At 47.6% G+C, this 57671-nt stretch carries 53 protein-coding genes and 6 tRNA genes; 9 read left to right on the forward strand and 50 right to left on the reverse strand.

Translation table 11 applies throughout. The features are described 5' to 3' along the window. Positions 1 to 183: 183 nt before the first annotated feature. The 3 genes from clpB to rluD form a co-directional block, all read right to left on the reverse strand. A complete protein-coding gene (clpB, locus tag LRP50_RS01470; protein ID WP_274162747.1) occupies positions 184 to 2757 on the reverse strand; it encodes an ATP-dependent chaperone ClpB in 2574 nt (857 codons plus the stop codon). A gap of 67 nt (positions 2758 to 2824) precedes the next feature. Further along, positions 2825 to 3583, reverse strand: a complete 759-nt coding sequence (pgeF, locus tag LRP50_RS01475) for a peptidoglycan editing factor PgeF (protein ID WP_274162748.1) — start codon at positions 3581 to 3583, stop codon at positions 2825 to 2827. A gap of 2 nt (positions 3584 to 3585) precedes the next feature. After that, positions 3586 to 4563 carry a 23S rRNA pseudouridine(1911/1915/1917) synthase RluD gene (rluD, locus tag LRP50_RS01480; protein WP_274162749.1) on the reverse strand — a complete coding sequence of 326 codons (978 nt, stop codon included), beginning with the start codon at positions 4561 to 4563 and terminating at the stop codon, positions 3586 to 3588. Positions 4564 to 4759: 196 nt separating this feature from the next. Between rluD and bamD the strand changes: the two genes are divergently transcribed. The 3 genes from bamD (at position 4760) to pheA (ending at position 7670) form a co-directional block, all read left to right on the forward strand. After that, positions 4760 to 5491 (forward strand): outer membrane protein assembly factor BamD, encoded by a 732-nt coding sequence (gene bamD / locus LRP50_RS01485; protein WP_274162750.1) that lies wholly within the window; start codon positions 4760 to 4762, stop codon positions 5489 to 5491. Between the two features lie 393 nt (positions 5492 to 5884). Beyond that, a complete protein-coding gene (hpf, locus tag LRP50_RS01490) occupies positions 5885 to 6223 on the forward strand; it encodes a ribosome hibernation-promoting factor, HPF/YfiA family (RefSeq protein ID WP_274162751.1) in 339 nt (112 codons plus the stop codon). A 277-nt stretch (positions 6224 to 6500) separates the two neighbouring features. Beyond that, complete coding sequence (gene pheA / locus LRP50_RS01495) at positions 6501 to 7670, forward strand: prephenate dehydratase (RefSeq protein WP_274162752.1); 1170 nt, start codon at positions 6501 to 6503, stop codon at positions 7668 to 7670. Between the two features lie 108 nt (positions 7671 to 7778). On the opposite strand, the gene tyrA is transcribed toward pheA, so the two are convergent. From tyrA to ffh, 10 genes are all read right to left on the reverse strand, one after another. Continuing rightward, positions 7779 to 8903 (reverse strand): bifunctional chorismate mutase/prephenate dehydrogenase, encoded by a 1125-nt coding sequence (tyrA, locus tag LRP50_RS01500; protein ID WP_274162753.1) that lies wholly within the window; start codon positions 8901 to 8903, stop codon positions 7779 to 7781. A 5-nt stretch (positions 8904 to 8908) separates the two neighbouring features. Continuing rightward, positions 8909 to 9985 (reverse strand): 3-deoxy-7-phosphoheptulonate synthase, encoded by a 1077-nt coding sequence (locus LRP50_RS01505; protein WP_274162754.1) that lies wholly within the window; start codon positions 9983 to 9985, stop codon positions 8909 to 8911. A gap of 271 nt (positions 9986 to 10256) precedes the next feature. Next, the gene (locus LRP50_RS01510; RefSeq protein ID WP_274162755.1) at positions 10257 to 10640 is read right to left on the reverse strand and encodes a DUF2799 domain-containing protein; all 384 of its coding nucleotides are present in this window, start codon (positions 10638 to 10640) and stop codon (positions 10257 to 10259) included. A 96-nt stretch (positions 10641 to 10736) separates the two neighbouring features. After that, the gene (locus tag LRP50_RS01515) at positions 10737 to 11318 is read right to left on the reverse strand and encodes an HdeD family acid-resistance protein (RefSeq protein ID WP_274162756.1); all 582 of its coding nucleotides are present in this window, start codon (positions 11316 to 11318) and stop codon (positions 10737 to 10739) included. A gap of 272 nt (positions 11319 to 11590) precedes the next feature. Continuing rightward, entirely contained in the window at positions 11591 to 12265 is a 675-nt protein-coding gene (gene yjjG, locus LRP50_RS01520; RefSeq protein ID WP_274162757.1) for a pyrimidine 5'-nucleotidase, read from the reverse strand. Positions 12266 to 12461: 196 nt separating this feature from the next. Next, positions 12462 to 12815: a 50S ribosomal protein L19 gene (gene rplS, locus LRP50_RS01525; protein ID WP_274162758.1), complete on the reverse strand. Its 354-nt coding sequence runs from the start codon at positions 12813 to 12815 to the stop codon at positions 12462 to 12464. Positions 12816 to 12851: 36 nt separating this feature from the next. Beyond that, on the reverse strand, positions 12852 to 13598 hold the full coding sequence (gene trmD / locus LRP50_RS01530) for a tRNA (guanosine(37)-N1)-methyltransferase TrmD (protein ID WP_028024624.1): 747 nt from the start codon (positions 13596 to 13598) through the stop codon (positions 12852 to 12854). 37 nt (positions 13599 to 13635) lie between these two features. After that, a complete protein-coding gene (rimM, locus tag LRP50_RS01535; protein ID WP_274163002.1) occupies positions 13636 to 14163 on the reverse strand; it encodes a ribosome maturation factor RimM in 528 nt (175 codons plus the stop codon). Positions 14164 to 14191: 28 nt separating this feature from the next. Beyond that, positions 14192 to 14440, reverse strand: coding sequence for a 30S ribosomal protein S16 (gene rpsP / locus LRP50_RS01540; protein ID WP_017008575.1), 249 nt, complete (start codon positions 14438 to 14440; stop codon positions 14192 to 14194). 226 nt (positions 14441 to 14666) lie between these two features. Beyond that, positions 14667 to 16043, reverse strand: a complete 1377-nt coding sequence (gene ffh, locus LRP50_RS01545; RefSeq protein WP_274162759.1) for a signal recognition particle protein — start codon at positions 16041 to 16043, stop codon at positions 14667 to 14669. Between the two features lie 270 nt (positions 16044 to 16313). Here ffh and LRP50_RS01550 point away from each other — a divergent pair, with 270 nt between their 5' ends. Both LRP50_RS01550 and LRP50_RS01555 read left to right on the forward strand, forming a co-directional pair. Further along, entirely contained in the window at positions 16314 to 17111 is a 798-nt protein-coding gene (locus tag LRP50_RS01550) for a cytochrome C assembly family protein (RefSeq protein ID WP_274162760.1), read from the forward strand. 90 nt (positions 17112 to 17201) lie between these two features. Beyond that, entirely contained in the window at positions 17202 to 18476 is a 1275-nt protein-coding gene (locus LRP50_RS01555; RefSeq protein ID WP_274162761.1) for an HlyC/CorC family transporter, read from the forward strand. Positions 18477 to 18619: 143 nt separating this feature from the next. Here LRP50_RS01555 and LRP50_RS01560 read toward each other — a convergent pair whose 3' ends face one another. The 5 genes from LRP50_RS01560 to LRP50_RS01580 all read right to left on the reverse strand — a co-directional run bounded on the left by LRP50_RS01560 (position 18620) and on the right by LRP50_RS01580 (position 23990). Then, positions 18620 to 19723, reverse strand: coding sequence for an ABC transporter ATP-binding protein (locus LRP50_RS01560; RefSeq protein ID WP_274162762.1), 1104 nt, complete (start codon positions 19721 to 19723; stop codon positions 18620 to 18622). 4 nt (positions 19724 to 19727) lie between these two features. Then, the gene (locus tag LRP50_RS01565; protein ID WP_028024617.1) at positions 19728 to 20609 is read right to left on the reverse strand and encodes a carbohydrate ABC transporter permease; all 882 of its coding nucleotides are present in this window, start codon (positions 20607 to 20609) and stop codon (positions 19728 to 19730) included. Further along, positions 20602 to 21501: a carbohydrate ABC transporter permease gene (locus tag LRP50_RS01570; RefSeq protein ID WP_274162763.1), complete on the reverse strand. Its 900-nt coding sequence runs from the start codon at positions 21499 to 21501 to the stop codon at positions 20602 to 20604. Before LRP50_RS01570 ends, LRP50_RS01565 begins: the two co-directional genes overlap by 8 nt. A 90-nt stretch (positions 21502 to 21591) precedes the next feature. Beyond that, positions 21592 to 22839, reverse strand: a complete 1248-nt coding sequence (locus LRP50_RS01575) for an ABC transporter substrate-binding protein (RefSeq protein WP_274162764.1) — start codon at positions 22837 to 22839, stop codon at positions 21592 to 21594. A 137-nt stretch (positions 22840 to 22976) separates the two neighbouring features. Beyond that, complete coding sequence (locus LRP50_RS01580; protein WP_420791173.1) at positions 22977 to 23990, reverse strand: LacI family DNA-binding transcriptional regulator; 1014 nt, start codon at positions 23988 to 23990, stop codon at positions 22977 to 22979. A 292-nt stretch (positions 23991 to 24282) separates the two neighbouring features. On the opposite strand from LRP50_RS01580, the gene LRP50_RS01585 reads away from it, so the two are divergent. Then, complete coding sequence (locus LRP50_RS01585) at positions 24283 to 25518, forward strand: YbiU family protein (RefSeq protein WP_274162766.1); 1236 nt, start codon at positions 24283 to 24285, stop codon at positions 25516 to 25518. A gap of 160 nt (positions 25519 to 25678) precedes the next feature. Here the strand turns inward: LRP50_RS01585 and LRP50_RS01590 are convergent, their stop codons facing one another. The 20 genes from LRP50_RS01590 to pncC form a co-directional block, all read right to left on the reverse strand. Further along, complete coding sequence (locus LRP50_RS01590) at positions 25679 to 26287, reverse strand: transglycosylase SLT domain-containing protein (protein ID WP_274162767.1); 609 nt, start codon at positions 26285 to 26287, stop codon at positions 25679 to 25681. Positions 26288 to 26389: 102 nt separating this feature from the next. After that, positions 26390 to 27943, reverse strand: coding sequence for a glutamate--cysteine ligase (gene gshA / locus LRP50_RS01595; RefSeq protein WP_274163003.1), 1554 nt, complete (start codon positions 27941 to 27943; stop codon positions 26390 to 26392). Between the two features lie 132 nt (positions 27944 to 28075). Next, entirely contained in the window at positions 28076 to 30928 is a 2853-nt protein-coding gene (locus tag LRP50_RS01600; protein ID WP_274162768.1) for a M16 family metallopeptidase, read from the reverse strand. A gap of 22 nt (positions 30929 to 30950) precedes the next feature. Next, entirely contained in the window at positions 30951 to 31388 is a 438-nt protein-coding gene (locus tag LRP50_RS01605) for a YqaA family protein (protein WP_274162769.1), read from the reverse strand. Then, on the reverse strand, positions 31372 to 31959 hold the full coding sequence (locus LRP50_RS01610) for a beta-phosphoglucomutase family hydrolase (protein ID WP_274162770.1): 588 nt from the start codon (positions 31957 to 31959) through the stop codon (positions 31372 to 31374). Before LRP50_RS01610 ends, LRP50_RS01605 begins: the two co-directional genes overlap by 17 nt. Then, positions 31956 to 32891: an NADP-dependent oxidoreductase gene (locus LRP50_RS01615; protein ID WP_274162771.1), complete on the reverse strand. Its 936-nt coding sequence runs from the start codon at positions 32889 to 32891 to the stop codon at positions 31956 to 31958. The genes LRP50_RS01610 and LRP50_RS01615 overlap by 4 nt, the downstream gene beginning before the upstream one ends. Positions 32892 to 33030: 139 nt before the next feature. Continuing rightward, complete coding sequence (locus tag LRP50_RS01620) at positions 33031 to 34329, reverse strand: sodium ion-translocating decarboxylase subunit beta (RefSeq protein WP_274162772.1); 1299 nt, start codon at positions 34327 to 34329, stop codon at positions 33031 to 33033. 16 nt (positions 34330 to 34345) lie between these two features. Continuing rightward, complete coding sequence (oadA, locus tag LRP50_RS01625) at positions 34346 to 36139, reverse strand: sodium-extruding oxaloacetate decarboxylase subunit alpha (RefSeq protein ID WP_274162773.1); 1794 nt, start codon at positions 36137 to 36139, stop codon at positions 34346 to 34348. A 37-nt stretch (positions 36140 to 36176) separates the two neighbouring features. Next, entirely contained in the window at positions 36177 to 36422 is a 246-nt protein-coding gene (locus LRP50_RS01630) for an oxaloacetate decarboxylase subunit gamma (RefSeq protein ID WP_028024604.1), read from the reverse strand. 456 nt (positions 36423 to 36878) lie between these two features. Further along, positions 36879 to 36955, reverse strand: a tRNA-Arg gene (locus LRP50_RS01635). A 44-nt stretch (positions 36956 to 36999) separates the two neighbouring features. Beyond that, positions 37000 to 37076, reverse strand: a tRNA-Arg gene (locus LRP50_RS01640). Positions 37077 to 37122: 46 nt separating this feature from the next. Next, a tRNA-Arg gene (locus LRP50_RS01645) sits at positions 37123 to 37199 on the reverse strand. 99 nt (positions 37200 to 37298) lie between these two features. Continuing rightward, a tRNA-Ser gene (locus tag LRP50_RS01650) sits at positions 37299 to 37390 on the reverse strand. 48 nt (positions 37391 to 37438) lie between these two features. Continuing rightward, positions 37439 to 37515: transfer RNA gene (locus LRP50_RS01655), tRNA-Arg, on the reverse strand. 76 nt (positions 37516 to 37591) lie between these two features. Then, positions 37592 to 37683: transfer RNA gene (locus LRP50_RS01660), tRNA-Ser, on the reverse strand. Positions 37684 to 37895: 212 nt separating this feature from the next. Further along, positions 37896 to 38093 (reverse strand): carbon storage regulator CsrA, encoded by a 198-nt coding sequence (gene csrA, locus LRP50_RS01665; protein WP_017011859.1) that lies wholly within the window; start codon positions 38091 to 38093, stop codon positions 37896 to 37898. A gap of 479 nt (positions 38094 to 38572) precedes the next feature. After that, positions 38573 to 41155, reverse strand: a complete 2583-nt coding sequence (alaS, locus tag LRP50_RS01670) for an alanine--tRNA ligase (protein WP_274162774.1) — start codon at positions 41153 to 41155, stop codon at positions 38573 to 38575. Between the two features lie 154 nt (positions 41156 to 41309). Then, on the reverse strand, positions 41310 to 41762 hold the full coding sequence (locus LRP50_RS01675) for a regulatory protein RecX (RefSeq protein ID WP_420791174.1): 453 nt from the start codon (positions 41760 to 41762) through the stop codon (positions 41310 to 41312). Then, positions 41759 to 42808: a recombinase RecA gene (recA, locus tag LRP50_RS01680; RefSeq protein ID WP_274162776.1), complete on the reverse strand. Its 1050-nt coding sequence runs from the start codon at positions 42806 to 42808 to the stop codon at positions 41759 to 41761. The genes LRP50_RS01675 and recA overlap by 4 nt, the downstream gene beginning before the upstream one ends. 124 nt (positions 42809 to 42932) lie before the next feature. Next, the gene (pncC, locus tag LRP50_RS01685) at positions 42933 to 43421 is read right to left on the reverse strand and encodes a nicotinamide-nucleotide amidase (RefSeq protein WP_274162777.1); all 489 of its coding nucleotides are present in this window, start codon (positions 43419 to 43421) and stop codon (positions 42933 to 42935) included. Between the two features lie 159 nt (positions 43422 to 43580). On the opposite strand from pncC, the gene mutS reads away from it, so the two are divergent. Next, positions 43581 to 46115 carry a DNA mismatch repair protein MutS gene (gene mutS / locus LRP50_RS01690; protein WP_420791175.1) on the forward strand — a complete coding sequence of 845 codons (2535 nt, stop codon included), beginning with the start codon at positions 43581 to 43583 and terminating at the stop codon, positions 46113 to 46115. Between the two features lie 102 nt (positions 46116 to 46217). Here mutS and rpoS read toward each other — a convergent pair whose 3' ends face one another. From rpoS to LRP50_RS01740, 10 genes are all read right to left on the reverse strand, one after another. Continuing rightward, the gene (gene rpoS / locus LRP50_RS01695) at positions 46218 to 47195 is read right to left on the reverse strand and encodes an RNA polymerase sigma factor RpoS (protein ID WP_274162779.1); all 978 of its coding nucleotides are present in this window, start codon (positions 47193 to 47195) and stop codon (positions 46218 to 46220) included. A gap of 56 nt (positions 47196 to 47251) precedes the next feature. Beyond that, the gene (nlpD, locus tag LRP50_RS01700) at positions 47252 to 48199 is read right to left on the reverse strand and encodes a murein hydrolase activator NlpD (protein ID WP_274162780.1); all 948 of its coding nucleotides are present in this window, start codon (positions 48197 to 48199) and stop codon (positions 47252 to 47254) included. A 10-nt stretch (positions 48200 to 48209) separates the two neighbouring features. Continuing rightward, positions 48210 to 48830, reverse strand: coding sequence for a protein-L-isoaspartate(D-aspartate) O-methyltransferase (locus LRP50_RS01705; protein ID WP_274162781.1), 621 nt, complete (start codon positions 48828 to 48830; stop codon positions 48210 to 48212). Between the two features lie 12 nt (positions 48831 to 48842). Then, complete coding sequence (gene surE, locus LRP50_RS01710; protein WP_274162782.1) at positions 48843 to 49592, reverse strand: 5'/3'-nucleotidase SurE; 750 nt, start codon at positions 49590 to 49592, stop codon at positions 48843 to 48845. After that, positions 49573 to 50631, reverse strand: coding sequence for a tRNA pseudouridine(13) synthase TruD (gene truD, locus LRP50_RS01715; protein WP_274162783.1), 1059 nt, complete (start codon positions 50629 to 50631; stop codon positions 49573 to 49575). Before truD ends, surE begins: the two co-directional genes overlap by 20 nt. Further along, the gene (gene ispF / locus LRP50_RS01720; RefSeq protein WP_274163004.1) at positions 50624 to 51106 is read right to left on the reverse strand and encodes a 2-C-methyl-D-erythritol 2,4-cyclodiphosphate synthase; all 483 of its coding nucleotides are present in this window, start codon (positions 51104 to 51106) and stop codon (positions 50624 to 50626) included. Before ispF ends, truD begins: the two co-directional genes overlap by 8 nt. Positions 51107 to 51127: 21 nt before the next feature. After that, positions 51128 to 51862, reverse strand: coding sequence for a 2-C-methyl-D-erythritol 4-phosphate cytidylyltransferase (gene ispD / locus LRP50_RS01725; RefSeq protein ID WP_274162784.1), 735 nt, complete (start codon positions 51860 to 51862; stop codon positions 51128 to 51130). A 30-nt stretch (positions 51863 to 51892) separates the two neighbouring features. After that, positions 51893 to 52165, reverse strand: coding sequence for a cell division protein FtsB (ftsB, locus tag LRP50_RS01730; RefSeq protein WP_274162785.1), 273 nt, complete (start codon positions 52163 to 52165; stop codon positions 51893 to 51895). A 196-nt stretch (positions 52166 to 52361) separates the two neighbouring features. Beyond that, entirely contained in the window at positions 52362 to 52868 is a 507-nt protein-coding gene (locus tag LRP50_RS01735; RefSeq protein ID WP_274162786.1) for a YbaK/EbsC family protein, read from the reverse strand. Positions 52869 to 52871: 3 nt separating this feature from the next. Next, complete coding sequence (locus LRP50_RS01740; RefSeq protein ID WP_274162787.1) at positions 52872 to 53501, reverse strand: LysE/ArgO family amino acid transporter; 630 nt, start codon at positions 53499 to 53501, stop codon at positions 52872 to 52874. 128 nt (positions 53502 to 53629) lie between these two features. Between LRP50_RS01740 and LRP50_RS01745 the strand changes: the two genes are divergently transcribed. Together LRP50_RS01745 and LRP50_RS01750 are read left to right on the forward strand one after the other, a co-directional pair. Then, positions 53630 to 54526, forward strand: a complete 897-nt coding sequence (locus LRP50_RS01745; protein ID WP_274162788.1) for a LysR family transcriptional regulator ArgP — start codon at positions 53630 to 53632, stop codon at positions 54524 to 54526. A gap of 114 nt (positions 54527 to 54640) precedes the next feature. Then, entirely contained in the window at positions 54641 to 55339 is a 699-nt protein-coding gene (locus tag LRP50_RS01750) for an oxidative stress defense protein (RefSeq protein ID WP_274162789.1), read from the forward strand. Positions 55340 to 55439: 100 nt separating this feature from the next. Here LRP50_RS01750 and serA read toward each other — a convergent pair whose 3' ends face one another. Both serA and rpiA read right to left on the reverse strand, forming a co-directional pair. Beyond that, entirely contained in the window at positions 55440 to 56669 is a 1230-nt protein-coding gene (serA, locus tag LRP50_RS01755; protein WP_274162790.1) for a phosphoglycerate dehydrogenase, read from the reverse strand. Positions 56670 to 56973: 304 nt separating this feature from the next. Beyond that, the gene (rpiA, locus tag LRP50_RS01760; protein ID WP_274162791.1) at positions 56974 to 57627 is read right to left on the reverse strand and encodes a ribose-5-phosphate isomerase RpiA; all 654 of its coding nucleotides are present in this window, start codon (positions 57625 to 57627) and stop codon (positions 56974 to 56976) included. Positions 57628 to 57671 lie beyond the last annotated feature (44 nt).

Raw genomic sequence — 57671 nt, forward strand, 5'->3', positions numbered from 1 at the left:
CTTTTTTCACGAAAAAACAAAGAAACAAACTCTTTCGATTGAATTTTAAACTTAACGCTTAAAAACAACACAAAACCACAAGCTTTACCCTCTATAAATGGAAAGAGGCTGTCTACAGCCTCTTTCTTTTCATAGAATTTCAGGTCAAAAAAACGTGTTTAGATATGCCAGTACTGGTGTTAACTATTGAATAGCTTTGATCTGCTCATTTTCAACAACCAATTTCACAGGTTTGCCCGAAACCACTTCCCCCTTGAGGATTGCTTGTGCTAGTGGGTTTTCAACACTCTGTTGAATTGCACGTTTTAAAGGACGCGCACCATAAACAGGATCAAACCCAGCATTAGAGATAAAGCTCAATGCTTCATCACTAACCTCTAGCACCAAATCTCGTTCCGCCATGCGTTTCGCAAGATGCTGAAGCTGAACGCCTGCAATTTCCTTAATGTGCTCTTGGCCAAGAGGGTGGAACACCACCGCTTCATCAATACGGTTGATAAACTCAGGACGGAAATGCTTACTAACGACATCCATTACCATCACCTTGATTCCATCGTAATCCAACTCCCCAAAGTGTTCTTGAATGCGATCAGAGCCAAGATTCGATGTCATGATGACGACGGTATTGCGGAAATCGACTGTCCGTCCTTGACCATCAGTCAATCGCCCATCATCAAGTACCTGTAGAAGCAGGTTAAACACATCAGGGTGTGCCTTTTCCACTTCATCAAGCAAAATAACTGAATAAGGACGACGACGAACCGCTTCAGTTAAGTACCCCCCTTCTTCATAACCAACGTAACCAGGAGGGGCACCCACCAGCCTTGCGACAGAATGTTTCTCCATGAATTCCGACATATCGATACGCACCATGGCATCACTACTGTCGAACATGAACTCCGCCAGAGATTTACATAGCTCTGTTTTACCTACACCAGTAGGGCCTAGAAACAGGAATGAACCAATGGGACGATTGGGATCTGCTAGCCCAGCTCGACTACGACGAATCGCATTCGCAACAGAGTTAACAGCTTCCTCTTGGCCTTTAACACGACCATGAAGTTCATCTTCCATTTGAAGAAGTTTTTCTTTCTCACCTTCTAGCATCTTGGCAACAGGTATTCCTGTTTGACGAGATAGCACTTCGGCAATTTCAGCATCGGTGACGCGGTTTCTCAGCAAGGTCATTTCCTGCATTTCTGCTTGGCTAGCAAGATCTAGCTGCTTCTCCAATTCAGGGATACGACCATACTGAAGCTCTGACATACGATTAAGATCACCAGCACGACGAGCGATTTCGAGGTCCGTCCGCGCTTGCTCTAGGGCACTCTTTATATGTTGTGTGCCAGATAACGCTGCTTTTTCGGCATTCCAGACTTCATCAAGCTCTGCGTAATCACGCTCTTTTTCATCAATTTCACTTTGTAGTGTTTCAAGACGTTTTTTACTTGCGTCGTCATTTTCTTTCGCCAACGCTTGCTGTTCTATCTTGAGCTGAATAAGACGACGCTCTAAACGGTCTAATTGCTCTGGTTTTGAGTCAATTTGCATCCGGATGCTAGAAGCCGCTTCATCAATCAAATCGATGGCCTTATCCGGCAATTGGCGATCTGAAATATAGCGATGCGATAAACTTGCCGCAGCGACGATTGCAGGGTCAGTAATTTCAACCGCATGGTGAAGTTCATAGCGCTCTTTCAAACCACGCAATATCGCGACGGTATCTTCCACGCTTGGCTCATTCACCAAAACCTTTTGGAAACGACGCTCTAGTGCTGCATCTTTTTCTACATACTGACGATATTCATCTAAGGTTGTTGCACCAACACAGTGTAACTCCCCTCGCGCAAGCGCAGGTTTAAGCATGTTGCCAGCATCCATTGCACCTTCTGCTTTGCCCGCGCCGACCATTGTGTGGATTTCGTCGATAAACAGAATGACGTTGCCTTCTTCTTTCGCAAGCTCGTTAAGAACCGACTTTAACCGCTCTTCGAATTCCCCACGGTATTTTGCGCCTGCAACCAACGACCCCATATCAAGGGAAAGTACACGCTTGCTCCGAAGTCCTTCAGGAACTTCACCATTAACAATACGCTGAGCCAACCCTTCTACGATGGCGGTTTTACCCACACCAGGCTCGCCAATAATGACTGGATTATTTTTGGTACGACGCTGAAGTACTTGAATGGTACGACGAATCTCTTCATCACGTCCGATGACAGGATCCAATTTGCCTTGCTCTGCTTTTTCAGTCAGATCAACCGTGAACTTTTCTAATGCTTGGCGAGACTCTTCGGCATTGGGATCGTCAATAGACTGCCCACCACGGACTTTGTCTATTGCTGCTTCAACCTTTTTGGTGGTCAAACCTAGGCTACGTAGCAACTCACCGAGTGCGCCTTTTTCTTCAACGGCAGAGAGAATGAATAATTCGGAAGAAATGAATTTGTCTTTACGCTTTTGCGACAATTTATCGCACATGTTGAATAGCATTCCCATGCCATGGGAAAGCTGAACATCACCACCCGTGCCTGTGACTTTGGGTAATTTATCCAGTAATTCGCTAAGACTTGAACGTAGCTGAGTGACATCAACATTAAGCAGAGTCATAAGAGGTCGGATGGTACTGCTGTCCTGATTGAGGAGAGACACCATCAAGTGAACGGGTTCGATATATTGATTATCTCGCCCTAAAGCCAATGACTGAGCGTCCGAAATGGCCAATTGGAATTTGCTGGTAAATCGGTCAAGGCGCATAGCCCCTCCTCTAATTCTTTCGTTATTTGCTTAACGAAAAATGGGAGCTAGCGTGACCGATTTCAAGCTATTTGGTGAATTTATTATCACCTGATTCAGAAATCATCCAAATACAACTAGCTTGACGTCCTGTACGACTTTCTCGTCGATAGGAATAAAAACGTTCAGGCTCAGATACCGTACAGTATGTTCCACCATACACTTCTGACACTCCCGCCAGTGCAAGACGACGTTTGGCTAGCAAGTAGATGTCGGCAAGCCAACGATCATTGTGCGGTTTGAAGGCAATTTCAGACCCTGGGTCGACTGCCATAAACTGCTCTCTAACCTCACTACCTACTTCAAATTCGTCAGCACCAATAGCAGGACCAAGCCACGCCATCACATTTTTAGGGTCGGAGAAATTGGTTAACGTTTCCTCTAGGACGCCGTTAACCAAACCACGCCAACCAGCATGAGCCGCCGCCACTTCTGTGCCATCTTTGTTGCAAAATAGGACAGGGAGGCAGTCAGCTGTCATCACGACACATACTTGCCCTTGCTCTGCGCTAAATGACGCATCGGCATCAGGAACACGATGAGTCTCACTCAAAGGTAGAGTGACGACATTCGTACCATGCACTTGATTAAGCCAACTCGGTGCGGATGGCATACACATGACATCCGCTAATCGAACGCGATTGCTAATAACATCACCGATGTCATCGTCAACATGTGTGCCCAAGTTCATGCTATCAAAAGGTTGGCGGCTCACGCCGCCTGTACGTGTCGTACTTACCGCTTTGATCCAAGATGGTACTGGCCAGTCCGGCGTGATCCAATCCATGGTTAGTAGTTCAAGTCCTCAAACTCTTTCGCATCTGCGCGAAGCACTTCCGTCAAGTTCACCATGTCATCAGGAATAGGCGCATGCCATTCCATCACTTCTTTGGTTGTTGGATGCTCAATACGCAGCATCGCCGCATGTAGCGCCTGACGATCGAAAGCGCGAAGCGTCTTGATCAGCGTCTCACCCGCCTTACTTGGAGGACGAGGGCGACCGCCATACAGATGATCACCAATAAGAGGGTGATTCAAATACGCCATATGAACACGGATTTGGTGTGTACGACCGGTTTCCAAACGCACACGTAAACGCGTATGTGCACGGAAATGCTCGACAACACGGTAGTGTGTGATTGCCGGCTTGCCTAACTCTTGAACCGCCATCTGAGTGCGCTTCGTCGAGTGACGACCAATTGATTTCTCAATCGTGCCACCACCTGTCATCTTACCCATCGCAATAGCTTCATATTCACGAGTGAACTTTTTACGCTTTTGCAATGCGCGAACAAGTCGTGTTTGCGTCGGTACGTTCTTCGCCACAACCATTAAACCGGTCGTGTCTTTATCTAGGCGGTGAACAATACCTGCACGAGGAACCTCAGCGATTTGAGGGTAAATGTGCAACAAGCCATTCAAGACGGTCCCATCAGGACAACCAGCGCCCGGGTGAACAACCAATCCACGTTGTTTGTTGATCACAAAGATATCGTCGTCTTCGTAAACGATATTAAGCGGGATATCCTGCGCTTCCCAACGCACCTCATCTTCAATCTCAGCTTGAACCGTGATGGATTCGCCACCCATCATTTTCAAACGAGGTTTATTGACCATTTCGCCATCGACAGTCACTTTGTCTGCAAGAATCCATTCTTTGATGCGTGATCGGGAATAATCAGGGAACAACTCAGCGATCGCCTGATCAAGACGCTGCCCTAGTTGATTCTCATTAACTGTACTGTTTAACTCTAAGTGCTGTGCCATAACGAACTTTTTGATTCTCAATGAGACTAATACCATATTGCGCGATTTTCAGCCCTAGGGCTTGGTCACGTTTACTTGTTGGTATTATATCTGGCCGATGGGTAGAATAACCTCTATCGCGCCATTGTAGCTTTTTGCGGCTGACTCCGTAATGGCAAAGGTTGAAAAATATTCTTTCAAGGAAGCACACGTAGTAATGAAACGCCTTACTCTATCTTCACTACTTGCCATTTCCGTGCTGGCTGGATGTTCAAGCACAGATGAAGTTGTCCCAGATGTTCCGCCTGCAGACCTCTATCAAGAAGCGCAGGTTTCTCTGAACCAAGGCAGCTGGACAAACGCTATTCAGAAACTGGAAGCATTAGATTCTCGCTATCCATTTGGTGCTTACTCAGAACAAGTGCAACTTGATCTCATCTATGCATACTACAAAAATGATGATCTAGCCTTGGGCGAAGCCACCATTGACCGCTTCATGCGAATGAACCCTGGTCACCAAGAAATGGATTGGGTTTTGTATATGCGTGGTTTGACGAACATGGCGCAAGACAGAAGCTTTATTCATGATGTCATGAGCATAAACAGAAGTGACCGTGACCCTGAGCCTGTTCGTCGCGCTTTTGTTGATTTTCGCCGCTTATTAGATCGCTACCCGAACAGTGAATACGCCGCCGATGCGAAAAAGCGACTTATTTCACTCAAAAATCGTTTAGCCGATTATGAGTTAGCTACCGCCGACTTCTATGTCCGTCGCGAAGCATGGATTGCCGTCATCAACCGATGCCAGCAGATCCAACGTGATTATCCTGACACGGAAGCAGCAAAGAAATCACTGCCATTGATGCTGAAAGCCTATGAAGAACTTAATCTTGATGAGCCAGCCAAGCGCACACGTGAACTGATGCAATTGAATAACGTTAACGTCTAAATCGCGAAATCCAAGACAAATTCAAAACGAAAAAAGCAGCCAATGGCTGCTTTTTTAATTGATTCGATATTAGGACTTTGTGTTACATCGACACGAATGGCGTTAAAACGAGCAATCTCGCATGGCTAATAATTCGCCACAAGGTTATTTGGCACGAATAAAAGCCCTAACATTGGATGTTTGTTAGCGACCTAATCTCTTCATCTTGCATCATGTGCAATCCGTTCTTCAAGTACTTTCTGGTACTTTTCAATCAGAGTTAAACACATGATCACAATTCATTTGATGCGCCAACTTTCGCTCAATAAGAGTGATTTAGATCACATTAATTCTTTCTGAGAAACGTAATCTGAAAGTGAGCCCAGCAAAGGGCAAGCAAAAGAGGAAAGACCTATGAGAGTAGAAGTTACTGGTAAAAACATCGACGTTACTGCAGCTATCCGTGAACGAATCACGTCTCGTTTTGAAAAGCTGGAAAAATGGCAAGTCTCTCTCATTAATCCTCATGCTGTGATCAGTGAAGAACCAGGAAACAAATTCAAAGTAGAAGCTGGTGTGTCCGTACCAGGAACCAAATTGGTTGCTTCCGCAGAGCATGATGATATGTATGCCGCCATCAATGAAGTTGGCCAGAAACTCGAGAAACAACTCAACAAGCAAGCTCACAAAGGTGAAGCACGTCGAGCAAGTCATATCGACGTACCAGAAGACGAAGAGTCAGAAGTTGTTTAAAACGTATTGAGGATTAAAAAGAATCAGCCCCGCTCATGCGGGGCTGATTCGTCTTGACATGGCACCGTCCGCCCAATAAGGTTGAACAATATTACGCCAACTCAAATCTTTATCGATGACTCTGACAACATTGCTTTTCTCTCGCTTTTTTACCCTCACCTTATAGGTTGAGGCTTAGGGCGAATCTCGATAACGACAGAATCCTAAAGCCTCCCTCAACCCAGGGAGGCTTTTTTATAGCAGTCAGGGTCAGACAAAGACACAGCAGGAACAGGGAATGAACAAACCAAATATGTCACTGGATGAAATCCGAGAAAATGTCAGCCGAATTGATCAGCAGTTGCTGACACTTCTTGCTGACCGCCGTAAGCTCAGTCTGGAAGTGGCCAAAAGCAAAATTCAGACCCAAAAGCCTGTGCGCGACATAGAGCGAGAACAAGTTCTGCTGGAGAAATTGGTTGCTGACGGAAGCGCTCACGATCTTGATCCACAATATGTCACAAAAATATTTCACGACATCATTGAAGATTCGGTGCTTTATCAACAAGCATTCTTACAGCGTTTAGCAAACCCAGACAACGAACAGCCTTTGGCAAGAGTGTCCTTTCTTGGCGGAAAAGGCTCTTACTCCAATCTTGCCGCGCGCAACTTTTTCGCTCGCAAGCACACCAAGCTTGCCGAGATTCAATGCCCGAATTTTAAAGAAGTCATCGAGGTTGTCGAAAACGGCAACGCCGATTACGGTGTGCTTCCCATCGAAAACACCAGTTCAGGCTCAATCAATGATGTCTACGACCAGTTACAGCACACACGCCTATCTATCGTGGGCGAAATCACTCAACCTATTGAGCACTGCTTATTAACGTCAGTGGATACCGATGTAGATAAAATTGAAGTGCTCTACTCACACCCTCAACCGCATCAACAATGCAGCGAGTTTCTCCGCTCACTCGGAGACATCAAGCAGGAGTATTGCTCCAGCACTGCCGAAGCAATGAAACTCGTCGCGGAAATGAACAGCCCAACAGTGGCTGCAATAGGTAATGCCAACAGCGGTGAATTCTATGGCCTTAAACCTTTAAAATTTGGTATTGCTAACCAGCAAGAAAACCACACGCGCTTTATTGTCGTAGCACGTAAACCTATCGATGTAACAGCGCTGATCCCAGCGAAAACGACATTTATTATGTCAACAGGACAAACTGCGGGCTCATTGGTAGAGTGTTTACTCGTTCTGAAAAACAACGGCATCAACATGACGAAACTAGAATCTCGCCCTGTGCTAGGTAACCCTTGGGAAGAGATGTTCTATGTCGATGTCGAAGGTAATCTGCGTACCGACGTAATGAAAGAAACACTAGAGGAATTAACCAAGCTAACTCGCTATATCAAAGTACTTGGTTCTTACCCTATCGAAAACGTCGCCCCATGCGAGATTGATGTGTAATACACGTCTGAGCCAAAGCAACGCGATCAAAAAAGGAGCCGATGGGCTCCTTTTTCTATTTTTGGACTAAACACATTGTACTTCTAGGTATGGATACCCAAATCACACTCAACGATGTGCAGTATCGTTAGCCTGTCGCAAGAGTGTTTGGCTCTCTTTCAAAAAGCGCGGTGCAAACTCACCAAACCAACCATCAACTTGATTGAAGGCCGTGATAAAACCTTCTTTGTCTTGCTTATCAAGTAATTCAATCGCTTCGCCAAAGCGAGCATGGAAACGTTTTATCATGTCAATATTCTGTGTAGAAGACATAATAATATCTGCGTATAGCTGTGCGTCTTGTGCAAACAGTCGGCCGACCATTGCCAACTCTAGGCGATAAATCGGCGAACTGAGTGCCGTTAGCTGAGACAAGTTCGGGTTTTCTTCTGCCAAATGCAGACCGTAAACAAACGAAGTAAAGTGACGCAGTGCTTGAATCAATGTCATGCCTTGGTCATGTTCAATCGCACTGATGCGATGCAAGCTTGCACCCCAAATTCTGAATTGCTCAAGAAGCCATTGGTAGGATTCTGGGTTACGCCCATCACAATACACGATCACCTGCTTAGCAAGGCTCGCAATATCAGGCCCAAACATTGGGTGCAAACCAACAACAGGGCCTTTGTGTGACTCCAACATCGCCTGCAAGGGCTCACTCTTGATAGAGGTAAGGTCTGCAAGAATACAATCGTCTGGTAAGTTGCTTAGCTGGCGAATAACAGAATCAGTGCGGTGAATAGGAACGGTGACAACCACCATCCCTGCATCTGAAAGTATCGCATTTGCGTTATCCCAATCTTGGCTACCAAGAATTTTCACCTCGTAGCCAGAAAGACGGAATAGCTTTGCGAACAATTTACCGAGTTGCCCTTTACCACCCACGATAACGATAGGACGCAGCTCTGGGTTCAAACACTTAAAACCCGAGTCATTTTCGCTCGCGTAAGATTCACGCATCGTGCGGCGAAGGATATCTTCAATCAAGTCAGGTGGAATACCCTTCGATTCAGCTTCTTGGCGACGAGAGGCCAACATCGCTGCCTCACGGTCAGGGGCATAAATGGGTAAGCCATGACGACTTTTCACTTCACCAACTTCTGATACCAACGCAAGACGTCGCGCTAGCAGTTCCACCATTTGTTTATCGACTTCATCAATCTGATCCCGAAGCAGGGACAACTCTGCAACCATGAGGCTTAATTTCCTTTTAAACGCTGTTCCAAGAATGGCGTCAATTCACTATGAGCACGACACAACAAGCTTTCTGTCGATTGCCAGTCAATACATGCATCAGTAATTGAAACGCCATAAGCCATCTCTTCTCGGGGCATGTCCGCCGACTGATTTCCTTCGTGGATGTTGCTTTCAATCATCAAACCAATGATAGATTTATTGCCTTCACGGATTTGGTGAAACACATCTTCAGCAACAAGTGGCTGACGACGGAAATCTTTTCGAGAGTTAGCATGGCTGCAGTCTACCATTAGAGACGCTTCAAGCCCTGACTGTTTCATCTCATTTTCGCATTCGGTCACAGAGACTGAGTCGTAGTTAGTTTGCTTGCCGCCACGAAGAATGACATGACCATCCGGATTCCCCCCCGTTGTTAGCAATGCAACCTGCCCTTCTTTGTTGATACCCATAAAGCGGTGGCCTGATGCCGCAGCATTCATCGCATTGATGGCTGTAGAAAGGCTACCGTCTGTGCCATTTTTGAAGCCAATTGGCATGGACAGGCCGCTAGCCATTTCACGGTGCGTTTGTGACTCTGTGGTGCGTGCACCGATAGCAGCCCAGCTAAATAGGTCACCAAGGTATTGTGGACTAATTGGATCAAGTGCTTCTGTTGCCAAAGGCAATCCCATGTCTGACAAGGTGATCAGTAATTCACGTGCCTTGTGCAGGCCAGCTTCTACATCAAATGAACCATCCAGATGCGGGTCGTTAATCAGACCTTTCCAACCCACTGTAGTACGAGGCTTTTCAAAGTAAACGCGCATGACGATGTAGAGTTGATCACTGAGCTGCTCAGAGAGCACTTTTAGCTGTTTGGCATATTCAATTGCGGCGTCCGTGTCATGAATCGAGCACGGCCCACACACCACAAGAAGACGGTGATCTTTCTTATGGATGATGTTGGCAATGTCTTGACGCGATTTGGAGATAAATGCCAACGTCTCTTCTTTAACTGGCAGCTTCTTACGCAGCTGCTCAGGGGTGATCAGTACGGTTTCATCCTGAATATGTACATTCGTTAGCAGATCTCGTTCCATAAAGCTGTCTTACCTCATTCTTTTCAAACTTATTCATTTTTCCGGCGTAGTTTTCGCCGCATATGCACACACCTTATCAATATCACTACAGAATGCAATAGTCCGTAAATAAAAAAGCACACCGTAAATATAAATTTACAAATGGTGAATTTGTGGCTTACTTTACTGGTTTAGTGGGCTTTAAATGGAAAGGCTTCAATTAAATTAGTGGAAAGTAAAATGAACAAAGGCCACAAAGTGGCCTAAAGGTTAGCGAATCCGTATATAAACGCTAGAAAGTTTGATCGGCTGATTGGAAGTCTTCAAAACCTCGCTGCCATTGCAGTTGAAAGCGCACACCATCTTCTTTGCTCGCGCACACACCCAGATATTGCATCCCAGAAAGACCGATATCATAAGCGTTGTCTACGTTGCAATAGCGATCAACGCCATCATTGTATCCCGCTTCATAGTCACCAACATCCACATTGTCGACACCAGCTTTATTCGCCAACTCCTTCAAATTCGCCATAGACTTTGATGGCACGCCGCGCTCGCCATCACGTACACCAATCTTCTGCCACTCTCCTTTTTGGGCCAAAGAGTCTGCACTTTCAATATGCACGCAACCGACCAAGGCAACCGCCAACAATGCCATTAGGGATTTTTTAAACATCCTGTTCCTTAATTTGTTTTTATCATCATAGGAAAGCACTACTATAAACGAATCCCTTCCCATTGACTGTGGTTTCGTGGTGCAACACCGTGAAAGTCACTCTCTATCGTTTAATTTCATGCCTTTGAGCTTAATAGACAGCGCAACAAACAAAACGCCAAAAACAAACGCATACGTGGCGATAACCCAAACCAGAGCATTTGCTCCTGCCATGGGGTTACTCATCAAAAAGCCGCCAAACAAAATAGAAATTAAGCCACCAAAGATCAGCAACCATTCACCTACTATCTCCTTACGAAGCCTAATCGCCGTGACTATTTCCAGAATTCCCTTCGCTATCGCCCAAATAGCGATGTAAAAGAGCAATGCAACTGCCGTTAGATCAGGCACCGCAAACGTCATGACACCCGCGGCAATACCAACAACACCCCAGAGCAGCAATACAATCCAGTTATCATGATCTTTACGCTCAACCAATGCGGTCCAAACTTGCAGACTGCCATCCACAAACGCATAAATACCAAATACCAGCACCAGAGTTTCAATAGACTCCTCTGCTGGTAACGTCCACAACATGAAACCAAAAATAATAGAGGCAATACCACGAAGTAGTAATACCCACCAATTGCGCGACAATACTCCAACCATTTGCTTCGCGAGTGCTTGTGTTGAGCCCATCAACATTCTCCTTAATCAATTCGAGTGATATACCCACATAGCGCTAACATGCAGGTGTCGTCTAAGCAGGAAACCAAGCAAACAACTCAATAGCGTCGGTAAGATGCAGACTTACCCCAAGATTGAAGACGGATTTACGATGGTGTGATGTTTTATCTTTGAAACCCATTGAATATTGCAGCGAAACATAAACGTGCGAGTAGCGGAAAGTGTAGAGCAAATGATAAGGATAATTATGCAGACGCAAGGCGCGCCTGCAAGCAAGTAGTCTATCAGCCAATCAAGAAACGTTTGATATCATTCCATGAGTGAGCCGTATAAGTGGGTGTCACACCTTCAGGCGCGGGGTGGTCGTCGCGATTCAACCAACATGTATCAATACCCGCACGGATACCACCAAGAACATCTGAGTCTGGGTTATCACCCACCATTAATATGCGAGACTTTTCAGGATGACCCATTTGGTCAAACGCATGCTCAAAAATGGCAACGTCAGGTTTAGCCACACCCACTTCTTCTGAAATCACCACAAGATCGAAGTATTCACTCAACTTTGTTTTTTCTAAACGCACTTGCTGAAGTTGTGTAAAACCATTGGTGATAATACCAAGCTTCGCTTTGCTCGCGAGCAAAGGAACGATTTCTGGGACGCCATCTAGTGGCTCACACACATCTGCCATGGCATTCAGAAAACGACGGTTAAGCTCTGCAGGCGTCATCTCTAGTCTTTCCGACCATACAATAAAACGATCTTCTTGTAGCTGTTTGGCAGTGATCTCACCATTTTGGTATTTCACCCAAAGTGGCTTATTCACTGTTTGATATTCAGCAAAATCTTGCTGTGAGAAATCAACGCCAAGCGTTGAGAATAAGGCTTTTAGTCCAGCGAAAGCATCAAATGAAAACAGGGTTTCATCAGCATCAAACAAAATCCAATCGTATTGCACGCGTAATCCTCCATTGCGATGGAGCATTATACCCCAACATCAAGATGCAGGATTCATCATCGTTCATTGAGTTCAATGTACGGGAAAATCACGGGAAACGTTGAACAGCGTTAGTTGGCAGAGCAGAAAAAAGAAAAGCCCGCCAAATGGCGGGCTTTTCGCTATCCCTTTAAAGGGATCATAAACGCCGGAGCGATTATTTCTTAGCCAGACGCTCTTTGATACGAGCTGCCTTACCAGAACGCTCACGCAGGTAGTACAGTTTGGCACGACGTACTGCACCGCGACGTTTAACAGTAATGCTGTCAACAACTGGTGAGTGAGTTTGGAATACACGCTCAACGCCTTCGCCGTTAGAAATCTTACGAACGGTGAAAGCAGAATGCAGACCACGGTTACGCTTAGCGATTACAACACCTTCATAGGCCTGTAGACGCTCACGAGTACCTTCTTTTACTTTAACCTGTACAACAACAGTGTCACCAACGTTGAAGGCAGGGATGTCTTGCTTAAGTTGCTCTTCTTCGAGCGCTTTGATGATGTTACTCATTTTCTATACCCTAGAATAAACTGATACTAAGTATGTTTAGGAACTTAAACTGTGTTCTTTAATGAACGCAGCAAGTAGTAATTCCTGTTCGTCAGTCAGAGCTAGGTTTTCCAGGAGCTCTGGTCTTCTGAGCCAGGTTCGGCCTAGCGATTGTTTCAATCGCCAGCGGCGAATGTCCTCGTGGTTACCGGATTTCAGTACCGCAGGTACGTCTAATCCATCTAACACTTCAGGACGCGTATAGTGAGGGCAATCAAGCAAGCCATTTGCGAAAGAGTCTTCTTCCGCTGACGCAAAGTCTCCCAGCACACCCGGAACAAACCGAGCGACTGCGTCAACCAACGTCATGGCTGGCAGTTCACCACCACTGAGCACAAAATCACCGACAGACCATTCTTCATCGACTTCGGTTTGTATAATGCGCTCATCTACCCCTTCGTAGCGTCCACAGATAAGAATCAAGTTCTCGTTCTGCGCCAGCTCCTCAACACCCGCTTGGTCAAGCTTTCGGCCTTGAGGTGACAGGTAAATTACTTTCGCCTTGCCTTTGGCAGTATGTTTGGCAGCGTCAATGGCATCGCGCAAAGGCTGTACCATCATCAACATGCCTGGGCCACCACCGTAAGGTCGATCATCAACCGTTCGGTGTTTATCGTGAGTAAAATCGCGGGGATTCCACGTTTCTACTTCGAGTAGGCCTTTCTTTACCGCCTGGCCAGTTACCCCAAAATCGGTAACAGCACGGAACATTTCAGGAAAAAGGCTGATAATACCAACCCACATTTTTCCGCTCCTATTGCTTAATTGTTACCCGGGGATTTTAAAATCCAGGATCCCAGTCAACTTCGATCCGTTGAGCAGAGCGATCAATCGACTTGATGACTTGCCCATCGAGGAACGGCACTAGGCGTTCCTTCTGTCCAAAAGCATCTTTCAAGTTTGCAGCTACGACTAACACATCGTTAGAGCCTGTCTCAAGGATGTCCGTGACCTTACCTAGGTTGTAACCTTTGGTAGTGAACACTTCCATACCGTAGAGCTCGCGCCAGTAGAATTCTTCATCTGACAGCGCAGGCAATGCCTCTGGGTTAACCGCAATCTCAGCATTCGTCATGACCTGGGCGTCTTCACGCTGATCCAGACCTTTCAGTTTGCCTACAAAACCTTGACCATGGCGTTTCCAGTCTTCAAGACCGAATTCCTGCCACTCGCCACGCACCTTAATAAACCAAGGTGTGTAGTCGAAAATACTTTCAGCATTTTCAGTGTAAGAAAAAACTTTGAGCCAGCCACGGATGCCATAAGAAGCACCTAGCTTGCCTACTACAACCTTTTCTTGCTCACTCATTTCTTCTTTTAACCCTGACACTGATAAATTACGCAGCTTTCGCAGCGTCTTTGATCAGTCGTGCTACGCGGTCAGAAACAGCTGCACCTTCGCCAACCCAATGGTTAACACGGTCCAGGTCTAGACGCAGCTTCTCTTCTTGACCTTGAGCGATCGGGTTGAAGAAACCTACTTTCTCGATGAAGCGACCGTCGCGAGCTTGGCGGCTGTCGGCAACAACGATTTGATAGAATGGACGCTTTTTAGCGCCGTGACGTGCCAAACGAATGGTTACCATATCGTCCTCTTTGCATTACTGAATTAAATTGGCCCCGCTTAAATAACGGGGCCTCGTGCCAAAATAAAGCTCCGGAATTTTACGCTTTCTGTGATCGAATGCAACTGCTTTAGCTAAAAAAGCATCAGTGCAAATAAACAATCAAAGACTTAGCAAATCCGGTTGCTTTACTTAATTTTAGGTCCGATACCCTTGGGTAACGTCCTAGAATAGGTTTAGTGATTGATTAACGCGGAAACATTCCTCCGCCGCCGCCCATACCACCCATCATGCCTTTCATATTACGCATCATGTTTTTCATGCCACCCTTTTGCATTTTTTTCATCATTTTCTGCATTTGGGTGAATTGCTTCAATAGACGGTTAACGTCTTGGACCTGAGTGCCAGAGCCTGCAGCAATACGTTTTTTACGTGAACCTTTGATCAAATCAGGGCGCGCACGCTCTTTAACTGTCATGGAATTGATAATGGCTTCCATTTGGACAAACATTTTGTCGTCCACTTGGTTTTTAACGTCATCAGGCAGGTTAGACATGCCCGGAAGCTTGTCCATCATTCCCATCATGCCGCCCATGTTTTTCATCTGCTGCAACTGGTCGCGGAAATCTTGCAGATCAAAGCCTTTCTTCTCTTTGAACTTTTTAGCAAGCTGTTCAGCTTTATCAGTATCCACATTGCGTTGCAGGTCCTCGATAAGTGACAACACGTCACCCATACCAAGAATACGGCTAGCAATACGGTCAGGATGGAAAGGTTCTAGTGCGTCAGTTTTTTCACCGACACCCAAGAACTTAATCGGTTTACCGGTAATGTGACGAACAGACAACGCCGCACCACCTCGTGCATCACCGTCGACTTTCGTCAGGATCACACCGGTCAGTGGCAACGCATCGTTGAAGGCTTTCGCCGTGTTCGCTGCATCTTGACCTGTCATGGCATCAACCACAAACAGTGTCTCAACGGGGTTAATTGCAGCGTGGACGTCTTTAATCTCGTCCATCATCTCTTCGTCAACGTGCAGGCGACCTGCAGTATCGACGACAACCACATCGTAGAACTTCAGTTTACCATGCGCCAATGCAGCTTTCGCAATGTCGATTGGGCTTTGATCTGTCGAAGACGGGAAGAAATCAATGCCTACTTCAGAGGCAAGCGTTTCCAACTGCTTGATCGCCGCAGGGCGATATACGTCAGCAGACACCACCAAGACTTTCTTCTTGTGGCGTTCTTTTAGCATTTTACCAAGTTTGCCGACGCTGGTCGTTTTACCCGCACCCTGCAAGCCCGCCATCAGCACAACCGCAGGAGGCTGAGATGCCAAATCTAACTCAGCATTAGATTCACCCATCACAGCTTCAAGTTCGGATTGAACAATCTTGATGAATTCCTGCCCCGGCGTCAGGCTTTTGGATACTTCAAGACCAACCGCGCTTTCTTTCACTTTTTTGACGAAATCACGCACAACAGGAAGCGCTACGTCGGCTTCCAAGAGCGCCATACGTACTTCGCGCAGCGTTTCTTTAATATTGTCTTCAGTCAGTCGACCACGACCACTAATATTCTTCAGCGTTCGGGATAGACGATCCGTTAAGTTCTCAAACATGTCCTACTCGCTCTCTACGCGACGGCACCACAGGGCTGATAGTTATCAGGTGGCGATCAACACAAAATTGCTGGGATTATAACTCATTATAAGCTTGGCTTACATGATGGCATTGACGATAGTTTTAAAGGGAGTGCTTATACTTTTTACACAGTTTGCAATCTGATAGACACACTGTGCTTAAAAGATCGTCAGCCTTGCATGGCGACTCGAAGCCGTGCAGGGTATACTGAAACCTTTCTTTTTTGACGCGATGTTGTTGAAAGACACATGGATATTTATATAGCACTCCTCGCTGCGCTGCTTTACTTCGCAGCACTAATGCAGATCATACCCGGGCTTTCTGGGCCTCAGCAGATCCCTGCGAAACGGGTTTTTCTTAGCGCGTGCAGTGCGCTGGCTCTCCATGCCTATTTGCTATCAGATCTCATTATTATGGATGGGGGCCAAAACCTCAGCATCTTAAATGTCGCGTCTTTGATCAGCTTTATTATCTCAGCCATCACCACTGGACTCTTGTTCAAAATGCGTGTTTGGGTATTACTGCCGGTCGTTTACAGCTTCTCTGCGATAAATCTTATGACTGCGACCTTATTGCCAGGCGCTGTGATATCGCACCTCGAGGCGAATCCTCAAGTCCTACTACACATCTCTCTGGCGCTTTTCTCTTATTCAACACTGATGATAGCCACGTTATATGCCATACAGTTAGCATGGCTTGACCATCAATTGAAGAATAAGAAAAAACTGATCATGAACCCTAATCTTCCACCTCTCATGGCGGTCGAGCGGCAATTGTTCAATATCATTTTAATTGGTGAAATTTTGCTGACGTTAACCTTAATTACAGGGTTTGCGTTCGTACAAGACATGATTGCACAAGGAAAGGCACATAAAGCCATATTGTCAGCCTTAGCATGGTGTGTATATGGTGCGCTGTTGTGGGGACATTATCGTTCAGGCTGGCGCGGAAGACGCGTTATTTGGATAAGCGTCGTTGGCGCATTCTTGTTAACGTTGGCCTATTTTGGCAGCCGTTTTGTCAGAGAAGTCATTATCGCTTCGTGACTGCACGGTTGAAATTAGCCATTGCGTTTGACAGCGACTCCTATTCTTGTCCTTAATTAGGATTGGCTCAAAAAAGAAGGAACTTGCAATTTGGACGACATATCGACGGGAACATTAGCTTCCCTATTGGTATTGCTCATCGTCGTTTCAGCTTATTTCTCCGGTTCGGAAACCGGAATGATGGCGTTAAACCGTTACCGACTTCGACACCTTTCCAATCAAGGGCATAAGGGCGCCAAGCGTGTAGAAGAGCTTCTATCACGTCCAGACCGACTGATCGGGCTCATCCTTATCGGCAATAATTTGGTCAATATATTGGCCTCTGCAATCGCGACGATACTTGGCATGCGCTTGTATGGCGATCTCGGTGTCGCCATTGCAACGGGTGGTTTGACCCTTGTTATTCTTGTCTTCGCGGAGGTCACGCCAAAAACCCTCGCGGCGCTATACCCTGAACGTGTTTCCTACACCAGCAGCATCTTATTAAGGTTGTTGATGAAAGTGCTGTATCCGCTGGTATGGCTGATTAATGGCATCACCAATGGATTCCTTCGTTTACTGGGCTTAACCACCAGCCACGACGGTAAAGACCATTTAAGCTCTGAAGAGTTGCGCACTGTCGTTAACGAAGCCGGTGGATTGATCCCACGTCGTCACCAAAACATGCTCATTTCTATCCTTGAACTAGAGGAGATCACGGTCAATGACATCATGGTGCCACGCAATGAAATAACCGGCATCAATGTTAATGACGACTGGAAAGCCATCATGCGTCAGCTGACTCATGCGCCACATGGCCGCATGGTGCTCTATCGCGACAATATTGATGAGGTCGTTGGTATGTTGCGCGTGCGTGAAGCTTATCGAATGATGGTGGAAAATGAGTTCAATAAAGAGAACTTGCTGCGTGCCGCTGATGAAGTGTATTACATTCCTGAAAGCACTCCACTCAACGTTCAAATGCTCAAATTCCAGCGCAACAAACAACGTATAGGGATGATTGTCGACGAGTATGGCGACATTATCGGACTTGTCACACTGGAAGATATCCTCGAAGAAATCATTGGTGAGTTCACCACCTCATTGTCGCCAAGCCTTGCTGAAGAAATCACAGCACTGCCCGATGGTAGCTACATGATTGATGGAACAGCTAATATCCGTGATTTGAACAAGAGTTTGAGTTGGGAGTTACCGACCGATGGGCCGCGCACACTGAACGGCTTGATACTCGAGCATCTAGAAGATATCCCAACGAGCCAAATCAGTATCGAGGTCGAAGGTCACCACATGGAAATCGTCGAGGTTGGCGAGAACATGATCAAACAAGTCAAAATACTTCCCGTTCCGAAGAACGCCGCGACTTAGCTTAACGCCAATGCCTTTGAGTATGAAAGCCAGCAAATTGCTGGCTTTTTTATGCTCGTCATCTTGTCATCTTGTCATCACGAAGGCTGTTTTAGAAACTGAAAAGCGCTCATTACTGAGCGCTTCTTTGTTACTAGATTCGGTTATCGAATACGGCTACCCGAACCACTATCAAACAACACCAGCTTTTCAGGATTAAAACGAAAGTGCGCCATGTCGCCCGCCTTCAAACTGATGTTTGCTGGCATGCGCGCCACCACTTCTGTTCCGCCAAGAGAAGTAATCACGTATGTGTCTGCACCCGTTGGTTCGGTGACATCCACCTTGCAATGCAAGGTCGAAGGCGTGCTGCCTTCGCTCTCAGTAATGTCTTCAGGCCTAACGCCCATTTGCACCGTTTTCCCCACATATGCGCTTAGCTCTCCAAACCCACAACTAATGGTGACGGATTGTGGCTCTCCATCAAAACCTGCCAATTGCAGTTGGGTTTCTGATGTATCAGCGCGTTCAACCAACACTTCCACCAAGTTCATGGAAGGACTTCCCATAAAAGTCGCGACAAAGGTATTAGCCGGATCGTCATACACCTCGGCTGGAGAACCCAGTTGTTGCAGTTCGCCATCTTTCATCACCGCTATTTTTGTCGCCAGTGTCATGGCTTCAATTTGGTCATGGGTGACATAGACAATGGTTGCGTTTAAACGCTGATGAAGGCGTTTGATCTCCGTGCGCATATCAACCCGAAGTTTGGCGTCCAAATTCGACAACGGTTCATCAAACAAGAAGATTTTTGGGTCGCGCACAAGCGCGCGTCCCATTGCCACCCGCTGACGTTGACCGCCAGAAAGCTGCCCAGGTTTACGCTTCAGCAAATGCTCGATTTGAAGCATCGCTGACACCTCACCGATTTTCTTTTCCCTTTCCGGCTTTGGCACATGGCGCATTTCAAGGCCAAAAGAGATGTTCTGCCCCACCGTCATGTTTGGGTAAAGCGCATAAGACTGGAACACCATGGCGATATCACGTTCTGCGGGGTGCAGTTCGTTAATAACACTATCACCAATGCTGACCTCACCATCGCTGATGCTGTCTAACCCAGCAATCATATTCAGCAAGGTCGATTTACCACACCCTGATGGCCCCACCAACACCAGAAAATCACCGTCTTCAATGCCGATGTTTATGCCCTTCAATACTTCAACGTGACCGAAGCGTTTTTTTACGTTACTAAGCGTTAGAGATGCCATTACCTTATCCTTTTACTGATCCCGCCATCAGGCCACGAACGAAATAACGTCCCGCTAAGATGTACACCAACAAGGTGGGGAGCGCGGCAATCATGGCGCCTGCCATGTGCACGTTGTATTCCTTTACACCAGTAGATGAGTTCACCAAGTTATTCAGTGCCACAGTGATTGGCGCGGTATCTCCCGACGCAAATGACGCACCAAATAAGAAATCATTCCAAATATTGGTGAACTGCCAAATGATGGTCACCACAATGATCGGCCCAGAACTTGGCAATAAAATGCGGAAAAACATACGGAAGAACCCTGCACCATCAATCATGGCAGCGCGAATTAATTCACTCGGGAAGGCTTCGTAGTAATTGCGGAAGAACAAGGTGGTAAACCCTAAGCCATAAATCGCATGCACCAACACCAACCCTGCCGTGGTATTTGCTAACCCCAGCGTACCGAGCACCTGACTCATCGGCACCAGTACCACTTGGAACGGAATAAAACAGCCAAACAGCATCAAACCAAACACCCAGCGGTGTCCTCGAAACCGCCATTTCGTCAGCACATAACCGTTTAGCGCCCCAAGGGTGGTTGATAACAACACGCCCGGCACAGTGATCATGATGGAGTTTGTAAAATACCCGCTGATGCCTTCACACGTCAGGCCAATACAGGCCGTTCCCCATGCGGAAATCCAAGGCTCGACCGTCCAGACTTGAGGCAAGGCCAGCATGTTCCCTTGGCGAATCTCATCGAGTTCTTTAAATGACGTCACCAACATGACGAACAACGGTAGCAAGTACATGCAGGCAAACACGATCAACGTGGTGTAAATCAGGATTCGCCAGAAGCGTGCCCCTTGAAAGGGAGAAGAGGTTTCACTGCTACTCATGCTTCTTCTCCTTCAACTCGCTATACAGATACGGAATGATGATGGCTGCAATGGTCATCAACATGATGATCGCACTCGCCGAGCCCACCGCCATTTGGTTTCTCGAAAAGGTGTACGAATACATAAAGGTCGCGGGCATTGCTGTGGCATTCCCAGGGCCACCACCCGTCAACGCGATGACCAAGTCATAACTTTTGATGGCCATGTGCGCGAGCACGATAAAGGCACTAAGGAAGACAGGACGAAGCTGCGGAATAATGATGCGGCGATACATCTGAAACGATGACGCGCCATCAAGCTGGGCCGCTTTTAACATTTCACTGTCGATGCCACGCAAACCCGCAAGGAACATCGCCATGACAAAGCCCGACGTTTGCCAGACACCCGCAATCACAATGGTGTAAATCGCCATGTCGGGGTTGATCAACCAATCAAAGCTGAAACTCTCCCAGCCCAATTCATGCATGGTTTTCTCAAGCCCTAAACCGGGATTTAAAAACCACTTCCATGCTGTCCCTGTCACGATGAAGCTCAATGCCATTGGATACAGGAAGATGGGGCGTAAGCCGCCTTCAATGCGGATTTTCTGATCGAGCAATATCGCCAGAAGCAAACCAAGGGCACAGCATATGACGATATAAAGAATGCCGAAGATGGCGAGATTCTCGAGCGCCACTTGCCAATTCAGGCTGTTCCACAATTTTTCGTAAGGACGCACACCATCAAGGTTGTAGTTAGGCAGCATTCGAGAGCGGCTAAACGAGATGTACGTTGTCCATGCAATAAAACCATAAACAAAAAACAAGATCAGCACGAAAGATGGCGCAATGACGATTTTGGGTAACAGTTGCTGCCAAAAATGGCGAGAGCTGTATTTTCCTTTAGAAGACATAAATCGATCCTTGAGGTAACGCAGCACTGGCACAAAAAGCGCGGTTCTAGGATCTAGAACCGCCTTTTACCAGTGTCACTCTCACTATCCCTAGATTGCGTCTTGAACCGCAGAGACCAGTGCTTTCGTTGCTTGCTGCGAATCCATGCCGCCGTTGAAGTGATTGGTCACCACATCATAAACCGCATTTTTCACCGCCGCTGGCGCAGCATGACCATGTGCCATACTGCCCACCAAGGTGTCGTTTTTGTTTGCTTCAGCCAGATCTGCCATGCCTTTTTGGCCACACGCATCAAAGTCTGCATTTGAAACATCGGTACGCGCTGGTACAGAGCCTTTCACCACGTTAAATGCAGATTGGAAAGCTGGCGCCATGATGGCTTTCGCCATTTCATCCTGCGCTTTCGACTCACCCACATCAAACATTACGAACTGATCCGAGTTAAACGTCACCATGCCTTGAGTGCCCGGCATACGGAAGCACAAGAAATCTTCATTGGGTTTCAGGCCTGCTTTGAGGAATTCCCCTTTCGCCCAGTCACCCATGATTTGCATGCCGGCTTTATTTTCAATCACCATCGCCGATGCCAAGTTCCAATCACGGCCTGGGAAGTTTTTGTCCACATAGCCGCGAAGCTGCGTCATACGGTCAAAAACTTTCAACATGGTGTCAGAGCTCAGCGCTTCTGGGTCTAAATCAACCATGGCTTTACGGTAGAAATCGATGCCGCCCGTGGTGAGCACAACACCATCAAAAATGGTCGCGTCTTGCCACGCTTGACCGCCGTGGGCCAGTGGGATGTAACCCGCCGCTTTCAACTTATCGAGGGCTGAGATCAGTTCGTCCCAGTTTTCAGGCTGCTTTGCACCGACTTCATCAAGGAGTTTCTTATTCGCCCAAATCCAGTTGGTAGAGTGAACGTTAACCGGAGCAGACACCCATTTGCCGTCATACTTGGCAAAGCGTTGAAGTGCCGTGGGTACAACTTCATTCCAACCTTCTGCTTCCGCGACGCTGTTAAGGTTTGCTACTACTTCTTCAGCAGCCCAGTCTTGAATATCAAAACCTAGCATTTGGACAGCCGTAGGCGGATTGCCCGACGTCACACGTGCGCGCAAAACAGTCATAGCGTTACCACCACCACCACCCGCCACAGGCATGTCTTGCCAGCCAACACCTTTGGTACCCAGATCGTCTTTCAAAACGTTCAGTGCTGCAGCTTCACCACCCGATGTCCACCAGTGTAGAACCTCAACGTCTTCTGCTTGCACCGCCGCTGCGGATAACAGCAAAGTACCTGCGAGTGGCAGGGTTTGAATCATGTTGCGTTTTCTCATGATAGTAGTCCCATTTGTGTCATTGACCTGCGTAACTGCAGACTTACATTGATACCCAAGCAGCCTGAAGATGCCGGACTCAGCGAGCTTTGCTGAAATTGAGCATTTTCAAGTTAATTGGATATATGCTGGGAAAACTAGGCCAGTCCTCTCGCCTTTTTCCCCACTGAACAACATGACGATCGCACCACCAGCTCCACGCCCACAAGGGCACTCTCCGGTACTGTTAAGTTCTCTCGCCACTGCTGTAATCTTTCACATGCCATTTGCCCAATATCTTCTGCGCTAACACGAACCGTGGTTAGCGCCGGTGACATCAATCGACTGTCTTCCAAATCATCGAACCCCACCACAGCAATATCTTTGCCTGGGGTCAGCCCTCGCTCGCTCAATGCCGTGTAAGCGCCATAGGCCACCACATCGGTAAAACAGACAATCGCAGTAATTTCTGGCGCCCGATCTAACACACGATTCAAGGCAATTTTCCCGCCCTGACGCTTGGTCGAACTCGGCTCAATGTCACTAGGCTTAACCACCAATCCCGCTTCATTCATTGCCTGCAAGAAGCCTTCTTTTCGCTCTTGGTAATCAGAGATAGACGCAATCCCACCAATAAATGCGATACGTTCATGCCCCAGCCCAATCAAGTAGCGGGTAGACAAATACATACCCAAACGATTGTCCGGCATGACCGTTGGTACAAGCGCACCTTCCACGTCGCGCATCAAGCACACGACGGGGTGCTGAGAGTTGGCCAACTCAGTCAGCCAATTCGCATCTGTATCGGGGGCGGGAGTAATGAAATATCCCGCGACATTGTGCTCTTTCAAAGAAGCCACCATGTCGGTTTGCCTCGTCACGCTCTCATTAATATTGACGACAATCGGCATAAAACCCAGACGTTCAAGCTGCCCCTCAAGGGCAATGATGACCTGCGCCAAATAGGGATTGGCTAAGTCATTGGCAACAATCGCCACTAAATTTGATTCTCTACTTCTCAACCCCGCTGCATCACGGTTATAGATATACCCCAACTCACGAATCGCTTGATTCACTTTTTCAATCGTCTCGGCTTTCACACCTGCATTCCCGCGCAGCACCAAAGACACCGTGGATTTAGAGACGCCTGCCACTTTCGCTACGTCAATCACTGTGGCTTTTCGTCCACTGGAACGTCGTGTTTTTTTGCTCTCAGCCACAGATACATTGCCTCCGAATCGTCCGGCATTCAGCGATGAAAAAAGTTATCTTTCAATTACAAGAACATGCGACGAGCAACATCAAACGTTCAAAAAATAAACTGGAACGTTCCAATAAAGGTAGTATATTTGTGTGGATATGTTGCAAAAACGTTAACGAAAACACCAAAAACAAGCGCTAAGTCACGCAGTGAAATGAGTGTGTGTTAAGCGTTCATGGATGTAAGACAGAAAAGGAGGGCGTATGGCTCTTTCTACTGAGGATCTCCCCCAGCAAGTCCGTGATTTCAAGCGCACAATGAAGGCGAAATGTCCTGATTACAAACGTCGATTCGAGGAAGTGTCACGCGCGATGGAAGCCGAAATCGCACGGATAAAAAAAGAAGAAGCTACAGGGTCAGCCATACCGCAGTTTGAATTTTCAAGTATTGCTGAACATGGCTTCAACGAAGAACAACGCCATCGCTTGCATCAAGCTGGGTGCGGTATTATCCGCAACACCCTTCCAGAACAAGAAGTCGCTGCGCACAATGATGCACTTTCTCGCTACATTATTGAAAATGGCTACTACGAGCACACTCCCACCGTGGAGGACAATTATTTCAGTCAGTTGAAATCCGATAAGCCACAGATCTTTGGTATCTACTGGTCTCCCGCACAAATATGGGCTCGCCAACATCACAACATGGCCGTTACGCGCCGTCATTTAAATCGGTTATGGACTTGGCAAAACAATGGAAAGACCTTTTTCAATCCTGATCAGGAAGCCAGCTACGCCGATCGCGTAAGACGACGAGAGCCTGGTGATGCAACCTTGGGCCTATCTCCGCACGTTGATTCCGGTTCAATAGAGCGCTGGATAGAACCCCACTATAGAGAGGTTTACTACAATATTTTTCAGGGTGACTGGCAGCAATACAATGCTTTTGATGGCGCAAATCGTGTGGATGTCGAAGAGTTTCCTTCTCCTGCTGTGTGTAGTGTTTTTCGCACGTTCCAAGGCTGGGTTGCACTAACGCCGCAAGGCAAGGGAGATGGGACTTTGCAGGTAGTCCCATCGACGCTCGCCATCCCGTATATGTTGCTACGCGCCTTACAAGATGATGTCCCTGAAGATGAGTTATGTGGTGCTGCACCCGGCAGAGCGCTCACGGTATCAAAAGAATGGCACCCATTGTTGTTTGAAGGCTTAGTGTCCGTTTCACAAGTCCACGCTGGAGATACAATGTGGTGGCATCCTGACACTATTCATGCCGTCGAAGATAAGCACAATGGCACTGGCTACAGCAATGTATTGTTTATTGGTGCAGCGCCAGATTGCGAGAAAAACCGGCGGTTTCTAGACAAACAACGCCCCGCTTTCCTTAAGGGAGAAAGCTGCCCAGATTTCGCACCGGAGCACCACGAGCGCACCTATCAAGGACGTGCAACAGAATTGGACCTGACTGATTTAGGACGACGCCAAATGGGCTTCGACTGACCTTTTGGGGCTTAACGCGCTGTATCAAACGCAAAGGGCGAGAGTTGATTCAAGGTTCAAGGTTCAAGGTTCAAGGTTCAAGGTTCAAGGTTCAAGGTTCAAGCACCATAAATAAAGAAAGCGCCATGAAAGGCGCTTTCTTTATGCTCATAATCGCGGGCTAAAATGGCCACCAGCTGCGATTGGATTCCAATTCAGAACGGCAACTTTGTAATTGTCCGCCATAGGTTTTTGCTTGTCTTTCGACTTTACGAGCCACTTGCATCACCTTAGGTTTGGCTTTGTAGGAGCCACGCTTAAAGCCGCCGCGTCCTTCGTGATACGCCAAATATTGGTTATAAGCATCCCATTTAGAGATCCCTAGTTGGCGCTGCGTTTCACTGGTGTACCAACCAATGAATTGCATGGCATCACCAAAGTCCGTTCGCGATCCGCCATTGTCTGTTGCTTTTTGATAGTCAGACCACGCGGGATCTTGCGCTTGAGCATAACCATAGGCACTGCTGACACGCCCCCATGGGATCACCCAAAGCACATAATCTCTTGGTGGCAAGGCATCATGAATATATGAGCTTTCTTGCTTCACAAACGCCATGGCGATATGAATGGGCGTTCCCCAATCATCTTCCATTTCAACGGCATCGTCATACCAGCCATCGTATTGACGGAAGATACTGCAAATATTCTCAGGGCTTTTAGGCGGAGGATTGGCACAGCCCGTTAAAACTAATGAAGCGAGAAGTAAAATCCACTTAGGTGAAAAGTACATAATTGTCCTTTAGCGCTCGAACCATCTCAGTAAAATATTAAACATAGGGATAAAAAAATAGGCAGGAGAAAGCCTGCCTATTTCTGGGTAACAGCCGTCACTCTATAGCGATACACTATCACCAAAATATTCAGCCAGATACTGATCAAAGCTAATAGCGTCGCCTTGCTCCACATCTTGCTGTTTTTTCAAACTAACACGGCTCTCTTCAATAAACTGAGATTCAGACACAAGGTGATACTCTCCCTGTGAATACAATTCCGCATTTTGCTTCGCAATCGCAAGGCCAACTTTGCCAATACTTTGCTGTTCAATGACTTCTCGCAACAAACGTGCTGACAAGGTCTTTTCGGGTTCATCGAACCAAGAAACAAGCTCATGACACACTTTTTGGTAGTTATCACCACCGTAAGCTTTGTCCATCACCACAGCAAGTTCGCTCAAGTCAGCGAAGACACGACGCCCCCATTCCGCTTGGGTTAACTGCTCACCTTGGCAACCGATTTGCAACGTTAGCCCTGGCTTACGTCCTTCCAGAACAATTTTGTTCCAGTTATCGCGCCAGCACGGAAGCTCACAGTCTGTCATAGGTTCGGAGTCAGACAAGGCACACCAAGTGACAAACAAGTCCAAGAAGTAAACTTGCGTATCATCAATGCCTGTCGGACTGAACGGATTGACGTCCAGCGAACGAACTTCGATGTACTCAACACCGCCACGCTCAAGCGCTTCAGAGGGCTTTTCACCGCTCTTAGCAACACGTTTTGGACGAATTGGCGCATACAGTTCATTCTCAATTTGAAGCACATTGGCATTCAACTGGTTATAACCCGATGCATCCTTCACACCCATTTTTGCAAAATCTGCAGACGGTGTACGAATCGCGGCACGAACACCTTCAAGGTATTGGTCCAAACCATTGAATCCGATTTTTAGTCCACTTTGTGCGCTGTTGGTGTAACCCAAATCGCTTAATCGCAAAGACGTCGCATAAGGCAGGTAATTGGTACCTTTACCCAGCACGGTGAAATCAAGGTTGGTTTTGGTTTGGTCGATAAATGACCCACATAAGGCCGGCGATGCACCAAACAGGTACGGGATCATCCACCCAAAGCGGTAGTAATTTCGGATCAACCCAAAATAAGCATCTGACACGGATTCCTGACGGGCGTATGGCGCTTGATCGCCAAACATCGACTGCCAAAAACTGTCAGGGAATGAAAAGTTGAAATGCACACCAGATATGACCTGCATAACACTGCCATAGCGATGCTTCAGCCCTTGGCGATATAAGGTCTTCATTTGGCCGACGTTTGACGTGCCATATTGCGCCAAGGTGATGTCGTCTTCATTTTCGACATAACAAGGCATAGAGAGCGGCCATAACGATTCACCATCCATCGCGCGGTAGGTAAAGCGATGGATATCCTGCAACTGCGTCAGCATGTCAGGAACCGAGTAAGTCACTGGGGTAATAAACTCCAGCAGTTGCTCCGCAAAGTCGGTCGTGATCCATTGGTGCGTTAATGCTGAGCCTAACGCTATTGGATGGGCGGCAGATGACAATGTCCCTTCTGGCGTGATACGCAAAGCTTCGCGCTCCACACCTCGTCCAATGCCCTTAAGCGCGTCAGGTTGTTCAGACAGCGCTGCCAACCTTTGAGAAAAACTATTCAAGGCTGTACTCGTTTATATGTTGAAAGCAGTAAGATGGCTAAGGATAATCACTCTCCACGACAAAAGCCATCTCACTGTTTTAGTGTTAGCTTATCTGCCTAAAAATAACGTTCAATTCTCAATCACTAAACGCTTTACAGGCAATCCTAGTGTGGCCAATGGAGACGCTAGCTTGTCGGCATCACCAACAACGATCACCTGATAGTCGTCGGGATCAAACCACTTACTTGCTAACGCGTTTAACGTCTGTTTATCCACTCCATCAATGATCGCTTTCTGTGTCGTCTTATAATCTGACGGCAATTCATGGCGCATGATGTTAGCAATAAGACCGGCCTTATCACTTGGCGTTTCATAGCTCAGGGCATCTTTTTGGCCTACAGCAAGGCGCAAGAATACAAGTTCGTCGTCTGTCATGCCCTGTAATGACATTTCAGCCAGCTCATTTTGCATTTCCATCACTGTTTCCAACGTGCTATCAGCGCGTACTTGCGCTTGAAACACTATACGCCCTTTGTCCTGATCACCCACCACGTAGCCACTTGCTCCGTAAGTGTAGCCTTTGTCTTCACGAAGATTGAGGTTCAAACGCGAGTTAAAGTTACCCGCAAGGTTAAAGTTTGCCAGCTGAGTTTTGAACATCTCACCAGTAGCGTCATAAGGCATTGCATGACGAACCATTTGCACGACGCTTTGTGGAGCTCCAGGTTTATCGACCAACCAAACCTTCGGTTCACTCAGCGGCCTCAACGCCGCTTTGGCAGGTGCGGTGGCTTTCTCCCCCTTCCAATGGCTTAATCCATTGATTTTCGAAAGCAGTGTCTGCTTATCAAGATCGCCAACCGCAATGAGCCTTGTGGTATCCGGCGTGTAATGCTTCGCATAAAACGCTTTCACATCGTCTAACGTCAATTGTCCTAAGGTTTCAAACGTTCCCTCTGATGGAAGAGCGTGCCACGAATCTTGATATAGCACTTCGCGACGAGCCTGACTGGCCTGCCATTGCGGGGTTTGATGGCTAAACTGAATACTTTCCAGTGCTTGCTTTTTCAATCGATCAAAATCGCTTTGCTCAAAACGCGGATTGAACAGCATGTCGCCAGCAATCATCAACGTTTCTTTTAAGTTCTTTGTCAGTGATGACACGCTAACCGTGGTGCTTCGCCCTGAGGCATTAATACTGACACTCGACCCTAAACGATCCAGCTTGGCTGCAATGTCTTCACTGGTTTGATTGAGCGTCCCTTCCGTGATCAAATCTGCGGTGAGTGATGCCAAACCATTCTTCCCTTCTGGCTCCATCAAGGTTCCAGCAGGAATGATCAGGTGCATGGTCACGGTTGGCGTTTCATTGGTTTCCGCGCCCGTGATTGCAATCCCGTTGCCCAGTTCAGAATGGTAAAGCATTGGCACATTCACGGTTACAGCACCAGATGGCGCCGGTACGATGCTGCGATCAAATGTCTCTGGCGTTGTTTGCTGTGCAATCAAAGCAGCGAGATCTTTTTCATTGCTTGGTAAAGATTTTGCTTCTTCACGCTTTGCCGTAAAGTTTTGGGGCTCCGCTTCCAGTGAAAGCTTGCCGGCAGGAACGACAGAAACCGTGACTGAGGGCTGCTGCCATACAAACGTGGTTAATGCCTGCTCAACGTCTTGGGTGGTCACATCACTGAGTTCTGTTAGCCACTTGGACAATCTGTCAGGCTCGCCGTAGAAGGTTTCATTCGATGCCAACTGAGCGACCTTGCCATGAACACTTTGTAAGCCGAAAACCGCGCCCGCTTCTGCGCTGCCTTTGACTTGTTCAAGGTCGTCTTGCTTGATGCCACGCGCTTTCAGCGAATCCAGCACTTTCAATACGTCTTGACGAACTGTGGTGAGATCCTGCCCTTGATTACCCAATACATACAGTTGGAACGTACAGGCTAGCTCGGCACAGTCTTGGTATGCGCTGGCACTCAACACTTTACCCGGCTTAACAAGCTCTTGGTACAGCAAGCTATTGCGACCTTGCCCAAGTACCGAAGCCAACATATCTAACGCCACGGTCGACTCCGCATCGGGATATTGCGTCGGCCAACTCATGACTAACATCGGCTGCTGGATTTTGTCTTCCAGCGTCACAAAGCGATCCCCATCTAGGGTCACTGGCCACTTGTCTGCGGCAACAACATCCGCACCACGAGGAATATCACCAAAGTACTTATTCACCCATGCCAGTGTTTGCTCAACGTCAATGTCTCCACCAATGGTAAGCGTGGCGTTATTCGGCCCATACCAACGTAAAAAGAAGGCTTTGAGGTCATTCACATCAACGCGGTTTAAATCCTCTACATACCCAATCGTCGGCCAACTGTAAGGATGCGTTGGCGGGTAAAGTGCCGCAGCCAATGTTTCGTGAACCAAGCCGTATGGTCGGTTATCGAAATTCTGAGCGCGTTCATTTTTCACCGTATCACGTTGAATCTCAAACTTGCGCTGCGACACCGCTTCAAGCAAAAAGCCCATGCGATCAGATTCAAGCCAAAGCATTTTCTCTAGCTCGTTCGCTGGCACGGTTTCGTAATAGTTAGTTCGGTCGCGATTGGTAGTGCCATTCACACTACCACCAGACTCTGTCACATATTTAAAGTGCTGCTGGTCACCCACATGCTTGGAGCCTTGAAACATCATGTGCTCGAAGAAATGTGCAAATCCAGACTTTCCGGGCTCTTCACGGGCAGAACCCACATGATAAGTCACATCAACATGCACCAAAGGATCCGACGCGTCAGGATGCAATAGAACCGTCAGGCCATTATCGAGCTGATATTTTTGGTAAGGAATGGAAGGTTGTCCTTGGGTTTGGGTTTCGTTTTTTTCAATTAACGTCACGCCCATCGGAAGAACTGGTTCAGGTGATGTCGAATAGACACCGCACCCAGACAGCGCAAGTACGGCTGCCGTAAGGATAAAATAACGCACACACTATCCTTTCAAATAGAAATCAAACAAAAAACAGGCCCCGGGTTACCAGCGCCAATATTACATATCTAAGGGCTTTCCCCGTCGCAATTAACAGCCAACACCAGTGCTGCTTTAATCGCAACCAACCTGCCGCTAAGCAAAGAGGGTCACCGATCAATGGCAGCCAACTTAACAACAAAGTCCAATAACCGTAGCGTTGTAGCCAGCCAATGGCTTTTTGACCATGCTTTTGCTCAAGGGTTCGCGCGGGAATGAATCGACCAATAAAATAGTTTGTCATACCGCCTAAGGTATTTCCTAAGGTGGCAACGAGCACTAATACACCAAGGCTAAATTGGGATTCTTTAAGAAGAAAAATCAGGTTGGCTTCCGAACCACCTGGAAGCAAGGTCGCGCTGAGAAAACCGGTGGAAAAGAGCACCCACAGCGCGGAGTCGCCGCTAATCCAATCCAACATCTGTCACCCGAACATCAATGACATCCATGCCGGCCGCTTTTGCAGCATCAAAACCAAATACTGCATCTTCAAACACTAAGCATTTCTTTGGTTCGACACCCAACAGTTCGGCACAACGAAGAAATGTGTCTGGAGATGGTTTGTGTGCGCCAACTTGGTCAGCGCCGACTACGTGATCGAACAGATCGAGAATCCCTGCCTTTTCCATCATGCGAGAGGCAAGCTCGGTCAAAGTGCCCGTTCCGACCGCCATCGGCATCTTTCCTGAAAAATGACGAGCAACCTCGGTAAACGGCAAAATAGTGAGATGATTTTCTAGCAAAGAAGAAAAACACTGTGTCTTGTGGTCTGCCAATACCTGAGCATCAACATCAAGGTTCAGTTTTTCAATCAACGAACGTGCTGTCAGGATGGTCGGGCTACCACCGCGAGTGTGGTACCACTCTTCCGACACAGAAAAACCAAAATCTGCTGCAGTTTGTTGCCAAGCAGCATAGTGACCCGGCATGGAGTCCAATAAGGTGCCATCTAGGTCGAATATTAATCCTTCATAGTCGTCATACCGACTCATTCAGGCATCTCCAATAATAATTTACCGCGCGTGCGGCCGGTTTGAATATCAACATGAGCTTGTACACCGTCTTCAAGCGGATACGTTTTTGCAATTTCAACGCGTACTTTTCCCTCTTGAACCAATGTCAGCAACGTATCCATTTGTTCAGGTTTTGGCACCACCAACATGCCTTTCACATCGATTCCCAGTGGTTTTGCCGCAGCAATAATGCGGTCGGCAGTAATGGTAGGCACCGTCACTACTCGGCCATTTTTCGCAACAGACTTTAGTGCCGCTTCACCGACATCACCGCCAACGAGGTCAATCAGTACATCGACGTCATTGACCTGCGCTTCAAGCGGTGAGACCGCGTAGTCCAAGGCTGTTGCACCCAAGCCATTTACAAAATCGATATTAGCCGCAGAACAACTCGCGTAGACACTCGCACCTTGCGCTTTAGCGAGTTGAATCGCGAAGTGTCCAACGCCGCCAGCACCAGCCAGTATCAGCACCTTCTCACCCGCTTTAAGCTCCGCCAACTCCAATGCCTGCCATGCGGTTAAGCCCGCCACAGGAAGAGAGGCTGCCGCTTCAAACGATACGCCATCAGGAATGCGAGATAGTACGTCAGCACTGGCACATAAATACTGACCGTAGCCACCGCCTTCCACAATTCTTCCTGCAACGCGGTCACCCGCTTTAAATCTCGTAGAGTCTTGGACGACAACACCCGCCACATCGAAACCGGGAACCCAAGGCAAGATATCTTTGATTTTCTCGGCCCCCCAGCCCAAGCCTGCTCGCGTTTTTGCATCGACAGGGTTTACGCCAGCAAAAGCCACTTTTATAAGGACTTGCCCATCTTGCGGCTCAGGAATATCAGTGTGTTGGAGTTTCAGCGTTTCAGGTCCGCCAAACGCGGTAATTGCCAGTTGAAGATTTTGAGGCATGTGTCGTCCTTAATGCGTGTGATGTCCTGTGTTCAGTTTCAATAAAAAAGGCGGAAGACACAATGCCTTCCGCCTTTATTTCATGACTTTGTCGTGTTGTTTGGTTTGGATTAGTGGTTAACCCACGATTAAACTTCGGTTAACCGACCAAGGCCAATAGCACACCCGCTGCAACGGCAGAACCCAATACGCCTGCTACGTTAGGGCCCATTGCATGCATCAGCAAGAAGTTATGCGGGTTAGCGTCTAAGCCCACCTTATTAACCACACGTGCCGCCATTGGCACCGCTGATACACCCGCAGCACCAATCAATGGGTTGATGTTGTCTTTGCTGTATTTGTTCAACAGTTTCGCCATCAATACACCAGCAGCCGTACCGATACTGAATGCTACCGCACCCAACACAAGAATACCCAGAGTCTCAATGTGTAAGAACTGTTCAGCTTGAAGCTTCGAACCGACAGACAAACCCAAGAAAATGGTGACGATATTGATAAGCTCATTTTGCGCCGTGTTTGATAAACGATCTACCACACCACACTCACGCATCAAGTTACCCAAACAGAACATACCGACCAACGGCGTTGCCGATGGTAAGAAGATAATCGCCATGACCAGTACAGCCAGTGGGAAGATAATCTTCTCGGTTTTCGAGACATGGCGTAGCTGCTTCATCTCGATCTTACGTTCTTCTTCCGAGGTAAACAGTTTCATGATCGGAGGCTGAATAATCGGTACCAATGCCATGTAACTGTATGCTGCAACCGCAATGGCACCCAGCAAATCCGGAGATAGCTTACTCGCAAGGAAGATAGCCGTAGGACCATCTGCACCACCAATGATTGCAATCGATGCTGCGTCCGCCAGCGAGAACTCCATGCCTGGAATCAAGTTCAGCAGGATCGCACCAAACAGTGTTGCGAAAATACCAAACTGCGCCGCTGCACCAAGCCACAAAGTACGAGGGTTAGCGATAAGTGCGCCAAAATCCGTCATGGCACCAACACCCATAAAGATGAGAAGCGGTGCAATACCCGATGCGATAGCCACACTGTAGAAAGAGTAAAGCGTACCATCAGTGAATTTTGCTGCATGAGCGGCTTCATCTAACTCTTTGAGTTGATGGAGATCCGCACCGTCCATCGCCATTTTAATGGCTTCTGGATTCGCATCACCAAGACCTAGGATACGGGCAAATTCCCACATCACATCAGGACTCGCAGCGTACAACGCATTTTGTATCGCATTATTTGCCAAGCCCACTTCGGGAATATTGGCAAGAATGGCACCAAAACCTATCGGCAATAGCAGCAGTGGCTCAAAACCTTTGCGGATGGCTAAAAACAGCAGCATGCACCCAACAAAGATCATGACCAATTGGCCAATCTGGAAATTGGCAAGGCCCGTGCCTTGCCAGAGGATTAACAAACCTTCCATGTTTTCCTCTATCCCCTTACGCCAAGTTCATCAATGGTGAACCAACGGTAACTGAATCACCTTCTTTCACCATGACGTCTTGAATAACACCAGAACGAATCGCGCGAACTTCTGTTTCCATCTTCATTGCTTCAAGAATGATCAGTACATCACCCTCTTGAACTTGGCTACCTTGCTTAGCAACCACTTTGAAGATATTACCCGCCAGTGGCGCAGCCACAGCCTCAGCAGTACCCGCTGTTGGCGCTGAAGCGACAGGAGCAGATTGTAATGCTGCGGTTGGGGTGACAGAAGTAAGTTCACCTTGAGGGCCAACAACCACATCAAACACCTGACCATTTACTTGCACACTGTAAGCTTCGGTGTCGCTAGCGGCTGCAGGCGCAGATGCAGGAGCGGCAGTTTGTGCCACATCTTTCTCGCTACCAGGAGCTGGCTCAAATGCATCAGGGTTACCGCGGTTCTTAAGGAACTTAAGGCCAACTTGTGGGAACAGGGCGTAGGTCAACACGTCGTCAACTTGCGCTTCTGCTAGCAAAATGCCCTCTTCTTTCGATTTGGCGATAAGCTCATCGGTCAGCAAGTGAAGCTCTGCTTCCAGCAAATCAGCTGGGCGGCATGTGATTGGCTCAGCACCATCTAACACACGCGCTTGCAGTTCTGCGTCAACCTCTGACGGCGCAGCACCGTATTCACCTTTCAGTATGCCCGCAGTTTCTTTGGTGATGCTCTTGTAGCGCTCGCCTGTCAACACGTTGATGACAGCTTGCGTTCCAACAATTTGTGACGTTGGGGTAACCAGTGGAATAAAGCCAAGATCTTTACGAACGCGTGGGATCTCTTCCAACACTTCATCCATACGATCAGCAGCACCCTGCTCTTTCAACTGGCCTTCCATGTTTGTCAACATGCCACCAGGCACCTGAGCAATAAGAATGCGGGAATCTACGCCCTTCAGCTGACCTTCAAACTTGGCGTACTTCTTACGTACTTCACGGAAGTAAGCTGCGATAGGCTCAATCTTATCAAGTTGCAAACCAGTGTCGCGCTCAGTGCCTTGCAGCATCGCTACCACGGTCTCTGTTGGGGTGTGACCATACGTCGAACTCATTGAAGAGATTGCGGTATCAAGGATATCCAGACCCGCTTCAGCCGCTTTCACGGCAGTCGCAGTAGAAAGGCCTGTGGTCGCATGACAATGCAATGCCAGTGGAATATCACACGACGCCTTAATACGCTTGATAAGCTCTTCTGCTTCGTATGGGCGAAGCAAACCTGACATGTCTTTGATACACAAAGAGTGACAGCCCAAGTCTTCAAGACGCTTCGCTAGGTCGATCCATGTATCCAAGGTGTGATGAGGGCTAGTGGTGTACGACAATGTACCTTGTGCATGCGCACCCACATCAACCGCAGACTTCACCGCTTTTTCAAAGTTACGCACATCATTCATCGCATCAAAGATACGGAAAACATCCATACCGTTTGCATGCGCGCGTTCAACAAACTTTTCTACAACGTCATCTGCATAATGGCGATAACCTAAGAGGTTCTGACCACGCAGTAGCATTTGCATCGGTGTTTTCGGCATGGCTTTTTTCAGCTCACGCAAACGAACCCATGGGTCTTCACCAAGAAAACGGATACACGCATCAAACGTCGCTCCACCCCATGTCTCTAAAGACCAGTAACCGACATCATCAAGCGCCGCAGCAATGGGTAACATGTCATCAAGACGCATACGGGTCGCAAACAGCGACTGGTGGGCATCACGTAAAACGACATCTGTAATAGCGAGTGGCTTAGACATACGACATAACTCCTTGTAATTGTATGTTTCGCATCAGCTAGCGCTGGCGACTACGGTATTTATGCACCGCTGCAGATATGGCAGCGATAGTATCCCCTGAAATTTGACCATTATTATTTTGATTAGGTGTGGTGGTCGACGTTACCTGAGGGGGTAACTCTTCGGGGACAAGACGTGACATCAAATTGACCAAAGCGATCAAAATGGTGAGAAAGACGAAAACCACGGCCATGCCAGTAAACATCAGCGTAGCGGCTTGCTCGAGTGTGCTTCCCAAATCCATAGGTGTTTTCCTTCCATTTAACCAATTGGCTAACCAACCAATCAGCAACAACACTTCTCTCAAATGTGACTGACATTTGTTGAGAATTTACTTATTCAGTTAAGTAGTCGGTCAAAATACTAACAAATCACAATAATGACAATCCTGTAATACCTAACATTTCTGCCATTTTCGGCCTCTGACGCAATAAATACAATCAAATGTTATTATATTGTTAAAAGAAAACACTATTCGAGCAGGTGACTTTGTTGTCAAAAATAACACAACAAAAGCACTAATCATCAGAGGGTTAATCGCATATTTCAGCCATAAACAGACAAGACATGCCAGAAAGCATCAAAAACGAATAATGGGCGTTGTGAATAAAAGATTTAACAATTGAGAATTTGAGAAATTAGTCAAAAAAAGTGAATTGAAATTCAGTTCTGTAGTATGGGGAGTCGTACGAAGATGAAATGGTGCGCGTGGGAGGATTCGAACCTCCGACCGCCTGGTTCGTAGCCAGGTACTCTATCCAGCTGAGCTACACGCGCATTTCGGTATTGCACAATAAGCCTGAAGCTTATTGTTTAAAGAATGGTGCGCGTGGGAGGATTCGAACCTCCGACCGCCTGGTTCGTAGCCAGGTACTCTATCCAGCTGAGCTACACGCGCATTTTCGGTATTGCACAACAAGCCTGAAGCTTATTGTTTTAAATAATGGTGCGCGTGGGAGGATTCGAACCTCCGACCGCCTGGTTCGTAGCCAGGTACTCTATCCAGCTGAGCTACACGCGCACGGTGCTTTCTTCTTTCATAAAGCGTTCCTCTTGCTTCAAAAGGAACAGTGCCACCAATGAACATTACCATACAGGTAAATTCAGTGGTGGCAAAGAATGGCGGTGAAGGAGGGATTCGAACCCTCGATACGGGATAAACCGTATACTCCCTTAGCAGGGGAGCGCCTTCAGCCTCTCGGCCACCTCACCGCACAAATCTGGTGCAATAATAAGTTAAACAACTCATTACTTTAAAAATGGTGCGCGTGGGAGGATTCGAACCTCCGACCGCCTGGTTCGTAGCCAGGTACTCTATCCAGCTGAGCTACACGCGCAATTTTTCTTTATTAAAATAGTTTTCTTCGCTAGAGAAAACGTGTTGATTGTTATATCTAACCATCAACAAAATAATGGCGGTGAAGGAGGGATTCGAACCCTCGATACGGGATAAACCGTATACTCCCTTAGCAGGGGAGCGCCTTCAGCCTCTCGGCCACCTCACCGTCTTGCGGAGGCACATATTACTTTGAGACGAAAATATGTCAAACACTTTATCCGTAAAAAGCTGCATTCACGTTGCGTTTGCACACTTCTCAGCCACTCACATCATTGAACGAACAAAATGGCAGCCATTTGCGTTTTAAATGAACAACCTGACATTCGCAAAAAGGCCGATGTAGTAATCGGCCTTTTATAAAATACGAGTGCTTTAGGCTTAGAAATTACCAGTCGTTGGAGCTGGGTTGCCTTTTTCAGCCTGGATACGCATGTAGATCTCTTCACGGTGAACAGAAACCTCTTTAGGCGCGTTCACACCGATACGTACCTGATTACCTTTAACACCCAGTACGGTTACCGTAACTTCATCACCAATCATCAGCGTTTCACCTACGCGACGAGTCAAAATCAGCATTCTTCTACTCCTTGAGTAATTACAACTTTCTTAGTTGAGTCATTGGTCTTCTTACTGCACGAAGTAAACTCACGCGGCAGCTCAAGCTCCGAGATGGACTAACAACTACTTTCCGTCCTTGCGAGCATCCTTTGTCGAGCACTGGATACAAACGTCAGCGCCCGTCTGGTTTTTCAATATGGCTTATTTCTTTGGCCAACTCCAGTTTGCCAATGAGAATTCACCCATAGAATCCAGACATTGTGACTCCTGTGCCCAGAAGATCACCTTTTAAGATACTGCACAGAAAGAAAAGTTCATCCTACCGGTGCAAAAATTCTGATGTATAAGACTTTGTATAAAAGCCCCACCAGCATTAAGGCGATGCACTATACAGAGTTAAAAAAAAAGTGCAAAGAATAAACGATATAAACAATAGGGACAAAAAAGGCTTCCTTTCGGAAGCCTTTTTTTACACGTATTTTAGGTCACTCTCTGCGTTATAGACGCTCAGTCAACCAAGGTGCAACAGTATCAAGTGCTGCAGGCAATGCTGCAGCATCAGAACCGCCCGCTTGTGCCATATCAGGACGACCACCGCCTTTACCACCGACTTGTTGGGCAACCATGTTGACCAACTCGCCCGCTTTCACTTTGCCAACAAGATCTTTCGTTACGCCTGCAATAAGCGCCACTTTGTCATCGGCAACGTTACCAAGGAAAACCACACCGCTACCCATTTGGTTTTTCAAATCGTCAACCATGGTACGAAGGGCTTTGCTGTCTGCGCCATCTAGCTTGCTGATGAGAACTTTTACGCCGTTGATTTCAGTGACGTTATTAATCAAGCTCGCACTCTCTTGCGCTGCTAGTTTCTCTTTAAGCTGCTGAATCTCTTTCTCCAGTGCTTTCGCTCGGGTTTGAGATTCGTTCACTTTCGCAGTGAAATCTTGCTGTTGACGGTAGAATGCGTCTTCTGCGCCTTTACCAGTCACAGCTTCAATACGACGCACACCAGCCGCAATACCACCTTCAGAGACGAGCTTCAGCATACCGATATCACCAGTACGAGTTGCGTGAGTACCACCACATAGCTCGATTGAGAAATCACCCATGCTCAATACGCGAACTTGCTCGTCATATTTTTCACCAAACAGCGCCATTGCACCTTTTGCTTTGGCAGACTCAATGTCCATCAATTCAGTACTAATGTCGTGGTTGTGGCGGATTTGCTCATTCACTAATGCTTCAACAGTACGCAGTTCTTCAGGCTTCACCGCTTCAAGATGAGAGAAGTCAAAACGTAGGCCTTCAGCGCGAACCAAAGAACCTTTCTGTTGAACGTGCTCACCCAGAACAATGCGCAGCGCTTCATGCAACAAGTGCGTTGCTGAGTGGTTTAACGCAATCGCTTGACGACGTTCAGCATCGACTTGTGCAGTCATGCTGTCACCAACAGACAATGTACCGTCTACTAGCTTACCGCGGTGACCAATCGCCGAACCGTATTTCTGTGTATCAAGTACTTCAAACTTGCCCGCTTCTGTCATCAAGAAGCCCGCATCACCAGACTGTCCACCAGACTCAGCATAGAATGGCGTTTGATCAAGAATGATAACCGCTTCATCTGCGGTTGCTAGCGCCTCTGTTGCCATACCATCAACGAAGATGTCCGTGATTAAACCACGTCCTTCAGTTGCGCCGTAGCCGGTAAACTCAGAGTCACCTTCAACCTTGATAACAGCGTTGTAATCGGTACCGAACTGACCCGCTTCACGTGCACGTTGACGCTGAGCTTCCATTGCCACTTCGAAGCCTTCTTCATCAATCGACAGGTTGCGTTCACGAGCAACATCGTTGGTCAGGTCTGCAGGGAAACCGTAGGTATCGTAAAGTTTGAAAACAGTCTCGCCGTCAAGTACATCGCCTTTTAAGCTTTCTAGTGCTTCATCTAGGATGGCCATGCCGCGATCCAAGGTGCGACCGAAGTTTTCTTCTTCAATCTTAAGCACTTTCTCAACCAAAACTTGCTGTTTCTTCAACTCTTCACCAGCCGTACCCATGATCTCTGCCAATGGACCAACAAGCTTGTAGAAGTATGAACCTTTCGCGCCTAGCTTGTTACCGTGACGAACCGCGCGACGAATAATACGACGCAGTACATAGCCACGACCTTCGTTTGAAGGCATCACACCATCAACGATCAGGAACGCACAAGAACGAATGTGGTCAGCCACAACTCGCAGAGATTGGTTAGACAAATCGTCATAGCCGATCACTTCTGCCGCTGATTTAATTAGAGTTTGGAAAATGTCGATTTCGTAGTTTGAGTGAACGCCTTGCATGATTGCAGCAATACGCTCAATGCCCATACCGGTATCAACAGACGGCTTCGGCAGTGGTTCCATCGTGCCATCGGCCTGACGGTTAAACTGCATAAATACGTTGTTCCAAATCTCGATGTAACGGTCACCATCTTCTTCAGGTGAGCCCGGAGGACCACCCCAGATGTGATCGCCGTGATCGTAGAAAATTTCGGTACAAGGACCACAAGGGCCAGTGTCACCCATCTGCCAGAAGTTGTCTGACTCAAATGGTTTACCACCTTCTTTATCGCCAATGCGTACGATACGATCTGCAGGAATGCCTACTTTCTCATTCCATAGCGCGAATGCTTCATCATCCGTTTCGTAAACCGTTACCATCAAACGATCTTTTGGCAGTTTCAGAACTTCTGTCAAAAACTCCCATGCGTAGTTAATCGCATCTTCTTTGAAGTAGTCGCCAAAGCTGAAGTTACCCAACATTTCAAAGAATGTGTGGTGACGAGCAGTGAAACCGACGTTTTCCAGGTCATTGTGCTTACCACCGGCACGAACACAGCGCTGCGCTGATGTTGCACGCGTATAGGCGCGCTTTTCTGCGCCAAGGAAGCAATCTTTAAACTGATTCATACCTGCGTTTGTAAACAACAGTGTCGGGTCGTTTGCAGGCACAAGCGATGAGCTAGGCACAATGGTGTGCCCTTTGCTTTCAAAGAATTCGAGAAACGCTGTGCGAACCTCGTCGGTGCTCATGTACATTGGCTAATCCTGAAATTGGAGTGGTGGTGGTAAATAACCGCAATGAGATACGATATTACCAGAGTCAATTGGGGCTTATTGTAAACAACCTGTGGGGTGTCGAAAAGAGGCAGAAACAAGATAGCTCGCAGTGCGAGCTAAGAAAGGCAAGGATCTAGCTTTCTTTTGATAGTGCGTAGTTGATTTGGTCGAAACTAAAGCCACGGCTTTGTAGATAGCGCGTCCACTTTGCACGTTGCTTAAAATCAACCTCAGGCAATACGCCATCAAGATCAGCAAAGCGACGAGTCGCGAGTTCTTTTGCTAACTCATACCAATCATGTTGTTGATTTTCTTGCGCTGTTTCCAGCATAGCGGAGGTGATGCCTTTGCGCTTAGCGTCAAAACAAATTCGTTGCCAACCGTGCCCTTTCGACACACCAAGACGCAACATTGCTTCGGCAAATCGCTTGTCATCAAGCCAGCCATGATAATAGCAGTGCTCGATAGCAGTATCGATTTCTTCAGGTGGGTACTGTTTCTGCGCCAATTTCTGACGAAGCTCCAGTTCTGAATGGTCACGGCGGGCCAAAAGGCCCACCGCTTTTTCTCGTGCAGTTAGACTCAGAACGCTTCGCCTTCTGGCTGCTCTTCCTTATTCTTTGCGTCTTCTTCGCTCAACGTTGCGGTTTGTAGCAACATGTCGCGTAGCGTTTTATCAATCTCTTGCGCTAGATGAGGGTTTTCTTTCAGGAACTTACAAGAGTTCGCTTTACCCTGACCAATCTTGTCGCCTTTGTAGCTATACCAAGCACCCGCTTTTTCTACCAGCTTGTGCTTAACACCTAGGTCAATCAGTTCGCCATAAAGGTTAATACCTTCACCGTACATGATTTGGAATTCAGCTTGCTTAAATGGCGCAGCGATCTTGTTCTTCACTACTTTTACGCGAGTGTCGTTGCCAACAATCTCATCGCCTTCTTTGATAGAGCCAATACGACGAATATCAAGACGAACAGATGCGTAAAACTTCAGTGCGTTACCACCCGTAGTGGTTTCTGGGTTACCAAACATCACACCAATCTTCATACGGATTTGGTTGATGAAAATCATCAAGGTGTTGCTGTTTTTGATGTTGGCAGTCAGCTTACGCATGGCTTGAGAAAGCATACGAGCTTGAAGACCCATGTGAGAATCGCCCATCTCACCTTCGATTTCCGCTTTTGGTGTCAATGCTGCAACGGAGTCAATGATGATAACGTCAACTGCACCTGAACGCGTTAGGGCATCTGCGATTTCTAATGCTTGTTCACCCGTGTCTGGCTGAGAAACCAATAGGTTATCGATATCAACACCAAGTTTGCGAGCATAAACAGGATCCAGCGCGTGCTCGGCATCGATAAACGCACAGGTTTTGCCTGCTTTTTGTGCTTCTGCAACCACTTGAAGAGTCAGCGTGGTTTTACCTGATGATTCAGGACCGTAGATTTCAACAATACGACCAAATGGCAGGCCACCAGCTCCTAGCGCGATATCCAGCGACAATGAACCCGTAGAAACGGTTTCAATATCCATGGTGCGATCATCGCCAAGGCGCATGATCGATCCTTTACCAAATTGTTTCTCGATCTGGCCTAGGGCCGCGGCTAACGCCTTCTGTTTGTTGTCGTCCATTTGATTCTCCAACGGAAGCAATATTCGTTCAGATAACTGTTCGTTAATTGATGCTAAGTATACTGTCCATTTATACAGTGTCTAGCCCTGTGTAACATTTTTCTTTGCTTTCGTGTTACGTCTCTTATTTTTCTGCTTCGAGGTAACTCAGCAAACGACACAAACTGTGGGCAATGGTGTTTCTACGAATTTCATACCGTGAGCCATCAAACAAACAGGTTTCTGTTACAACGCCTTTCTTAGTGGCCCAGCCAAAGCACACCATGCCTACGGGCTTCTCATCACTGCCCCCTGTAGGGCCTGCAATACCGCTTACCGCCAACGCAAAATCCGCTCTTGCCGCGTTTAGCGCCCCTTGAGCCATTTCCGCTACTACCTCTTCGCTCACTGCGCCATGAGTTGTCAAGGTTGCCTCCGACACACCAACCAAATCATGCTTCGCCTCGTTACTGTAGGTCACGAATGCGCGTTCGAACCACGCTGAACTTCCAGCAATTTCCGTCAACATATAGGCAATCCCGCCACCTGTGCATGACTCTGCAGTGGTCACCGACTGTTGGTTCTCTTTAAGTCGTTCACCGACTTTTGTCGCCAAATTCACTAACTGTTCCATGCTTCCCTCTGACGGTCATTTTTTTCAACTTCTTTCAGCCATCGCGAGATCGATACTTTACCCTTTCACCGCGATTCACGTATCCTTGTTGCCTTCTCTTACCTTTGTAATTTTGCAGGCCAGAACGTGACAGTACAAGCACCCACTAATCACACGCCGATGATGCAGCAATACCTAAGAATTAAAGCTCAACATCCCGAAGAACTTCTTTTCTATCGTATGGGTGATTTCTACGAATTGTTCTTTGACGATGCCAAACGCGCTTCTCAGTTGCTCGACATTTCATTGACCAAACGTGGTGCTTCCGCGGGCGAACCCATTCCGATGGCTGGCGTTCCTTACCATTCTGTCGAAGGTTACCTCGCTCGTCTGGTTCAGCTCGGAGAATCTGCTGCAATTTGTGAACAAATTGGCGATCCTGCTACCAGCAAAGGGCCCGTTGATCGTCAAGTGGTACGTATCATCACTCCAGGCACCGTGTCAGACGAAGCCTTACTCAGCGAACGTGTTGATAACCTTGTCGCCGCCATATATGCGCAAGGCGAACACTTTGGGTACGCCACACTTGATATTACTTCCGGTCGCTTCTTGTTGAGTGAGCCTGCCACCGAAGAAGAAATGCAGGCGGAACTTCAGCGCACACGCCCTGCAGAACTGCTCTACCCCGAAGACTTCGCTTTTCCGACTCTCACCGCCATGAGCAAAGGCAGCCGACGTCGCCCTATTTGGGAATTCGATATTGAAACGGCTAAACAGCAGCTCAATCAGCAATTCGGCACACGCGATCTTGTAGGCTTTGGTGTTGAAAATTGCTCGCTCGGTCTTGCTGCTGCAGGCTGCCTGATGCAATACGTGAAAGACACGCAGCGAACTGCATTGCCTCACATTCGCGCTTTGGTAAAAGAAAACAAAGACCATGCAGTTATTTTAGATGCAGCCACGCGCCGTAACCTCGAATTGACGCAGAATCTGTCGGGCGGGTTGGAAAATACCGTCGCGTCTGTGCTGGATAAAACCACCACCGCAATGGGTAGCCGACTGCTAAAACGCTGGCTGCATCAGCCGATGCGAGATTTCACAGTCGTTAACGCGCGCCTAGACGCTATCACGGCATTAAAAGACACAGGGATCTATTCCGACCTCGCCACGACATTGCACCCAGTTGGCGATATGGAACGTATTCTGGCGCGTTTGGCGCTTCGCTCTGCGCGTCCACGAGACATGGCTAGATTGCGCGGCGCTCTGCAGCAATTACCTGATATCGAATCACTACTAGGTGAAATGGACAACCCATCGATTGTTCCCCTTAAAGCCGCTTGTGAGCCCGTGCCAGAATTAGTGCAACTCTTGGTTGATGCCGTCGTCGAAGCGCCACCTGTAGTCATTCGTGATGGAGGTGTTATTGCACCCGGCTACAATGCTGAGTTAGACGAATGGCGGGAGCTCGCAGACGGCGCGACACGTTACCTCGACGAACTTGAACGTCGCGAGCGTGAGCAACATGATATTGATACACTCAAAGTAGGGTTTAATCAGGTTCATGGATTTTTCATTCAAGTGAGCAGAGGCCAAAGCCACTTGGTGCCACCTCACTATGTGCGTCGCCAAACGTTGAAGAATGCCGAACGCTATATCATCCCTGAACTCAAAGAGCATGAAGACAAAGTGCTTAACTCTAAATCCAAAGCGTTGGCGCTCGAGAAAAAGCTTTGGGAAGAGTTGTTCGACATGCTGCTTCCACATCTTGAAACGTTGCAGCGAATCTCTGATGCACTATCAACACTTGATGTGATGGCAAACCTTGCTGAGCGTGCGGAGACACTGAATTACTGTCGCCCATCATTGAGCGACAAACGTGGCATTGATATTACAGGGGGTCGACACCCTGTGGTTGAGCAAGTGCTAGATGCGCCTTTCATTGCGAATCCTACCGCATTGCGTCCCGATCGTCGCATGTTGATCATTACCGGCCCAAACATGGGCGGTAAATCTACGTACATGCGCCAAACCGCATTGATTACGTTACTTGCTCACATTGGGTCTTATGTGCCTGCCGAGTCGGTCACTCTTGGGCCTGTTGATCGTATTTTCACCCGCATAGGGGCATCTGACGATCTGGCCTCTGGCCGCTCTACCTTCATGGTAGAAATGACTGAAACTGCCAACATCCTTCACAATGCGACCGAAAACAGTTTGGTTTTGATGGATGAAATCGGCCGAGGAACCAGCACCTATGATGGCCTTTCTCTAGCTTGGGCTAGCGCGGAATGGTTAGCTGAAAAACTAAAAGCCATGACGCTGTTCGCCACTCATTACTTTGAGTTGACCGAACTGTCTGGTCAGATTGATGGATTGGTCAATGTTCACCTAGATGCCGTCGAGCATGGTGATGAAATAGCCTTCATGCATGCTGTTCAAGAAGGAGCTGCAAGCAAATCGTATGGTCTAGCCGTCGCAGGTCTTGCTGGTGTTCCTAAAACAGTGATCCAGAGGGCAAAAAACAAGTTACGCCAGTTAGAAGCAAGCGGACATGAAGTCGTCACTGGCGAAACCGTGAAACCAACCGCAGCCGCTCAGCTTTCTCTGTTACCAGAGCTCAGTGAAGCAGAAAAAGCGTTGACCGACATTGAGCCCGATAATCTGACGCCGAGACAAGCGCTAGACGCGCTGTATCGTCTCAAAGCGCTTCTCTAAGAAACGTTTAGCTGTAAATCCTAAAAACCATCTAAAACAAAAAAAGCCCCGTAAGGGGCTTTTCATTAAGCACTGAAAAGGATAAACAAAAAGGAGATGTGCTTAATGTTCAGTATTGAATAATGATTCAATATTCAGACCTTGGTGAGTCAACATGTCTCGCAGACGGCGCAAGCCTTCTACTTGAATTTGACGCACACGCTCACGCGTTAAACCAATCTCACGACCAACATCTTCAAGTGTTGATGCTTCATGGCCGAGCAATCCGAAACGACGAGCCAATACTTCACGTTGTTTAGGGTTTAACTCTTGCAACCAATGAACAATAGATTTCTTCATGTCATCGTCTTGCGTTGTCGTTTCAGGGCCGCCTTCTTTTTCATCTGGGATGATATCAAGAAGTGCCTTTTCGGAGTCACCACCGATAGGATTATCCACTGAACTGATTCGCTCATTAAGACGAAGCATGCGGTTTACATCTTCAACAGGTTTATCGAGTTGAAATGCAATATCTTCTGCGGTTGGTTCATGGTCAAGTTTCTGCGCCAACTCACGTGCAGTACGCAAGTAAACATTCAACTCTTTGACTACATGGATAGGGAGACGGATCGTACGAGTTTGGTTCATGATAGCTCGTTCAATCGTCTGACGAATCCACCATGTCGCATAAGTAGAGAAACGGAAGCCTCTTTCAGGGTCGAATTTCTCAACGGCGCGAATCAAACCCAAGTTGCCTTCTTCGACGAGATCAAGCAAAGCAAGACCACGGTTGGAATAGCGTCGGGATATTTTCACCACCAAACGGAGGTTGCTCTCAATCATTCGCTTACGAGCAGCTTCATCACCACGAAGAGCACGACGTGCGTACAAGACTTCTTCTTCTGCCGTAAGTAGAGGAGAATAGCCAATTTCGCTTAGGTAAAGTTGTGTCGCATCCAATGCTTTGGATGATGCAGTGAAGGATATTGATTCTTCAACGCTTTCCGCTGTTTCAACTTCGGTATCGAGTTCCATTTGCTCGATATCAGCTTCATCAGCATTCAAATCGTCGACTTTCTTTGCGGTATTATTCTGACTCATAGCGCCTCCCAATTTTGGCATAAGCAGCAAGACAGTACAGCAACATCTGCCCCGGTTTACCGTTTCGGTAGATACCTTAACGGATTCACCGATTTTCCTTTGTAGCGAATTTCAAAATGCAACCGGACACTGTTCGTGCCAGAACTACCCATCGAGGCTATTTTTTGCCCCTTTTTGATGCTCTGGCGCTCCGAAACAAAGATGCGGTCATTGTGTGCATAAGCGCTCAAGTAATCATCGTTATGCTTAATGATGATTAGATTCCCATATCCGCGCAGCGCATTGCCCGCATATACCACCTTACCGTCAGCAGCAGCACTTATGCTTTGCCCACGTTTACCTGCAATATCAACCCCTTTATTTCCAAGCTCTGAACTTGAAAAACCAGAGACGACTCTTCCGCTCACTGGCCAACGCCAGCTTATCGCTTTCGATTTATTTGCAGATTTATCAATAGATGGTTTGTTTTTTGTTACAGGCTGACTGTACTCCTTCACTTTTTGCTGTTCAACATTTTTCTTATTCTGCGAAGAAGATTCCGACTTCTTTTGCGAAGCGTTTTTTTGATTATCTTTGTTCGCTTTAGCAGATGATCCTGTATTGGTTTTTGGCTTCTGAGCAATCACGACTGGCGCAGTTGCAACGGCTGCAGGAGCGACAACAACAGGCACCACTGGAACATCGCCTTTTTTACCATACGCAGGAGGCACGTACTTTTTCTGCCAAAGATTTAGTCGTTGTCCGGGGAAAATTGTGTAGGGCGCGGAGAGCTTATTAGCGCTAATTATTTCTTTTACATCACGGTCGGTGACATACGCGATATAATACAAGGTATCGCCCTTCTGAACCTCGTAATAGCTGCCTCTATAGCTGCCTCGTTCGATGCCATTATAGTCAGGGCCAACGCTTGAAACAGGCGCAGGGCTGGAAACGGAGCATGCGGACAGAAATCCCAATACAGAAAGAAAAACCAGTATTTTCAACTGAATTGAAACCCCTTCCACTAATTCTTACCTATGCCAAATCACCAGCAACCAATGGGACAAAACGTACCGCTTCAATTGCTGTTGTTTCAAAATCATCACCCTTTCGAGTGACTTTATATAAAACCTGATCGGTCTCTCCGACAGGTACAATAAGGGATCCGCCCTCTGCGAGCTGCTCACAAAGCGCCATTGGCATACTGGAAGCTGCGGCGGTTACTATGATGGCATCAAAAGGGCCTTTACTTGCCCAACCTTCCCATCCATCTCCATGTTTTGTGGATATATTATAAAGCTCTAGCTGTTTAAAACGGCGCTTTGCGACCATTTGAAGCTGCTTAATTCGCTCCACGGAGTAAGCATGCTCAACCAGTTGCGCTAGCACACATGTCTGAAAGCCCGAGCCCGTGCCGACTTCTAACACTCGACTGTCATAACGAAGCGAGAGAAGTTCGGTCATCTTTGCCACGATATAAGGTTGAGAGATCGTCTGACCAAAACCAATAGGCAAAGCGTTATTATCATAGGCTTGATGTGCCATCGCTTCTGAAACAAAGAGATGTCGCGGCAAACGTTCAATGGCGCTAAGTACGCGTTCGTCCGAAATCCCTTGCTGCCGAAGTTGTTGAATAAGTGAATGCGAGTAATTCACCAATGTCACCTTTTATTGTTCCGTTGCGTATGTTGCCCAATGAGACAAAGTCTCTAACGTGTCATGCGCTGTTAAATCGACCTGCAAAGGTGTCAAAGAGACACAATTGTTTTCAATAGCATGAAAATCCGTTCCCGGCCCAGCGTCTTGTTTCGCGCCAGGAGGACCAATCCAATAAATTGGCTGTCCTCTCGGATCGGTTTGTTCAATCATATCTTCCGCTCGATGACGGGCACCAAGGCGAGTCACCTGCCAACCCTTTAAAGACTCCAGAGGGCAGTCAGGTACGTTGATATTCAAAATCCGATTGCGTGGCAACGGCTTGTTTTGATCAAGAAGCACCGCTTTTTTTACCACCTGCGCGGCGGTATGAAAATGCGTTGACCCACAAAGAGAGACCGCTATCGCAGGTACACCGAGGAAAAAGCCTTCTGTGGCAGCAGCGACAGTGCCTGAATAGAGTACATCATCGCCCAAGTTAGCACCGTGATTGATACCGGCGATAACGAAATCCACTTTCTCTTTAACAAGAGAATTTAACGCTATATGAACGCTATCCGTTGGTGTGCCTTGAACGGCATAACGGCGCTCACCAACCTCACGAATACGCAATGGGTTTTCAAGTGTTAGTGAATTTGATGCACCAGAGCGATTTCGGTCTGGCGCAACCACGGTGACAGTCGCTATCTCTGATAGCGCATCAGCCAGCACATTGATGCCTTCAGCAAACACGCCATCGTCGTTACTGATCAATATGTGCATCAAGTTCTCCATTGGTTGTATCGTCGATGAGTTCGCGCATGACTGCAGTAGCAAAGCTTCCTGCCGGCAACGAGAAAGATACCGTTAATGTATCGTCCTCACGCGTCCAATCCATCTCTTGCGGGTAAAGCATGAATGCACGGCGATCATGACGCATACGATTACTGCGGATCACCGCGAGTAAATCTGGCTCTTGATTAATAATATTCTGTTCGAACTTACGCGCATCAGCCTCGGTTGGCAGAGCATTATCACCGGTCATTGGGCCCGAAATTTGCCATGTACCTTTGCTCAACCACTCTGTGGCTTTTTCCGTATCTAGCACAAGCTTCAACTGCTCAGTGCTATCAATCAGCATGTCACCGCGCATTGGGGTTTGTACCATGTCAGATTCAATACGAGCGGACAGCACTTGGTTGAACAAATACGAACGTGCGGCTGATAAATAGAAGCTTCGTTTACTCTTATCACGCACTTGAAACTTGTTTTGTCCCCACTCACGTGCTGAGACCACGTTATTCCCGTTACGACCGAATCGCTGGCTGCCAAAATAGTTTGGTACACCTTGGTCGCGAATGTTGGCGAGACGCGCTTCTATCGCATCATCACTATTAAAATCTGTGATCACTAACGAGAAGCGGTTACCAATCAAATCGCCAGGACGCAGCTTTTTATCATGACGCGTGGTCTCCAAAATCGCATCAATGCCTTCGTGAGTTTCAACGAATTCAGTCAAATCAGGATCGGGTTGACCCGGTAGATGCACACTAAACCACTGCTCAGTCACAGCATGGCGATCTTTAAGTCCCGCCCAGCTCACATCACGTGATTTCACGCCACAAGCTTTTGCTAGCTCGTTGACGACATATTTGGTGTTTTCACCGATTTTACGGATACGAACAAGAAAATGTTCACCGTGACCGATGGGGGTAAAATCGAGGGTTTCGCTAACGAAAAAATGCTCAGGTTTTGCCTTGAGGCAACCTGTCGCGGTTGGTTTACCATGCAGGTAAGCCAACGAAGTCATTACATCACTCATGAGATTCCTTACGGATAATAACGACCGCCTCGCAGGCAATTCCTTCTTTACGTCCGGTAAAGCCGAGTCGCTCGGTGGTCGTTGCTTTCACATTAATATTCGTGATATCCGTTTCAAGATCGTCAGCAATCGCTGCACACATGACATCAATATACGGTGCCATTTTCGGTGCTTGCGCCATGATGGTCACATCAAGGTTGCCAATAACATATCCTTTTGCTTTTACTTTTGCATAAACGTCACGCAGTAAGAATCGGCTATCGGCCCCTTCCCACTCGGCATCGGTATCAGGGAAGTGACGCCCAATATCACCAGCGGCAATTGCGCCCAGCAGCGCATCACAAACTGCATGAAGGGCAACATCACCATCAGAGTGTGCAATTAAGCCTTGCTCATAAGGCACTGCGACGCCACCAATAATGACTGGGCCTTCTCCGCCAAATTTGTGTACGTCAAAACCGTGTCCAATGCGCATCATAATCTGTCCTCTTTGTGTCTATCCCAGCGAGTTACGTTGCGTTAAGAAAAACGCCGCTAACGCTAAATCTTCAGGCTGAGTGACTTTAATATTGTCTGCATGTCCCGCGACGAGCTTAGGCTTTCCACCTGCAAACTCAATCGCAGATGCTTCGTCAGTAACGGCTAAGGATTGTTCAAGCGCCTTTTCCAATGCCGTCAATAATGTTGCTCGCTGAAACATTTGCGGAGTCAGTGCATGCCATAGTTGCTCCCGAGAAACCGTATGGTCGACATCACCTAGCGCGTTACTCCGCTTCATGGTGTCTCGCACTGGTGAGGCCAGCAACGCACCGTCCTCGTGAGATGTTGCAGCTTCAATTAAGGCATCAATGTCTTGATGTCGTACACACGGTCTAGCCGCATCATGCACCATGACCCACTCTGCTTGCGTCGCATGCAACCCCGCCAGCACTGAATCTGCACGCTCAGTGCCACCCGTGGTCACGGTCACTCGTGCATCATTCGCGAGTGACGTCGTGTGAAAGTACTCATCTTCTGCACCAATCGCTACCACCACCCGTGACACACTTGGGTGCGCGAGAAGCACGTAAACAGTGTGCTCTAGCAGGGTTTTATCTTGAATAGTTAGGTATTGCTTGGGACAGGCTGCGCCCATACGTTTTCCAACACCCGCTGCTGGCACGATAGCTACAACGTCGGAAACGACGGAGCGAGGCGAGCATTGGTGTTCATTACTTGCCGGGGTAGTCATGATTCTCTTCGTTCTATAATGGGGAGAGGGCTAATCGTTAACGATGCGGAAGAAGGTTTCTCCCGGCTTGATCATTCCCAGTTCATTGCGTGCACGTTCTTCTATGGCTTCTTGTCCACGCTTGAGATCCGCAATCTCTGCGAACATTTGCTGATTACGCTGATGCAGTTTGTCATTGGCTTGCGCAGTCGATTCTGCGACAGCACTGACGCTAAGGTAATCGTCAATCCCGTTTTTGCCCCACCAAAGGTGATATTGGAGCCAGCCGAACAAAACGATCAGCATCACTGTCAGCATTCGCATCGCGTTTCCTCCGCCCCTACACGAGCTTATTCGACATGGCTTAACCACACCATTTCGCACGGTAACCGAGTAATCTCAAGAACATAATAAAGAATAGTAATATTCCCACATTCGTCATTGCCACACCAGACATGGCAACGACAAACGTGTGATTATATCAGACAAACCCTTGCCGCTTCGCGAAAGAGAATTGAGATCACTGAGCGATAGTCTCTCTGAGTATATGGATAGGGTTGGCTAAAGCAGAAAGTAAAACAGGTAAATCTTTCGCAGAAAATGCGAAGGTATAATTGGGAGGACCTGGGGTATACATCAAAGATTCAAACCCAAACAGTGCTTCATCAATCAACAAAGGGATAGACGTGGGTATCCCAAAAGGGCAAACCGCTCCAGGCACACAGCCGATCTCGCGGATCATTTCGTCATCTGACGCAATAGAGGACCGCTTCCCGACGGCTGCTTTAATTTTCTTGCTGTCGAGCCGCGCTTCTTTATGCGTTAACAATAGAGCGTGTTCACCGGATTTAAACTTAAGAAACAAACTCTTGGTGGGTGTTGCTGTCCAACCAAGGCGCTTTCCAACCTCCTCGTCTGTCGTAAAATCCAATATCGGTTCATGTTGCCACTGCTGATAAGCGACACCACAGCCCTCAAACAAAGAGATATTTCGCTGAAGAATGTCATTAAGCGTTTCTTGGTTCATCCCTTACAACCCCGCTAACCATTTTTGCATCAGTAAAAACGCCACATAGAGCATCATCAGTGCCACTAAAACATCAATCGCCTGACGCACTCGAGGACGAGACAATACAGGCGACATTTTCGCCGCCCCTAAAGAGATACCATAAAACCAAACAAAAGACGCGAGGACAGTACCAATGGCAAATGCAATACGTTGGGAGGGTTCAAATTGACCACCAATCGATCCCAATACCACGACAGTATCTAGGTACACATGCGGGTTTAATACCGTGACTGCCAGAGCGCCAAGCACAACAGCAAACACGCCTTTCCGGCTTACCTTGTCTCCCTCGGGTAAGTCGTCTTTTTCACCTTGCCAAGCACGATACAAAGATTGCACCGCATAAGTCACCAAGAAGGCGACGCCTCCTATTGTCACCACATTGAGCAATATCTCGTTGCTTGCCAGCATGGCGCCGCCACCAAAGATCCCCATTGCGATCAATATGGCATCACAGAGAAAACAAATTGTCGCTGTCGCTACATGGTGGTGACGACGTATTCCCTGATTGAGCACATACGCGTTTTGTGCACCAATCGGAATGATCATACTCAGCCCGAGGCCAAACCCTTGGAAAATAATTACACTGCTCATGGCTCGACATCCTCTGACTTCGGCGTTGATGGAAGCCACACGATAAGGGCGGCATAGATGTAAGTAAAACTAATAAAATTGATGCTACATTAGAGGGGCTAATACCGTGTTTAATAAAGGACAGATGAATGAAAGGACTCGATTATCGTTGGGTTGCAGCCCTCGATGCTGTGATCGCCAATGGCAGTTTTGAAAAGGCTGCGGATACGCTTTTCATCACCCAGTCAGCGGTATCCCAGCGCATCAAGCAACTCGAAAAACTGGTGGCTCAACCAGTTTTGATACGAGAAAATCCGCCACAACCAACCGCGATTGGAAGAAAATTACTAGGGCTTCATCAGCGTGTTCAACTCTTAGAGCAAGAATTAATTCCCGAGCTGATGCCTGATGGGCAATCTAGCGCTGTGACCGTGCCTATTGCTACCAATGCTGACAGCCTCGCAACCTGGCTACTCCCTGCCCTGACACCGCTCATGCAAGCACAAGCCCTTGAGCTGAGCCTGATCGTAGACGATGAAGTTCGTAGCCTTAATCGAATTCGATCGGGTGAGGCAGTGGTTGCCATCAGCACAGAAGCTCATCCATTACATGGCTGCGTTGCCCAATATCTCGGTGAAATGAAATACTTGTGCGTATCCACGCCAGATTTCAAAGATCGATTTTTCCCAAATGGCATGAATGCCGAAGCTGTCAGCAAAGCCCCCGCCGTCGTATTCGACCGTCTTGATGACATGCACACGTTATTCGTGTCTGAGCGCTTCAATTTGCCCACGGTCGGGTGGCGCAGTCACATGGTTCGTTCGTCTGAAGCCTTTGTGAACATGGCGAAACTCGGGGTCGCCTATTGCCTTATACCCAAACTGCAAATTGAGCGAGAGCTTGCAAGTGGGGAGTTGATTGACCTTTGTCCTGATGATGGTGTTTCCCGTCACCTTTACTGGCACCACTTTGCTACCGAGAGCGGCGTACTGGCACAAATGACGAATGCATGCTTAAGTTATGCTCGACGTGTATTACCTCAATAACTATCCACACAGCCAGAGAAGGTTTGGGTATTTCGTATTTTCTCAACGTCAGGGATAATCGAGAAAGACTTGCGGTCAAACCGTGTTGAAACTGACAATAATGGAAACTCTCCTATGAAAAAGCACCTCATTGCGACTTTGCTCGGTGCGGCAGTAACGCTGTCGCCTTTCTCCGCCATCGCGTCACCTGATTTTCCACATTTACAAACCGTGGGCGTGGGTGAAGTGGTTGCCACTCCAGATATGGCAAGCATTGACGTTGCCGTGTCTATCAACCGCACATCAGCACAAGCCGCTAAAAAAGCCTCAGACAATGCTATCGCCGCTCTCGTGGAGCGCCTACAGAAGATGGGGGTTGAAGATAAAGATATCGACAGCGCAAACTTGTCGCTACAACCACAATACAGCTATCCCAAGAACAGTGAGCCGAAGCTAACGGGCTATCGCGCAACTCGCTCAGTCACAGTCACTGTGAAAGACCTCGAAAACCTGAACCGTGTATTAGACGGTGCATTAGCAGACGGAATTAACCGCGTAAATGGCATTGCATTTTCTTCCAGCAAAGAAGCGGAACTAAAAGAAAAAGCTCGCATGGCCGCGATTGCCGACGCCCAAGCGAAAGCAAAATCATTAGCCAAAGGCTTTGGTGAAACATTGGCGGGTGTTTGGGAGATCCGCTATGTTGACCAATCTCCTATTCGCCCCGTTATGATGCGTATGGCTGAGGCGACAGCTGACGTAAACGCGACTTACAAAGACGCTGAAATCACCATTCGAGATCGTGTCGACGTTGTCTATGCACTAGGGGAATAACCGCTGCATCGCCAAACGGCAGACAAAAAATAAGGCCGCTAATGCGGCCTTATTAATGGGCGGAAGACGGTTTGAGGGGGAGCAAACACGTCAACCCAAATTAGTGAAGAATACGCGCACGCAAAGTGCCATCGATCGCTTTTAGCTTCTCAAGGGCTTTTTCTGAATGCTCGGTTTCAACATCAATCACCACATAACCAAACTCGGCATTGGTTTGCAGGTACTGAGCAGCAATGTTAATGCCTTCTTCAGCGAAGATGGTGTTGATCTTGGTCAGGATGCCCGGCTTATTCTGGTGAATGTGCAGCAAACGTGATGTTTCGCTATGCTCCGGCAGAGACACTTCTGGGAAGTTCACACATGACAATGTCGAACCATTGTCAGAGTATTTCACCATTTTGCCCGCGACTTCGATACCAATGTTTTCTTGTGCTTCTTGCGTAGAGCCACCAATATGCGGCGTCAGAATCACGTTATCGAATGCTTGCAACGGCGACGTGAATGGGTCGCTGTTCGTTTTTGGTTCAGTTGGGAATACGTCAATCGCAGCGCCACCAATGTGACCGCTTTCCAGAGCGCCACACAGCGCGTCGATATCAACAACAGTGCCACGAGCAGCGTTAATAAATACCGCGCCAGGCTTCATACGAGCAAACTCTTCGCTGCCCATCATATCTTGGGTTGATGCTGTTTCTGGTACATGCAAGGTAATCACGTCACTCTTGTTTAGCAGCTCTGACATCGAGGCTACTTGCTGCGCATTACCAAGAGATAGTTTGTTTTCAATATCATAGAAGAAAACACGCATACCCAGGTTTTCCGCAAGAATACCGAGCTGCGTACCAATGTGACCGTAACCGATAATACCAAGGTTTTTTCCGCGCGCTTCAAAAGAACGATCCGCAGATTTCATCCACTCGCCACGGTGCGCCAAGGCATTCTTTGCAGGAATACCACGAAGAAGGAGAAGTATTTCACCAAGAACCAATTCTGCAACGCTACGAGTATTTGAGAAAGGTGCGTTGAAAACAGGGATACCACGCTTTGCAGCGGCAGACAGGTTTACTTGGTTAGTACCAATGCAGAAACAGCCAACAGCAATCAATTTCTTCGCTTTTTCAAAGACCTTTTCGGTCAATTGAGTACGAGAGCGGATACCAACAATGTGAGCATCAGCGATCGCTGCTTCGAGCTCTTCGCCAGCCAATGACCCTTTGTGATACTCAATGTTGGTATAGCCTGAGCTTTGCAGCACTTCTAATGCGGTAGGGTGGACGCCTTCAAGAAGAAGGATTTTTATTTTGTCTTTATCAAGCGACACTTTAGCCATGTGGTTATCATCCTTAAAAACAAACCAGAATTACAAAAATTGGTTTTGCCATCCGAGTGGCTGAGGGCCTCGATCTAACCAAGGGAAAATTGAACACTTTCCAACCAAAGTGGTCATGAACGCCTCACAATTAGTGACTAAGGTAACAAAAAGTTGTTCGAAAGGGTAAGAATATTACGTTATAAAAGCGAAAAAAAACGGTGCCCAAAGAGCACCGCTAACTTATTGAGTTCCTTGAACGCAAACGTTTGGCTTTCGTGTCAAAAAAATGCGGAAAGCTAAGGGTTTGCTCGTCAAAGAGAATTTAGCTTTTCACAACACCGTTTGGTGTGCCTTCAAGCACAACATCAGCACCGCGATTCGCAAACAGACCCACTGTCACCACACCCGCAATACCATTGATGGTATCTTCAAGTTGCTTTGCATCGGTGATTTGAAGGTTATGCACATCAAGAATCATATTGCCGTTGTCAGTCACACAACCTTCACGGTAGCAAGGATCACCACCCAGCTTCACCAGTTCGCGAGCAACATAAGAGCGCGCCATTGGGATCACTTCAACGGGCAATGGAAATTGACCCAGAACATCCACTTTCTTGGTGTCATCAATAATGCAGATAAATTTCTCTGCAATCGCTGCGACGATTTTCTCACGCGTCAGTGCAGCACCGCCGCCTTTGATCATATCGTTGGTTGGGTTGATTTCATCAGCGCCGTCGACATAGATATCCAAGCTTGCCACTTCATTGGCATCAAATACGGGAATACCAATCTTCTCAAGACGCTCAGTCGATGCTACTGAGCTCGACACCGCACCTTTGATTTGCTCTTTCATGGTTTCAAGGGCATCAATGAAGTGATTAACGGTTGAGCCTGTACCTACGCCGACAATGCTGCCTTTGGTAACATATTCCAACGCAGCCCAGCCAGCCGCTTTCTTCATTTCATCCTGAGTCATGAGGATCTCCTGCTAATTTAGGGGGAAAAACGCGAGGCCGATTA

The organism is Enterovibrio gelatinilyticus (genome assembly GCF_028683095.1).
Lineage (GTDB): Bacteria > Pseudomonadota > Gammaproteobacteria > Enterobacterales > Vibrionaceae > Enterovibrio > Enterovibrio gelatinilyticus.

Coding starts and splice junctions, on each gene's coding strand:
- alaS (WP_274162774.1), bottom strand. CDS start 41,155: ATGTACATGAGCACCGACGAGGTTCGCACAGCGTTTCTCGAATTCTTT.
- ispF (WP_274163004.1), bottom strand. CDS start 51,106: ATGCGCATTGGACACGGTTTTGACGTACACAAATTTGGCGGAGAAGGC.
- LRP50_RS01550 (WP_274162760.1), top strand. CDS start 16,314: ATGGATATTTATATAGCACTCCTCGCTGCGCTGCTTTACTTCGCAGCA.
- pgeF (WP_274162748.1), bottom strand. CDS start 3,583: ATGGATTGGATCACGCCGGACTGGCCAGTACCATCTTGGATCAAAGCG.
- LRP50_RS01585 (WP_274162766.1), top strand. CDS start 24,283: ATGGCTCTTTCTACTGAGGATCTCCCCCAGCAAGTCCGTGATTTCAAG.
- LRP50_RS01515 (WP_274162756.1), bottom strand. CDS start 11,318: ATGGGCTCAACACAAGCACTCGCGAAGCAAATGGTTGGAGTATTGTCG.
- ftsB (WP_274162785.1), bottom strand. CDS start 52,165: ATGCGAATGCTGACAGTGATGCTGATCGTTTTGTTCGGCTGGCTCCAA.
- trmD (WP_028024624.1), bottom strand. CDS start 13,598: ATGTGGGTTGGTATTATCAGCCTTTTTCCTGAAATGTTCCGTGCTGTT.
- bamD (WP_274162750.1), top strand. CDS start 4,760: ATGAAACGCCTTACTCTATCTTCACTACTTGCCATTTCCGTGCTGGCT.
- LRP50_RS01610 (WP_274162770.1), bottom strand. CDS start 31,959: ATGAGTCGGTATGACGACTATGAAGGATTAATATTCGACCTAGATGGC.
- LRP50_RS01740 (WP_274162787.1), bottom strand. CDS start 53,501: ATGAGCAGTGTAATTATTTTCCAAGGGTTTGGCCTCGGGCTGAGTATG.
- rpsP (WP_017008575.1), bottom strand. CDS start 14,440: ATGGTAACCATTCGTTTGGCACGTCACGGCGCTAAAAAGCGTCCATTC.
- mutS (WP_420791175.1), top strand. CDS start 43,581: ATGATGCAGCAATACCTAAGAATTAAAGCTCAACATCCCGAAGAACTT.
- recA (WP_274162776.1), bottom strand. CDS start 42,808: ATGGACGACAACAAACAGAAGGCGTTAGCCGCGGCCCTAGGCCAGATC.
- ispD (WP_274162784.1), bottom strand. CDS start 51,862: ATGACTACCCCGGCAAGTAATGAACACCAATGCTCGCCTCGCTCCGTC.
- rimM (WP_274163002.1), bottom strand. CDS start 14,163: ATGAGTGAGCAAGAAAAGGTTGTAGTAGGCAAGCTAGGTGCTTCTTAT.
- pheA (WP_274162752.1), top strand. CDS start 6,501: ATGAACAAACCAAATATGTCACTGGATGAAATCCGAGAAAATGTCAGC.
- serA (WP_274162790.1), bottom strand. CDS start 56,669: ATGGCTAAAGTGTCGCTTGATAAAGACAAAATAAAAATCCTTCTTCTT.
- LRP50_RS01510 (WP_274162755.1), bottom strand. CDS start 10,640: ATGTTTAAAAAATCCCTAATGGCATTGTTGGCGGTTGCCTTGGTCGGT.
- clpB (WP_274162747.1), bottom strand. CDS start 2,757: ATGCGCCTTGACCGATTTACCAGCAAATTCCAATTGGCCATTTCGGAC.
- oadA (WP_274162773.1), bottom strand. CDS start 36,139: ATGTCTAAGCCACTCGCTATTACAGATGTCGTTTTACGTGATGCCCAC.
- rpoS (WP_274162779.1), bottom strand. CDS start 47,195: ATGAGTCAGAATAATACCGCAAAGAAAGTCGACGATTTGAATGCTGAT.
- LRP50_RS01570 (WP_274162763.1), bottom strand. CDS start 21,501: ATGTCTTCTAAAGGAAAATACAGCTCTCGCCATTTTTGGCAGCAACTG.
- LRP50_RS01735 (WP_274162786.1), bottom strand. CDS start 52,868: ATGAACCAAGAAACGCTTAATGACATTCTTCAGCGAAATATCTCTTTG.
- LRP50_RS01620 (WP_274162772.1), bottom strand. CDS start 34,329: ATGGAAGGTTTGTTAATCCTCTGGCAAGGCACGGGCCTTGCCAATTTC.
- LRP50_RS01590 (WP_274162767.1), bottom strand. CDS start 26,287: ATGTACTTTTCACCTAAGTGGATTTTACTTCTCGCTTCATTAGTTTTA.
- rluD (WP_274162749.1), bottom strand. CDS start 4,563: ATGGCACAGCACTTAGAGTTAAACAGTACAGTTAATGAGAATCAACTA.
- LRP50_RS01505 (WP_274162754.1), bottom strand. CDS start 9,985: ATGGAACGAGATCTGCTAACGAATGTACATATTCAGGATGAAACCGTA.
- LRP50_RS01750 (WP_274162789.1), top strand. CDS start 54,641: ATGAAAAAGCACCTCATTGCGACTTTGCTCGGTGCGGCAGTAACGCTG.
- rpiA (WP_274162791.1), bottom strand. CDS start 57,627: ATGACTCAGGATGAAATGAAGAAAGCGGCTGGCTGGGCTGCGTTGGAA.
- csrA (WP_017011859.1), bottom strand. CDS start 38,093: ATGCTGATTTTGACTCGTCGCGTAGGTGAAACGCTGATGATTGGTGAT.
- tyrA (WP_274162753.1), bottom strand. CDS start 8,903: ATGGTTGCAGAGTTGTCCCTGCTTCGGGATCAGATTGATGAAGTCGAT.
- pncC (WP_274162777.1), bottom strand. CDS start 43,421: ATGGAACAGTTAGTGAATTTGGCGACAAAAGTCGGTGAACGACTTAAA.
- LRP50_RS01615 (WP_274162771.1), bottom strand. CDS start 32,891: ATGCCTCAAAATCTTCAACTGGCAATTACCGCGTTTGGCGGACCTGAA.
- LRP50_RS01630 (WP_028024604.1), bottom strand. CDS start 36,422: ATGGATTTGGGAAGCACACTCGAGCAAGCCGCTACGCTGATGTTTACT.
- ffh (WP_274162759.1), bottom strand. CDS start 16,043: ATGTTTGAGAACTTAACGGATCGTCTATCCCGAACGCTGAAGAATATT.
- truD (WP_274162783.1), bottom strand. CDS start 50,631: ATGAGTGATGTAATGACTTCGTTGGCTTACCTGCATGGTAAACCAACC.
- hpf (WP_274162751.1), top strand. CDS start 5,885: ATGAGAGTAGAAGTTACTGGTAAAAACATCGACGTTACTGCAGCTATC.
- LRP50_RS01565 (WP_028024617.1), bottom strand. CDS start 20,609: ATGAGTAGCAGTGAAACCTCTTCTCCCTTTCAAGGGGCACGCTTCTGG.
- rplS (WP_274162758.1), bottom strand. CDS start 12,815: ATGAGTAACATCATCAAAGCGCTCGAAGAAGAGCAACTTAAGCAAGAC.
- LRP50_RS01745 (WP_274162788.1), top strand. CDS start 53,630: ATGAAAGGACTCGATTATCGTTGGGTTGCAGCCCTCGATGCTGTGATC.
- LRP50_RS01575 (WP_274162764.1), bottom strand. CDS start 22,839: ATGAGAAAACGCAACATGATTCAAACCCTGCCACTCGCAGGTACTTTG.
- surE (WP_274162782.1), bottom strand. CDS start 49,592: ATGCACATATTGATCAGTAACGACGATGGCGTGTTTGCTGAAGGCATC.
- LRP50_RS01560 (WP_274162762.1), bottom strand. CDS start 19,723: ATGGCATCTCTAACGCTTAGTAACGTAAAAAAACGCTTCGGTCACGTT.
- LRP50_RS01605 (WP_274162769.1), bottom strand. CDS start 31,388: ATGTTGGATTGGATTAGCGGCGACTCCGCGCTGTGGGTGCTCTTTTCC.